This is a genomic window from Pseudomonas sp. MS19 (assembly GCF_013277615.1).
Lineage (GTDB): Bacteria > Pseudomonadota > Gammaproteobacteria > Pseudomonadales > Pseudomonadaceae > Aquipseudomonas > Aquipseudomonas marincola.
On sequence record NZ_VBTO01000003.1, the window covers coordinates 57,672 to 114,801 of the forward strand.

Consider the following 57,130-nt stretch of genomic DNA (forward strand, 5'->3'; position numbering starts at 1 on the left):
ATCCTGGCTGGCTGCCGCGCGCTGGCTGTGAACCTGCGCAATGCGCGCCAATACGGCGTCGGGCAGCTGCAACTCATCGACTTCATCCAGCAGCGCGCTGTGCAACTTGCCGCCCAAACCAGTGGTGGCCGCCGACAAGGCGCGACGGTAAAAAATCGCATTGCCTTCGCGGCGGGTCGCTACCAGTCCTGCTTGCGCCAACACCTTGAGGTGATGGCTCATGCCGGATTGGCCGATGTCGAAAATCTGCGCCAGTTCCAGCACGCCAAAGGAGTCATTGCTCAGCGCACGTAAAACATTCAACCGTAGCGGGTCTCCGCCAGCTTTGCACAGGGCAGCCAGTTCATCGGCAGGCTCAAAGCGGAGCTGTGGGACGCGCAAGTTCATAGGGTGGGCAGTCTAATAGGTCATTTTTCATACAGCAAGACCAATATCAAAAAATCTTGATATTGGTCTTTGGCGTCCCATTGCCGCCGTCTGCATTAAGGCGTGAGGGTGCTGTTTGCGTGGGTTGCAGCGCAGCGACCGTTGGTCAGTCGTGGTTGTGTCAGATGCACATAAAGACGTTGCAGGGTTGTGACGCGGTTGTCTTTGCCGCAGAGTGCCGGTTTGGACCAATTAGCTAGGATGGCTATGAAAAAGAAAATCGGAATTCCTTTGGTTGTTGTCGCCGCTGCCGGTCTGGGGGCGTACTACTGGTTTTATCAGCAGTCTGAAGAGACGATAAAATCGTCCCCTGTTGAGCTCACCGGGCCCGCATTCAAGCCGGTCGATGTTGGGTTTACCCCGCACTGGGATAACGAAACCTCGCAGTTTTTCAGCGGCGCGGCAGTAATCGACATAGATGGCGACGGCAAGAGCGAGTTGTTCATCTCCAGCGGCAAAGGTCACCAAGATGGCCTGCTGCGTTATGTGGATGGGCGTCTGGTCGATGTCGCGGCTGAGGCCGGGCTGACAGGCGACCTGGCCGGCAAACAGGCCAGTTACGGCGCGCTGTCGTTTGACCTCGACGATGACGCCGATACCGACCTGCTGGTAACGCGCCAGGATGGTCTCTACGCGCTGATCAACACAAACGGCAAGTTCGTCACGCGCAAGCTCGACATCGCGCTGCCGGCGGACTCGATCCCGCTCAGCACAACCATTGCAGATATAGACAAAGACGGCCAGTTTGATCTGTACGTCAGCCTGTTTGTCGCGCCAGACAAATTCTCATCCAGCGTGTTCAATGATCCCGAACATGCCAAGCACAACCTGATGCTGCACAACGTTGGCAACATGACCTTCGAGGATGTGACCGAAAAAACCGCTACTCAAGGCACGCAAAACACCTTCCACAGCAGTTTTGTCGATCTCAATAACGATGGTTTGCAGGATCTGGTACTGGCCAACAACACCGGTCGCGTCGAGATATTCAAGAACAACGGCGACCTGACCTTCGAGTCGATTGCCATTGATTCCGGCCTCGGTTACTGGATGGGCATTGGCATTGGCGACATTGATGCTGATGGCGATCAGGATCTGTTCCTGTCGAATATCGGCACCAGTATCAGCAACAAGCTGGCACGCGGTGATCTGCGTGATGATCAGGAGTTGAATCTTGATTGGTTGCTGCTGGAAAACGAGGGCGACTTCAAGTTCCACGATGTGCTTAAAGACAAGGCGCTGGATGGTTACGGGTTCGCCTGGGGCGGTGTATTCGGTGATCTCGACCTGGATGGCAAGCTCGACCTGATGGTCGCGCAGAGCTACATAAAATGGCCGCCGCATCAGCTCAACAAATTGCCGGGCAAGGCCTTTGTTCAGGTTGGCGAAGGTAATACTGCCGGGTTCTATCAGAACGATGAACTGGAAGTCGGCGATCCCTACTACGGGCAGTCGCCGGTTATCTATGACATCGACAGCGATGGCCGTCCGGACCTGTTCTGGCTGAATATGGGCCAAAAGCCGAAGGCCTACCTGAACACCGGTAAAGCCAGCTACATCAAGCTGACGTTTGCCGACAATCTGGCGCTGGCTGGGGCCAATGTCACGGTTATCTCCAAGGCCGGGCGCAGCTACACCCAGCAGCTTAATACTCAGGCAGGCTTGTTGACCGACCAGAGTAATTCGCTGTTCTTTGGCTTGGGTGACGACAAGTCACCGGTCAGTGTCGAAGTGGTTCTGGCCAATGGCGAGCGGCGCACGGTGGAAAACATCGCCGCCGACAGCACCACAATCATTCGCTGAATAGCCTGAAGCGTTGGTATGAGCTGCGCCGCAACTGTGCGCAGCTCATACCGGCTGCTATGCCTTGGTCAGAGGCAAGCGTGAGCACCATTGCGCTGCCAGCAACGGCGGCCTGCTGTTGTCGGTGGCTTGCAGGGCGCTGTCGCAGACCAGTTTGTTGATAGGCTCAAACCACGCCTTGATCACTTCGCAGCGGACAAAGTCGTCCGCGTCTTCAAGGCCCAGGTAATACGGCATCGCCAGCATTCCGTAGGCGCTGATATCCACCTGACTGATGCAGTCGCCGGCCAGATAGGGCTTCTCGCTCAGCCAGTGTTTCATCTGCTTGAGCATTTTCTGCCGTTGTTCCGGTGCGCTGCCCTGGCTGATTTGCGGCAGCACCAAAGAGCGGATGAACGGTTGCTTGCGCAGCAGCAGCGGCCAGCCCGGCGTCAACATGAGCGGCACGCCGCACGCTTTGCGCATTACTGCCGCCAAGCGCCAGGCATTGCGGCAGGCTTTGAATGCCGAAGAATCAGCCTCCATGAACGCCGCCCGAAACAGGGTTGGCACCATGTTTTCGGTGAGCCATTGATCGCGGGTATCTATCAGCGACTGCTGCGCGGTTACTTCGGCAGGCCAGCGCCGTTCGATTTCATTGATGATGCTGCTGGAGTCGGCGTAATGGCTGCCGTCAATCGTCAGCACCGGGATCTGCTGACCGACCGGCAGCGTGCTGGTGAGTTTCAGCGGGTTAACATAATGCACGCGAAATGCCAGGCGCTTGTACAGCAGATAGGCATGTACTTTTGCGGCAAATGGGCTGGTGGGGTAGCTGTAAAGCGTAATTTCTGAAGCCAAGAGAAATTCCTTTTCTGGTGGCTGGCAGTGTCAACTGCTGGGAATACAGCGCGATCCTGGCGCTGCGGCGGTGTAGTTTCTCATCTAATGTGTCGATTGCGACTATCTGTCATTGCCCGAACGTGTGGTAGTGGGCGAAAATAGACCCCTTTTGTGTTTAGCCCCTTAGGAGAATCAGCGATGCCCAGCCGTCGTGAGCGTGCCAATGCCATCCGTGCCTTGAGTATGGATGCCGTGCAGAAAGCCAACAGCGGCCACCCTGGCGCACCAATGGGTATGGCGGATATCGCCGAAGTGTTGTGGCGTGACTACCTCAAGCACAACCCAAGCAACCCGAGCTTTGCTGACCGCGACCGCTTCGTGCTGTCGAACGGCCACGGCTCCATGCTGATCTACTCGCTGCTGCACCTGACCGGTTATGACTTGGGTATCGAAGACCTCAAGCAGTTCCGTCAGATGGGCAGCCGCACGCCGGGTCACCCAGAATACGGTTACACGCCCGGTGTTGAGACCACCACTGGTCCTTTGGGTCAGGGTATTGCCAACGCCGTTGGTTTTGCAATTGCCGAGAAAGTGCTGGGCGCGCAGTTCAACCGCGACGGCCACAAGATTGTTGACCATTACACCTACGCCTTCATGGGCGACGGCTGCATGATGGAAGGCATCTCGCACGAAGTCTGCTCGCTGGCCGGTACTCTGGGTCTGGGCAAACTGATCGCGTTCTACGACGACAACGGCATCTCGATTGATGGTGAAGTCGAAGGCTGGTTCAGCGATGACACCCCTAAGCGTTTTGAATCTTACGGCTGGCAGGTCATCCGTAACGTCGACGGCCACGATGCCGAAGAAATCAAGATTGCCATCGAAACTGCGCGCAAGAGCGAGCAGCCAACCCTGATCTGCTGCAAGACCATCATCGGTTTTGGTTCGCCGAACAAGCAGGGCAAGGAAGATTGCCACGGCGCCGCACTGGGTAATGACGAAATCGCGCTGACCCGTGCTGCACTGGGCTGGAACCATGGCCCGTTTGAAATCCCGGCAGATATATACGCCGAGTGGGATGCCAAGGCTGCTGGCGCTGCTGCCGAAGCCGAATGGGATCAGCGCTTTGCTGCTTACGCGGCGGCGTTCCCTGAGTTGGCCAGCGAATTCAAACGCCGTATGGCGGGTGAACTGCCGGCTGATTTCTCTGAGAAAGCGGCGGCCTACATCACTGAGGTTGCGGTTAAAGGCGAAACCATCGCCAGCCGTAAAGCCAGCCAGAACACCTTGAATGCATTTGGCCCGTTGCTGCCTGAGTTCCTCGGCGGCTCGGCCGACCTCGCCGGCTCCAACCTGACCCTGTGGAAAGGTTGCAAGGGCGTATCGGCTGAAGATGCCAGCGGCAACTACATGTACTACGGCGTTCGCGAGTTTGGCATGAGCGCGATCATGAACGGCGTGGCCCTGCACGGCGGTTTCGTACCGTACGGCGCGACCTTCCTGATCTTCATGGAATACGCCCGCAACGCAGTGCGCATGTCGGCGTTGATGAAGAAGCGTGTGCTGTATGTGTTCACCCACGACTCTATCGGTCTGGGCGAAGACGGCCCGACTCACCAGCCAATCGAGCAGCTGACCAGCCTGCGCAGCACGCCTAATCTGGACACCTGGCGTCCGGCGGATGCTGTTGAATCGGCAGTGGCCTGGAAATACGCCATTGAGCGTAATGACGGCCCGTCCGCGCTGATCTTCTCGCGTCAGAACCTGCCGCACCAAGGCCGTGACGTTGCTCAGCTGAGCGACATCGCCCGCGGTGGTTACGTGCTGAAAGACTGCGACGGTGAGCCAGAACTGATTCTGATCGCGACCGGTTCCGAAGTCGGTCTGGCGGTTCAGGCGTTCGAAAAACTCAGCGAACAAGGTCGCAAGGTTCGCGTCGTTTCGATGCCGTGCACCAGCGTGTTCGATGCGCAGGACGCCGGCTACAAGCAATCCGTACTGCCTGTTCAGGTTGGCGCGCGGATCGCTATCGAAGCCGCTCACGCCGACTTCTGGTACAAGTACGTCGGCCTCGAAGGTCAGGTAATCGGCATGACCTCCTTTGGTGAGTCGGCGCCTGCACCTGCTCTGTTCGAGCACTTCGGTTTCACCGTGGACAACATCCTCGAAACCGCTGCTGAAATGCTCGAAGCCTGATCAAGACGGCCTCAGCCTGCGCGCATCAAGGTGCGCGCAGGCCAACGTCGCTCGCAATTATCGAGACTGTCATGCGTAATCGCCCCTTCAGAATTGCCCTCAATGGCTATGGCCGTATTGGCCGCTGCGTATTGCGTGCCTTGCACGAGCGGGGCGCTGGCGCGCAGCTGGAAATCGTTGCCCTGAATGACCTGGCCGATCAGGCCAGTATCGAATACCTGACCCGCTTCGATTCAACCCACGGGCGTTTTCCCGGCGAGGTTCGGGTCGAAGGCGATTGCCTGCACATCAACGGCGGTTGTGTGAAGGTGCTGCGCCAATCAACGCCCGAGGCGATTGACTGGGCGGCGCTGGATATCGACCTGTTGTTCGAGTGCTCGGGGCTTTATACCAGCCGTGCAGACGGCCAGAGATTTCTCAAGGCCGGTGCGCCGCGCGTGTTGTTCTCGCAGCCAATGGCCAGCGAGGCGGATGCCGACGCCACCATCGTTTACGGGGTTAATCAGCACGCATTAAGCGGTGCCGAGAAGCTCGTATCGAATGCGTCGTGCACCACCAACTGTGGCGTGCCGCTGCTTAAATTGCTCAATGAAGCCGTCGGGATCGAGTACGTATCGATCACCACGATTCACTCGGCAATGAACGACCAACCGGTGATTGATGCCTATCACCATGAAGATTTGCGCCGCACGCGTTCGGCCTTCCAGTCGCTGATTCCGGTGTCTACCGGCTTGGCGCGGGGTATCGAACGCTTGTTGCCGGATCTGCATGGGCGGATTCAGGCCAAGGCCATACGGGTGCCGACAGTTAACGTCTCGTGCCTGGACATCACCATTCAAACAGCGCGTGATACCAGCGCCGCTGAAATCAATCGCATCCTGCGAGACGCGGCCACCTCCGGCCCGCTGCAAGGTCTGATTGCATACACTGAAATGCCGCAGGTCAGTTGTGATTTCAACCACGACCCGCATTCAGCGATTGTCGATGGCAGCCAAACCCGGGTTTCCGGACCGCGCCTGGTCAATTTGCTGGCTTGGTTCGATAACGAATGGGGCTTTGCCAATCGCATGCTCGACGTTGCCGAACACTACTTATCTGCTTCCACCCAATCCATTCAACCAGCCCCCGTGAAGGACTGATTCCATGACCGTTTTAAAAATGACCGACCTCGACCTCCAAGGTAAGCGTGTGTTGATTCGCGAAGACCTTAACGTGCCGGTAAAAGACGGCGTGGTTAAAAGCGATGCACGTATCCTGGCGTCCTTGCCAACCATCAAGCTGGCGTTGGAAAAAGGCGCAGCGGTAATGGTTTGCTCGCACCTGGGTCGTCCGACTGAGGGCGAATACTCGGAAGAGAACAGCCTCAAGCCAGTTGCTGATTACCTCAGCAAAGCCTTGGGCCGTGACGTGCGTCTGGTCAAAGATTATCTGGGCGGCGTTGAGCTGGCAGCCGGCGAAATCGTGCTGCTGGAGAACGTGCGCTTCAACAACGGCGAAAAGAAAAACACCGACGAGCTGGCGCAGCAATACGCCAACTTGTGCGACGTCTTCGTCATGGACGCTTTCGGCACTGCGCACCGCGCTCAAGGTTCGACCCACGGCGTCGCCAAGTTCGCCAAGGTTGCGGCGGCTGGCCCGTTGCTGGCGGCAGAGCTGGACGCACTGGGCAAGGCGCTGGGTAACCCGGCCAAGCCGATGGCAGCAATTGTTGCCGGCTCGAAAGTGTCGACCAAACTCGACGTACTCAACAGCCTCAGCCAGATCTGCGATCAGTTGATTGTGGGCGGCGGTATTGCCAACACTTTCCTCGCTGCGGCGGGTTTTCCGGTCGGAAAATCGCTGTACGAAGCGGATCTGGTCGAGACTGCCAAAGCCATCGCCGCCAAGGTCAGCGTGCCGCTGCCGGTCGACGTTGTCGTGGCCAAGGAATTCGCCGAGTCAGCGACTGCAACCGTGAAGCTGGTGGCGGACGTTGCCGAAGACGACATGATTCTGGATATCGGTCCGCAGACTGCTGCTCAGTTCGCTGAGCTGTTGAAGTCTTCGAAAACCATCCTGTGGAACGGCCCGGTTGGTGTGTTCGAGTTCGATCAGTTCGGCGAAGGCACCAAAGCCCTGGCGTTGGCGATTGCCGAAAGCCCGGCGTTCTCTATCGCGGGCGGTGGTGACACGCTGGCGGCGATCGATAAATACAACGTTGCCGAGCGTATCTCCTATATTTCCACCGGTGGCGGCGCTTTCCTCGAGTTCGTAGAGGGTAAAGTGTTGCCAGCGGTTGAAGTGCTCGAGCAGCGCGCCAACGCTTGATAACCCACCGCCTGCAGGCCAATGCCGCAGGCGGTTTAACGTTGCAACGGATGACAGGGAGCCATTTATGATGCGCATGAGTCTAGCGGTAGCTGCAATTGTTCTGTCGATCACTGGGTGTGTCGGCGGTGCTCATCACGAGAAGGCTTGCAAGGTATTCAGCCCGGTCGAGATCGAGTCGCCAACCACCAATCAGGATCAACGCATCGATGTCGAGAGCAGTGAAGATATGACCAATGCCGGCGATGAGCAGACCAACTGCTGAGCATTGTCTTTAATCCACAGGGTTCGTGAAGTAGACCTGCGAGCCGTCAGACAACGGATGCCCGGAGAGCCAATATGGATAAACTATGCAAAGCCGCCGTCGGTGCTGCACTGCTCAGCGTAATAGCCGGTTGCTCCAGTCAGCCTGCAACGCCGGATGCATGGACCCGTTGGGTGTGTGACAGCCAGGCCGAAGTGCTGTGGCGCTTTACCGATGACAGCAAAGAGTCGGTGGATGTGCGTGTGGCCGGTGGCGATATTGCCCACCGCCTGAAACGTGAGCCTTCGGGCTCCGGCGCGATGTTCAGCGATGGCATGCTGACCTTTCACATGAAGGGTGAAGAAGGCCTGATTTACCGCACGGCCAGCAATGATTTGATCGGGCGCGGCTGCAAAGCCCCCTGAACAGCCGCCTGCAAGGTAATGCTTGGAGGCAATAGAACTTGAACACAGCTTGTCGCTGCGACAAGCTTGCACGATTAATGAGCCCAATTGGGAGACAGGAAAATATGGCACTTATCAGCATGCGCCAAATGCTCGACCACGCCGCCGAGTTCGGTTACGGCGTTCCGGCATTCAACGTAAACAACCTTGAGCAAATGCGCGCCATCATGGAAGCCGCCGACAAAACCGACTCGCCGGTTATTGTTCAGGCCTCCGCCGGTGCCCGCAAATATGCCGGTGCGCCGTTCCTGCGTCACCTGATTCTGGCGGCCATTGAAGAATTCCCGCACATTCCGGTATGTATGCATCAGGATCACGGCACCAGCCCTGCAGTGTGCCAGCGTTCGATCCAGCTGGGCTTCAGCTCGGTGATGATGGACGGCTCGTTGAAAGAAGACGGCAAAACCCCGGCTGACTACGACTACAACGTCCGCGTTACCCAGGAAACCGTGGCTATGGCGCACGCTTGCGGCGTTTCGGTAGAAGGCGAACTGGGTTGCCTGGGTAGCCTGGAAACTGGTCAGGCTGGCGAAGAAGACGGCATCGGCGCTGAAGGCATTCTCGATCACAGCCAGATGCTGACTGATCCGGAAGAAGCGGCTGACTTCGTCAAGCGCACTCAGGTTGATGCCTTGGCAATCGCCATTGGTACCAGCCACGGCGCGTACAAGTTCACCAAGCCACCTACTGGCGACATTCTGGCAATCGACCGCATCAAGGCGATTCACCAGCGTATCCCCAACACTCACCTGGTTATGCACGGTTCTTCTTCGGTTCCGCAGGAGTGGCTGGCGATCATCAACCAGTACGGCGGCGACATCAAAGAAACCTACGGCGTGCCGGTTGAAGAAATCGTTGAAGGTATCAAGCACGGCGTGCGCAAGGTCAACATCGACACCGACCTGCGCCTGGCATCGACCGGTGCAATGCGCCGCATGATGGCCGAGCAGCCGAGCGAGTTCGACCCACGTAAGTTCTTCGGCAAAACCGTCGAAGCCATGCGTGACATCTGCATCGCGCGTTACGAAGCGTTCGGTACTGCTGGCAATGCCTCGAAGATCAAGCCGGTCTCGCTGGAAGCCATGTACCTGCGTTATGCCAAAGGTGAGCTGGCCGCCAAGGTCAACTAATCTGGCTGAATATCAGGTCGTTTTCGCCTGATATTAAAAAACCTGTCCGGTGCGAGTCGGACAGGTTTTTTTATGCGTGCAGCCTAAGCGCCGGCGCCAAAACCACGCGCCATCAAGCTGGCGAGCAGCGGCAGGATCAACAGGATCAGCAGCTCAAGGCGGATAGTCATGATCACCAGTTTGCCTTTACGCTCGCTGACGTCTGGCACCTCGCCCGCGTTGACGCTGTTGCGCCAATTGATGAATACAAATGTCGGCAGGATGGACAGCAGCCCGACCAGCAGGAACAGGCCGAGCTTGATGTGGAATACGCCGTTATACAGGTAGTATTCCCAGCCCTTGCCGAACCACAACACCCGCGCTGCGCCGGTTATCAGCACCAGTGCGGCGCACAGGCCGTAGGCCAGATCGGTGATGATAAGTGTCTTGGAGCGCTGTAGATCGAGTGGGCGCTTGAACAACACATGCTCGATGGAAAGCAACGCGAACAGACCGAATATCGACAGATAATGCAGGTAGGCGGCAATTGCAGCGGCCATTGGCAGTTCCTTAGGCAGGGGCGAGAGTGCTTGAGCTTGGGTTGGCGACAGAGACTCGGTTACGGCCGCTGCGCTTGGCGTGATAGAGCGCCTTGTCGGCGCGTTGCATGGCCTGGCGTATGTCTTCCGGCGGCTCCACCAGTGTGCAGCCGATACTGATGGTCAGCGCCAGCTCGGCGTCTTCGATGATCATCGGCGAGTCGCCGATTTTGCTGCGAATGCGCTCGGCAATCTGCTCCAGTTCGCTGATGTCATGCACCTGCGTAATAACAACGAACTCTTCACCTCCACTGCGCGTAACGATGTCATGCGGGCGCATGGCGTCGCTGATACGCCGGGCGCTCTGCCAGAGCACGCGGTCGCCGCTGTCATGGCCGAAGTTGTCGTTCACATGCTTGAAGTGATCAAGATCGCAATAGAGCAGGCCCAAGCGCAGATTGTGCTCTTTGGCGTGGAGTTGTTCGATGGCCAGAAAGTGATCAAGACCGGCGCGGTTCCACAGTTGCGTCAGGGGGTCGAGCAGGGCTTTGCGCTGTTCGCGGCTGAGTTCGTCGCGCAGCTCCTTCGACTGCAAGCTGACTTTGCGCAGCTGCAAATAGCCTTCGGCCAGCATGGCCATGTCCTTGAGCAGTTGTTGCTGCTTTGCGCTCCACTCGCGTGGTGCCGTGTCCAGCAGGCATAAAGTGCCGAGTGCATAACCATCGCTGCTGTAGAGCGGCTGGCCGGCATAAAAGCGCAGGTGCGGGGCTTCGGTGACCAGCGGATTGTCTTTGAAGCGCGGGTCTTGCTGGGCATCTTCGACAATCATCATTTGTGAGCCGAGAATCGCATGGCCGCAAAACGAAACGCTGCGCGGAGTCTCGGCAATATCGGCGCCGATGCGCGCCTTGAACCACTGGCGCTGCTGATCGATCAGGCTGATCAGCACCGATTTGACCCCGAACAGATCGCGCACAACCCGCACCAATACATCCAGATACGGTTCGGCGGGAGTATCGAGCAGCTCCTGCTCATCCAGAGCTTTCTGACGCAAGGCTTCGTTGGCCGGTGTCTCAGGGCAGAGCATGCGATTTTCCTTATTAGGAACGAGGACTAAACCATAGATCATCTCTCGTCATAAGGTAAGCATAGCCACCCAGCGTCAGGCCGCGCAATATCATGAAACCGAGGAATGCCAGCCATAATCCATGATTGCCCAGACCTGTCAGCAGCCAGCCCAACAGCAGGCTCAGGGCCACGGCGAGCAACATGGCGTTGCGCATTTCGCGGGCGCGTGTTGCGCCGATGAACAAGCCATCCAGAAGGTAGCTCCACACCGCCAGCAACGGCAGCAGTGCCAGATATGGCAAATACTCGAGGGCAGTTTCACGCACGCTGTCGATGCTGGTTTGCATGCCGATGAACTGTTCACCCGCCAACGCAAAGAACAGTGCGAAACCAACACTGGCGAACAGTGACCAGCCAGCAGACACGATTAAGGTGCGGCGCAAACCTACCCGGTCGCGTGCGCCAAGAGCATGGCCGCACAGCGCTTCCACTGCATGGGCCAGGCCATCGAGTGCGTGCGCAGTCAGCAACAAGCCATTGAGCAGCAGTGCGTTGGCAGCGACAGTCGAGTCGCCCAGACGCGTGCCCTGCACGGTGATCAAGAAGAACACCAACTGCAAAGCCAGGGTGCGGATGAAAATGTCGCGATTCACCGCCAGCAATGGCCGCCAGTTCAGCCAACGGCGCAGCGCGCTCCAGTCAATGGTTCCCGCGTAGGCACTGAGCGCCCGGCGTGCCAGCCACAGGCCAAGCAACGCGCCGCTCCACTCGGCGACAACCGAGGCCCACGCCGCCCCCGCGACGCCAAAGTTCAGGCCGAGAACCAGCAGTAAATCCAACCCGACATTGAGCAGGTTGGTGGTCAGAAGAATTGCCAATGGCCCGCGCGCGTTCTGGGTGCCGAGCAGCCAGCCAATCAGCGCATAGGTCGCCAACGCGGCGGGCAGGCCGAACAGGCGAATCTGGAAGTAGTGGCGGGCCAGATCATCCAGCTCGGCGGAGGGCTGCATCAGCGCCAGCGCGGCGTGGCTAAAGGGCAGGGCGATGATTATCAGCAATGCGCTCAGTGCCACGCCAAGCAGTAACCCTTGCGTGAGCACCTGCCGCAGCGCGCTGCCATCTTCGCGGCCGGCTGCCTGTGCGGCAAAGCCAGTGGTGCCCATGCGCAAGAACCCCATCGCCCAGGTGAGCAGGGTGTAAAGGCTCGCGCCTACCGCCACCGCAGCCAGTTGGTAGGCGTGCGGCAAATGGCCGACCACGGCGCTGTCGACCAACGCCACCAGCGGCACAGAAATATTCGACAAAATCATCGGCGCCGCCAGCGCCCAGACTCGTTTATGGGTTGGGCTATGGCGCCAGGCATCTAGTATCAGTGACATGAAAAACTCCGCTATGGCGGCCACTATACGTGCCCATCAGGGGATTGGTTAAGGCTGATTTCAACGCGCGGGCCAGCTGCCACATTGATTCATGCAATTGCGTCATTGGGACGCAATCGGCAGTCGTCTATAGTGGGTGCTTTGCAACCGGCGAATAACGGAGACGGGTGATGCTGAACAAAGGACTGCTGTTGGCGATGGTGCTGGGTTTGCTCAGCGCGTGCGACTCCTCCGAGCCCGCCAAAGTCACTATCACTGAGCCCACTGGCAGTGCCCAACAGACTGCCCCCGCCGCCCCGCGCCCAGCCGTTGACCGGGAGGCGCTGGCCAAGCGTTATGCGGGCCGCGAGCTGACGGTTGTCGATGCATCGGAAGTGCAGATTGACGGGGCCAGTGCGCTCTCGATCAGCTTCTCGGTGCCACTTGAGCCGGATCAGGATTTCGCCCAAAAGCTGCATCTGGTCGACACCCAAACCGGCAAGGTAGATGGCGCATGGGAGTTGTCCGACTCACTCACAGAGTTGCGTCTGCGCCACCTTGAACCGGATCGCAAACTGGTGCTTACCGTCGATGCAGGGTTGCAGGCAATCAATGACACTGAGCTGGCCAAAGAGCACATCACCCGCCTGCAAACCACAGACATGCAGCCCAGTGTCGGCTTCGCCAGTCGTGGTTCGCTGCTGCCCACTCGCCTGGCGGAAGGCTTGCCGGTAATCACCCTGAATGTGGATCAGGTCAACGTCGAATTCTTCCGCATCAAGCCGCAGTCGCTGCCCAAATTCCTCAGTGAATGGGGCACCAACAGCAATCTCGAAAGCTGGCAGGCCAACTCTCTGCTGCCAATGGCCGAACTGGTATACGGCGGGCGCTTCGATCTGCAGCCCGAGCGCAACACCCGCGAAACCGTGATGTTGCCGATTGCCGGGCTTGAGCCGTTCAAGCAGCCCGGCGTGTATCTGGCCGTGATGAAAGCCGCCGGCACCTACAACTATTCAGTGCCGGCAACGCTCTTCACCCTGAGCGACATTGGCCTCTCGGTGCACCGTTACAACAACCGGCTCGATGTTTTCACTCAGGCGTTGGCGGGCGGTGGTGCGCAGGCGGATGTAGCGCTTGAAGTGCTCGACAACAAAGGCCGTGTGCTGGCCGAGGGCAAGACCGACAGTAAAGGCCATGCCGAATTGCCGCTGCCGCCCAAGGCGCAGGTGATTATTGCTCAGCAAGGCGAGCAGACCAGCTTGCTGCAACTCAACAGCTCGGCGCTGGATCTGGCCGAGTTTGATATCAGCGGGCCAGCGGCTCACGCCTTGCAGTTTTTTGTATTTGGCCCGCGTGATCTATACCGGCCAGGCGAAACGGTGCTGCTCAATGCGCTGCTGCGCGATGCCGATGGCCGTGCGGTCAACAACCAGCCCGTCAGCGTTGAAGTGCGCCGGCCCGATGCGCAGGTGAGCCGTAAGTTTGTCTGGAACGCCGATGACTCAGGTCTTTATCAATATGAGCTGCAACTGGCCGAGGAAGCGCCAACGGGGCGCTGGCAGCTGCTGCTCGATCTGGGCGATGGCGCGCCGCAACTGTATGAGTTTTCGGTCGAGGACTTTCTGCCAGAGCGCCTGGCGCTGGAACTGAAAGGTCAGGATCAACCGCTGAAACCGGCGCAGCATGCGCAGTTCGAGGTGAATGGCCGTTACCTTTACGGCGCGCCGGCCAGCGGCAATCGCATCAGCGGGCAACTCTATGCGCGGCCGCTGCGTGATGCCGTGGCGAGTTTGCCTGGATATCAGTTCGGCTCGGTCACCGAGAAAGAGCTGAGTCAGGATCTGGAGTTGGATGAGCAAACCCTGGATGAGCAGGGCAACACCACGCTGGATATCGAAAGTCGTTGGGATACGGTCAAGTCGCCGCTCAAGCTGATATTGCAGGCGAGCCTGCAAGAGTCTGGCGGTAGGCCCATAACCCGGCGGCTGGTGCAGCCGGTTTGGCCAGCTGAGCGTTTGCCCGGTATTCGCGGGCTGTTTGAAGGTGATCAGGTCGATGCCGACGGGCTGGCCAATTTCGAGATTCTGCTGGCTGATCCGGCGGGTAACAAGCTGGCAGCGGACGCGTTGACCGTACGTCTGGTGCGTGAACGCCGTGATTACTACTGGACGTTCTCGGACAACGACGGCTGGAGCAATAACTACAACGAGAAATTCCTCACCCTCAGCGAAGAGCGAATCAGCGTTGCTCAAGGCTCGACGGCCAAGGTCAGTTTCCCGGTGGAGTGGGGGCCGTATCGGGTCGAGGTGATCGACCCGCAGAGCAAGATGCTCAGCAGTGTGCGTTTCTGGGCGGGTTATCGCTGGCAGGACAACGCCGAAGGCGGCGCGGTACGCCCGGACCAAGTCAAGTTGGCGCTGGATAAACCCGCTTATGCGAACGGCGAAACCGCAAAGGTAACCGTTACCCCGCCGGTTGCGGGCAGTGGCTATTTGCTGGTCGAGTCGAGCGAGGGCCCGCTGTGGTGGCAACCGATTACGCTGCCAGCGCAAGGCCAGACCTTCGAGGTGCCGATCAGCAAAGACTGGCTGCGCCATGATCTCTACATCAGCGCGCTGGTGATTCGTCCGGGCGAGCGCAAGAGCAATGCCACACCAAAGCGGGCGGTCGGGATTCTGCACTTACCGCTGCAACGTGAGCAACGCAAGCTCAGCCTGAACCTGCAAGCTCCAGAAAAAATGCGCCCCAAACAGCCGCTGAATATTCAGGTGCAGGCGCAAAATGCTGACGGCAGTGCGGCCAAGCAAGCCTATGTGTTGGTGGCGGCGGTGGACTCTGGGATTCTTAATATCACCGAGTACCCGACGCCAGACCCCTATTCGAATTTGTTCGGGCGCAAGGCATACGGCGCCGACCAACTCGACGTATTCGGTCAGCTTATCGAGGCCGGACAGGGACGGATGGCCAAGCTGGCATTCGGCGGCGACGCGGCGCTGGCGGGCGGCGGCAAACGGCCTGAAAGCAATGTGCTGATTGTCGCGATGCAAGCCAAACCGGTGCAGCTCGATGATCAGGGCAAGGGCACTGTCAGCCTGGATATTCCCGATTTCAATGGTGAGTTGCGGCTCATGGCGCAGGTCTGGACTGATCAGCGCTATGGCATGGCCGAAGCCAAAACCGTCGTCGCTGCGCCGCTGGTGGCTGAGCTTTCGACGCCGCGCTTTCTTGCCGGCGGGGATGAAACCACGTTGGCGCTGGACTTGAGCAATCTCACAGAACAGGCGCAGACACTCGACGTGCAACTCGGGATCAGCGGCCAGCTTGAATGGGTCGATGCGCAGTTAGCCAACTCCACACTCACACTTGAACCGGGCCAGCGCAGCACGCTCCACATTCCGGTGCGGGCACTGGGCGGCTTTGGCCAGGGCAAGGTCGAACTCAAGGTCGATGGCCTGAGCCTGCCGGATGAGCAGTTGGCGGCCTTGCAGCGTGACTGGACGCTGGGTATTCGTCCGGCTTATCCCGCACGCCTGGAACACATGCGCAGCGTGCTCAAGGGCGACACATGGCAAATGCCTGCCGGCACGCTGGCGGCATTTGAACCTGCCGGTTTGCAAGCTCGACTGGCGGTTTCGAGCCGGCCGCCGCTTAACCTTGGCGAGCAGATTCGTGCGCTCAAGGCTTATCCCTATGGCTGCCTTGAACAGACCGCCAGCGGCCTGTATCCGTCGCTGTACGCCGATGCGGCGATCATCAAACGGCTGGGTCTGGAAACCGAGCCGGATGAGCAGCGCAAGCGTTCAATCGAGCTGGGTATCGAGCGCTTGCTGAGCATGCAGCGTTACAACGGCAGCTTTGGTTTGTGGGGCGCCGACAGTGATGAGGAATATTGGCTGACAGCCTATGTCACCGACTTTTTACTGCGCGCTCGCGAGCAAGGTTTTGCCGTGCCTGAAGAGGCCATGAAAAAGGCCAACGAGCGCCTGCTGCGTTATGTGCAGGAGCGCAATCTGATCGATGTCGGTTACAGCCAGAGCCTCGCTCACACCCGCTTTGCCGTGCAGGCCTATGCAGGCTTTGTGTTGGCACGCAGCCAGCAAGCGCCGCTTGGTGCGTTGCGTAATCTGTACGATCGGCGCAGCGATGCCGAGTCGGGCTTGCCGCTGGTGCAGTTGGCGATTGCCCTGCAGAAGATGGGCGACCAGCCGCGTGCCGACGATGCGCTGCGGGCAGGTTTGAGCCGTCAGCGCGACAGCGAGCGTTGGTTAGGTGATTACGGCAGCCAGTTGCGTGATCAGGCATTGATCATGGCACTGCTGGAGGAATATGACCTGGCCCCGACTGTGCGTGAGGCCCGGCTGTTTACCCTGGCGGATGAGCTGGCTGCGCAGCGATGGTTATCGACGCAGGAGCGCAATGCGCTGTATCTGGCCGGGCGCAATCTGCTGAGCAAACCCGAGCAGCCGTGGCAGGCCCAACTGCAAAGCGGCAGCCTGGCGTTTGAACTGAGTAATGCGCAGTCGGCGATCAAGCTCGATGGCAAGGATCTGGCCGAGCCGCTGACGCTAAGCAGTGCTTCGGAGCAACCTTTGTATCAGCAGCTCACGTTGTCCGGCTATCCGCGTAACGCCCCGGTTGCTGGTGGCGAGAACCTGAGCATTGGCCGCGATTATCTGGATATGCAGGGCCAGCCGCTGAACCTCGAAGAGCTTGAAAGCGGCCAGTTGGTGCTGGTGCATCTGGTAGTTGCGGCCAAGGAGCGCGTGCCGGATGCGCTGGTGGTCGATCTGTTACCGGCAGGGCTGGAGCTGGAGAATCAGAATCTGGCGCAAAGCGCTGCCAGCCTTGAAGATGCCAGCAGCGAAACCAAGGAGTGGCTGCAGTCGATGCAGAATGCCAACCTCAAGCATCGGGAGTTCCGTGGCGATCGCTATGTCGCGGCGCTGGATCTCGACGGCTATGGCAGCACCCATCTGTTGTATCTGGCGCGGGCCGTAACGCCCGGCAGCTACCGCGTGCCGCCACCTCAGGTTGAGTCCATGTACCGGCCCAACTGGCAGGCAATCGGCGATGCATCGGAGAAAATGGTGGTACGCAGCCGCTGATGTTTCCAGCGCTTGGGGATTGCGCCTTAGCAGGCTGCAATCCCGACGCTGGAATTTAAGCGGCTGTAGTCGTGCTGTAGTGTAATCAGGTGCGTCAGGTGATCAGGCCGCTGAGTATCCACAGGCCGAGAAACAGCCAGCATACGCCACCGATAATAGCTTTGCGCATGAAGGCGCGAACCGCCGCGTAAAGCAGCAACAGGCCGATGATCAGCACCACAATGCTGAGAAACGACGGGGTAATTCCGAGGGTTTTCGACATGCCATCAATGAAGCCGCTGAAGGCATTGCCGAGCAGTCCAAAGAAGCTGCTGAGGCTTTCGACAATGAAACGAATCACCGTGCCGAAAGCTTGGCCGAGTGATTCAAAAAATCCTGCTACCTGTAAATGTGGGTTCATTTGACGCCTGTAATCAATCCATCCATCCGCTACATACCGGCAAGCTGTGAAGGCTGTCGGGCAGTTATGCGCGCTAGTGTGCCAGTCATTGGCCACTGTTGCAGCGCAATTGGATGGGCTGCTGCGTTCGGTTGGCGGGTGCGGCAGTGAACCTGTGGAAAACCCTGCGCGTGCGCTGGCAGCAGTTGCGCCGGCGCACGCGTTGGTTGTTGGCCGCTCCGTTGATGCTTTGCGCGCTGTTGTGGGCCGCTGATCTGTTGTTTCCGTTACCGCTGCCCGAAGATGATCTGGCGAGGGTGGTGCTGGCCGAAGACGGTACGCCGCTGTGGCGCTTCGCCGATGCTGATGGCGTGTGGCGCTATCCGGTCAGCAGTTCGCAGGTGTCGCCGTATTATTTGCAGGCGTTGCTGGCGTATGAAGATCGCTGGTTTTATCAGCATCCGGGCATCAATCCGCTGGCGCTGTTGCGCGCCAGTTGGCAGAACCTGCATGGCGGGCGCGTGGTTTCCGGCGGCAGCACCTTGTCGATGCAGGTGGCACGTTTGCTCGACCCGCATGCGCGCAGTCTGCCGGGCAAGCTCAAGCAGGTCTGGCGCACGCTGCAACTGGAGTGGCACCTGAGTAAGGATCAGATCCTTACGCTGTATCTGAACCGCGCGCCATTTGGCGGCACGCTGCAAGGCGTTGCTGCTGCCAGTTGGGCGTATCTGGGCAAACCGCCGAGCCGGATGACTCACGCCGAGGCGGCGCTGTTTGCGGTGCTGCCACAGGCACCCAGCCGGCTGCGTCCCGATCGTCATCCGCAGCGTGCACAGGCCGCCCGCGACAAGGTTCTGCGGCGTCTGCAGGCGTTCGATGTGTGGCCTGCCAGCGCCATCAACGATGCGCTGCAAGAGCCGGTGTTGCTGGCGCCGCGTCAGGAGCCGCGTTTAGCGCCACTGCTGGCGCGCCGGCTCAACCATGCCGACAGCCCGCCGCTGATTCATACCACGCTGGATGCCAGTTTGCAGCGCCGCCTTGAGGACATGCTCATGGGCTGGCGGGCACGATTGCCCGAGCGCACCTCGGCGGCAATCGTGGTGGCCGAGTTGCCCAACATGCAGGTGCGCGCCTACCTCGGCTCTGTGGATATCGGCGATGCCAAGCGCTTTGGTCATGTTGATATGGTGCATGCGCTGCGCTCGCCCGGCTCGACCCTGAAACCGTTTCTGTACGGCATGGCGCTGGATGCCGGGCTGATTCATTCCGAGTCGTTGTTGCAAGACGTTCCCCGGCGTTACGGCGATTACCGCCCCGGCAATTTTGCCGCGAGTTTCAGCGGCCCGGTTTCGGCCAGCACTGCGCTGTCGCGATCGCTCAACTTGCCAGCGGTGCAGTTGATCGAAGCCTATGGCCCGAAACGCTTTGCCGGCGAGTTGCGCAACGCCGGTGTGCCGTTGGCCTTGCCGCCGCTGGCGCAGCCTAATCTGGCAATTATTCTCGGTGGCGCGGGCAGCCGACTGGAGCAATTGGTGAGCGGCTACAGCGCGTTCGGGCGTTCCGGCATGGTTGCTGGGCTGCGTTTTCAGCCGCAGGATGCCCTGCGCGAGCGGCGTTTATTGTCTGCGGGCTCGGCGTGGATTATTCGGCGGATTCTCAGCGGTCAGGCGCGCCCGGAAATCGACCCGCGTGCGCAGTTGGTGCGGCGCTCCACGCTCGCCTGGAAAACCGGTACCAGCTACGGCTTTCGTGATGCCTGGGCGATTGGCGTGGCGCCGCGTTATGTGATCGGCGTGTGGATCGGACGCCCCGATGGCACGCCGGTTTCGGGGCAGTTTGGTCTGGCCTCGGCAGCGCCGATGTTGCTGCAAGTGCATGACATTCTGGCCAATCGCGACAGCCAGCGAGCAATCCCGTTACCGGCTGATCCGCAACCCGCCTCGGTTGGCGTCGCCGCGATCTGCTGGCCATTGGGTCAGCCACTTGGCAAAGACTCGGCCAATTGTCGGCGTCAGCGTTTTGCCTGGACTCTGGATGGCACCACGCCGCCCACCTTGCTGGCAGCGGATCAGCCCGCCGGGCTCGGTCTTAGCCAAACCATCTGGGTCAATGAGCAGGGCTTGCGGGTCGATGCCAGTTGCAGCGGCGCCAAACCCGAGGTGTTGGCGCTCTGGCCCGCGCCGCTGGAACCGTGGTTACCCAGCCGTGAAAGACGCAGCGCACGGCTGCCTGCGGCGTCGCCTGAATGTCCGCCGCGCAACGGCTTGGCCAGCACTTCGCTGGATATCGTCGGCATTCGCGAGGGCGATCAACTGCGTAGCCCGACCGGCGCTCAAGGGCCGCGTCTGCGTTTGAGTGCGATTGGCGGCAGCGGCAAGCGCTGGTGGTTTCTCAATGGCCGGCAAGTGGCGGAAACACTGCCCGACGCCAGCTTCGATCAAGTGCTGGAGCGCAGCGGGGTGTATCAACTCAGCGTGCTCGACGAAAGTGGGCAGACCGCTCAGGTGAGTTTCCGCGTGAGCCGCTAATGCCACTGTACCCGTGGTTTTATTGATGACTGTATCGGTGCGCCATGCAGTGACAATGTTTTTATATGTGCTTTTGATTTGCGCACATTCACTCGGAGCCCGGCCATGACGCCAAAAGACTTGCTACTCGCGTTATGGGTAATCGTGTTGTGGGGGCTCAACTTCGTCGTCATCCGCATCGGTCTGGATGGGCTACCGCCGTTGTTGCTGGGTGGCCTGCGGTTTTGTCTGGCAGCATTTCCGGCGATATTTTTTATCCGGCGTCCGCAGGTGCCGTTGCGCTGGTTGCTGGCGTACGGCCTGACCATCTCGTTTGGCCAGTTCGCCTTTCTGTTCTCGGCCATGTCTGTGGGCATGCCCGCAGGTCTGGCTTCGCTGGTGTTGCAGTCTCAGGCTTTCTTCACCCTGTTGTTCGCCGCGATGGTGTTGGGCGAGCGGGTGCGTCCGGTTAACGTGCTGGGCATGTTGATTGCTGCTGGCGGATTACTCTTGATCGGCGCACAGAGCGGCACCAGCACAACCCTTGCCGGCCTGTTGCTGACGCTCTGCGCCGCCGCCATGTGGGCCATGGGCAATATCATCACCAAGCGCGTCGGTCAGGTTGATCTGGTGGCCTTGGTGGTGTGGGGCAGTTTGGTGCCGCCATTGCCATTCTTCGCCATGTCGCTGTGGCTGGAGGGGCCGGAACTGATCGAAACGTCCCTGCGCAATATCAGCCTCAGTTCGATTGGTGCGCTGGCGTATCTGGCGTTTGCCGCCACGCTCATGGGTTACGGGCTCTGGAGCAAATTGCTCTCGCGTTATCCGGCCAGCCAGGTCGCGCCGTTCTCGATGCTGGTGCCCATCATCGGCCTTAGCTCATCGGCGCTGCTGCTTGGTGAGCGCCTCACTCATTGGCAAATGGCCGGCACGGTTCTGGTGATGGCGGGGTTGGCTATCAACGTATTCGGCGGGCGTTTCATCAGCCGTTTCAGCGCTGCTCGCGGTAATGCCCTGTAGCCTGTTAAACAACGCGCAGGTACTTGGCCTGCGCCGACACGCAAGTTCGTAAACACGCCCCCCTCATACACCCGCTCAACATTACGCGGCGCTCATATCAGCCGCCGTGATAATCACAATCGTGACCATTTACTTCTGCAGATTCAGGCGCCGGTGGATTATCGCTCCACCGGGCAACGCCCACTCCTACAGAAGGAAGATCACCATGAATCGTTTCGCCGCTATTGCCAGTCTGCTCGCCGCTTCGGCATTCACCACAAGTGTCAGCGCAGAAAGCCAGCGCCAGCTGGATAAGGCGCGTGCCAGCTCTGTGAAAACTCAACCGGCCAGCGAAGCTGCGCGCCCCTAAGCGCGCAAACAGCTTCGCCAGATACTGGAGTGCGAGATGACAACTGCCCAATGGTTTGCCGCTAAAGACGTGTATGGCGTGACCTACGCAACAATTAATGAGTGCGGCATTCACTATGAGTCCGAGCTGGCGGTGCAACTCAGTGACGGCCAACTCACCACGCTGAGCATTCCCACCCAACTGAGCGAGCGACTGGCGATCGAGCAATTGGTTTGCCCGCGCACATGTCAGTAACCGCAGGTTCAGCAACCTCAACCCAACCCTGACCAAGGTCCTTTGAACATCGTCTGGCTCGTGCATCATGAAACTGAAAAATCGCAACATGCTGGTCATCGCCGCACTGGCGATCATGACCAATGGTCTGTCTTTACTCGGCCTGGATTACGGCTCTGCCGGCGCACTGGCGCGCACGATTGAGTGCAAATCGAACATTGCGCGCAATATCGAGGTCGCCGACCGCCTGAAGAAATTGCTTGGCCAGCCGCCGTGCCGCCCGGAGACTGAATTCGCGCCGCGCTTCAGCCTCGTGTGAGACGGGTGCTCAAGCCCCGTAAACGCCTCTGGCTGGCGCGCTAAAGCTGCTGCTTTAGTCGAGATCACGTGGCGTAAATTTGTAGTGCAGCTAATCTTTCTCCTGATATGTTCGGCAACGTCCCGGACATCACTGCCTGATGCAGGAGAGTCATGATGGATATGAACCGTCGACAGTTCTTCAAGGTCTGTGGTGTAGGCCTTGGAACATCGAGCCTGGTTGCGTTGGGAGCCGCCCCAACGGCTGCTTACGCCGATCAGGTCAGACACTACAAGCTCACCCGTACCATAGAAACCCGCAACACCTGCCCGTATTGCTCCGTCGGCTGTGGCCTGCTGATGTACAGCCAGGGCGATGGCGCGAAGAACGTTGCGCAGAACATTATTCACATCGAGGGCGACTCCGATCACCCGGTCAACCGCGGCACGCTGTGCCCTAAAGGTGCCGGCCTGCTCGATTTCGTCCACAGTCCCAGCCGCCTGCAATATCCGCAGGTGCGCGAAGCGGGCTCCACCGAGTGGAAGCGGGTCGAGTGGGATGATGCGCTGGACCGCATCGCCAAGCACATGAAGACCGACCGCGACGCCAACTTTATCGAGCGCAACGAGCAGGGCCAAACGGTCAATCGCTGGTTGAGCACCGGTTTCCTCGCAGCGTCGGCCTCGTCCAACGAAGCGGGCTACATCACTCACAAAGTGGTGCGTTCACTCGGCATATTAGGATTCGATAACCAAGCACGTGTCTGACACGGCCCGACGGTGGCAAGTCTTGCCCCGACGTTTGGCCGCGGCGCCATGACCAATCACTGGACCGACATCAAGAATGCCGATCTGGTTTTGATTATGGGCGGCAATGCTGCTGAAGCGCATCCGTGCGGCTTCAAATGGGTGACCGAAGCCAAGGCGCACAACAACGCCAAGCTGATTGTGGTCGATCCGCGCTTTACCCGTTCTGCCTCGGTGGCAGACTTGTACGCGCCGATTCGCACCGGCACCGATATCGCGTTCCTCGGCGGGTTGATCTACTACCTCATCGAGAACGACAAGTACCAACACGAGTACGTGCGTAACTACACCGACGTCAGCTTTATCGTGCGTGAAGGTTACGACTTCGAGGCCGGTTTTTTCAGTGGTTACGACGAAGCCAAACGTGGCTATCCGGATAAATCTGGCTGGGGCTACGAGATCGGCGAAGATGGCTATGCCGTGGTCGATCCAACGCTGAGCCACCCGCGCTGCGTATTCAACCTGCTGAAGAAACACTACAGCCGCTACACGCCGGATATGGTCAGCAGTATTTGCGGCACGCCGAAAGCGCAGATGTTGCAGGTCTGGGACACCATTGCCGAAACCTCTGCGCCGGGCAAAGTCATGACCATCATGTACGCGCTCGGCTGGACGCAGCACTCAACCGGCTCGCAGATGATCCGCACCGGCGCCATGTTGCAGTTGCTGTTGGGCAATATGGGTATGCCCGGCGGTGGCATGAACGCCTTGCGCGGCCACTCCAATATTCAGGGCCTCACCGACCTTGGTTTGCTCTCCAACTTGTTGCCTGGCTACCTGACGCTGCCCAGCGATGCTGAGCAGGATTACGCCGCGTACATTGCCAAGCGGGCGAGCAAACCGCTGCGTCCGGGACAGTTGTCTTACTGGCAGAACTACGAGAAATTCCACGTCAGTTTGATGAAGGCTTGGTACGGCAAGAACGTCAGCGCCGAGAACAACTGGGGCTACGACTGGTTGCCGAAACTCGATGCGCCGGCACCCGGTTACGACGTACTCAAAGTCTTCGACATGATGTACCAGGGCCAGGTTAACGGTTACTTCTGTCAGGGCTTCAACCCGATTGCCTCGTTCCCCAACAAGGCCAAGGTTGGCGCGGCACTGGCCAAGCTCAAATACCTGGTAATCATGGACCCGCTGGCGACGGAAACGTCTGAGTTCTGGCGCAATGTCGATGAGTTCAACGCGGTCGACACCGCCAGTATCCAGACCGAAGTGTTCCGCCTGCCAACGTCCTGCTTTGCCGAAGAAGACGGCTCGCTGGTCAACAGCGGTCGCTGGTTGCAGTGGCACTGGAAAGGTGCCGAGCCACCGGGCCAGGCGCGTACCGACATCGCGATCATGTCCGGTTTGTATCACCGCTTGCGCACCATGTACGCGCAGGACGGCGGCAAATTTCCCGACCCGATTCTTAATCTCGACTGGCCGTATCTGCAGCCCGACGAACCTTCACCCGAGGAGGTGGCGAAAGAGTATTCGGGCAAGGCCCTGACTGATCTCAACGATCCAGCTACAGGCGCATTACTGGTCAAGGGCGGCGAGCAATTGGCCGGCTTTGCCCAGTTGCGTGCAGACGGCAGCACCGCTAGCGGTTGCTGGTTGTTCTGTGGTTCATGGACCCAGCAAGGCAACCAGATGGCGCGGCGCGATAACGCTGATCCGTACGGCATCGGCCAGACGCTAGGCTGGGCGTGGTCCTGGCCTGCCAACCGGCGGATTCTCTACAACCGCGCCTCGGCAGACGTTTCCGGCAAACCGTGGGAGGGCCTGAAAAAGCCGTTGGTGTTCTGGAATGGCAAGTCGTGGACCGGCGCGGATGTGCCGGACTTCAAAGCCGACTCGCCACCGGATGCGGGGATGAATCCGTTCATCATGAACCCGGAAGGGGTCGCGCGTTTCTTTGCCGTCGACAAGATGGCCGAGGGGCCATTCCCCGAACATTACGAGCCGTTCGAGACGCCAATCGGGCGCAATCCGTTGCATCCGGATGATCCGCGCGTCACCAGCAATCCGGCGGCGCGGGTGTTCAAGGGCGACATGGAGTTGTTCGGCACTGCCGAGGAGTTTCCATACGCGGCGACAACCTACCGACTTACCGAGCACTTCCACTTCTGGACCAAGCACTGTCGGCTCAATGCAATTGTGCAACCCGAGCAGTTTGTCGAAATCAGTGAAGTGTTAGCCAAGGAGTTGGGTATCGGCGTTGGTGATCGGGTCAAGGTGTCGTCCAACCGTGGCTACATCAAGGCGGTTGCGGTGGTCACTAAACGCCTGAAACCGTTAACGGTGGATGGCAAGACCGTGCATCAGGTCGGCATCCCGCTGCATTGGGGATTCTCCGGCTTAACGCGTAACGGTTACCTGACCAACACCCTGACACCTTTCGTCGGCGACGCTAACACCCAGACGCCGGAATTCAAATCCTTCCTCGTTAACGTGGAAAAGGCATAGGAGCTGACGCATGGCTACTCAAGACATCATCGCCCGCTCCGCCACGACCACGCCCTCATCGTCTATCCGGCATGTGGACGAGGTGGCAAAACTCATCGACGTATCCAAGTGCATCGGCTGCAAGGCCTGCCAGGTGGCGTGCTCGGAATGGAACGAACTGCGTGACGAAGTCGGCCATAACCACGGCACGTACGAAAGCCCGGCAGATCTCTCGTCCGAGTCATGGACACTGATGCGCTTTGCCGAACACGAGGATGAAGCCGGCAAGCTTGAATGGTTGATCCGCAAGGATGGCTGTATGCATTGCGCCGAGCCGGGCTGCCTCGCGGCATGCCCTAGCCCTGGCGCAATTGTTCAGTACGCCAACGGCATCGTTGATTTCAATCAGGATCATTGCATCGGTTGCGGCTACTGCATCACCGGTTGCCCGTTTGATGTGCCGCGTATCTCGCAAAAGGATAACAAGGCCTACAAGTGCACCCTGTGTTCAGACCGCGTCGGGGTGGGGCAGGAGCCTGCCTGCGTGAAAACCTGCCCAACCGGCGCCATCGTGTTCGGCACCAAGGATGACATGAAAGAGCACGCCGCCGAGCGTATCGTCGACCTCAAATCACGTGGCTATGAAAATGCCGGCCTGTACGACCCCGCCGGGGTTGGCGGCACGCACGTGATGTATGTGCTGCACCACGCCGACTCACCCACGCTGTACTCGGGTTTGCCGGCTAATCCATCGATCAGCCCAATGGTGCAAGTGTGGAAGGGCGTCGCCAAACCGCTCGGTTTGCTGGCGCTCGGCGCAACTGCACTGGTCGGCTTCCTGCATTACCTGCGCGTAGGTCGCAACGTGGTTGAGGAAGACGAGCCGGTAACGGTTGGCGAAGCGGAAACCGTGGTGCACAAGGTTGATCCGTCTGTGCATGAATTTGACCCCAAAGCGCCGCGTTGAAACGGCGCGCAGGAGTTCAAGATGAAACATGACATTCAACGTTACGGCGCAGGCGACCGGACTAATCACTGGCTGGTAGCGCTGCTGTTCATATTGGCCGGGCTTTCCGGGCTGGCGCTGTTTCATCCGGCGCTGTTCTGGCTGACCCATCTGTTTGGCGGCGGGCCGTGGACGCGCATTCTGCATCCGATCATGGGTGTGGCGATGTTCGTGCTGTTCGCCTGGCTGGTGCTGCGTTTTATCGGCCACAACATGATCGACGCTAATGATCGCAAATGGCTCAGCCAGATTGGCGACGTGGTAAACAATCACGAAGAAAAGCTGCCGCCAGTCGGGCGCTATAACGGCGGGCAGAAGCTGCTGTTCTGGGTGCTGTTGCTGTGCATGCTGGTGCTGCTGGTCACCGGCGTGGTGATCTGGCGCGAGTACTTCAGTCACTTGTTTGGCATTGAGCTGATTCGCCTGTCGGTGCTGCTGCATGCAGTGGCGGCGTTTGTGCTTATCGCCAGCATCATCATCCACGTGTACGCCGGTATCTGGGTCAAGGGTTCAATGGGCGCGATGCTCACCGGCTGGGTCAGCCGGGGTTGGGCGCGCAAGCACCATGCCCAATGGTACAAGGAGCAGGTGAGCAAGCAGGAGCAAAAGCCCTAAGCAATATCTGCGGCTCAGGCACTGCTTTATTTACTACGGCGGCCTTTGAGTTATCGACGCCCGCGCAGGGTGAAGTCCCTGCGCGGGCGTAATTTTGAGCTATACCTATGGTTGCAGTTACGGCGAGTTGCCTGCATTAAACTGATCAAGGAGTCCTGCGTGCCAGGCCAGATATTACAACCCGGTCAGATCGAATCTTCGGCGAATATTCCGCCGTTCCTTAATCCCCCCACCGAGCAGTTATTCAAGCGTCGAGCCGAGCGTTTCAGCCTATTGGCTGAAGGCCATCCGGTGGCCGCCTATTTATTGCTGATGGCCGATTTATGCAGCGCCCAACAACGCGCGCTGGATGCATTAGCGCCATTGCCCGGGCCGGATGAAGCCGCCGCCCGGCTCAGCATTGAGCACCACATGCCGCCACTGGCCTATGACACGCTGGTGCGTGGCGGTAACTGGCTGCCAGCGGTGGATGCGCTGCTTGAACAACTGCCCGCGCCGCAAAACCCAGCCGTTGAAGCCGCCCTTGCACAGTTGCGTGATGCCGATAGCGGCCAGCGCAAAGCCTGGGCAATTGCACTGCTCAGCGGCCAGTTCGACCTGCTGCCGCCCGCTCTAGTGCCTTATCTTGGCGCTGCCTTGCAAGTGGCGTTCAGCCAGTGGCTGCTGGGTTTGCCAGAGGGGCTGTTAACCGAGAGTGAAAGCCGAACCTTGTGTCCGGCGTGCGGTTCGCCGCCTGTTGCGGGCATGGTGCGCCATCGCGGCAAACAGATTGGCCTGCGTTATCTGACCTGCTCGCTGTGCTCGTGCGAGTGGCATTACGTGCGGGTCAAGTGCAGCCATTGTGAAGAGAGCAAGCAGCTTGGCTATCTGTCACTGGAACAGGCCGCAGACAAACCGGAGAAGGCCGCCTTGCGCGCCGAGGCATGCCCTAATTGTCAGGGTTACCTCAAGCAGTTCTATCTTGAGTACGACAGCGAAGCCGAGGCCATGGCGGATGATCTGGCCAGCCTGGATCTGGACATGCGCCTGGCTGAGGAAGGTTATCAGCGCCGCGCACCCAATTTGCTGTTAGCGCCAGGCAACGAATAACTGCCGCCACTCCATGTGCTCAAGGACATGCCATGAACGCCATCCGACTTCCCTCGGTCGATCGCCTGCTGCGCAGCGCGGCGATTGAACCGTTGCAACAACGCTACGGCCGTGAGGCCATTGTTAAAACCCTGCGTGACCTGCTTGATGAATTACGCGGCCCCGCGCAACTCGGCAGCCTGACTGCCATTGAATTGAGCGAGGCGGTTATCGCCGGGCGAGCCGGAGAGCGGCTGGCGCAGGCGCATTCGAGCAAGGTGCGCCGCGTGTTCAACCTCACCGGCACCGTGTTGCACACCAATCTGGGCCGCGCCTTGCTGCCCGAAGAGGCCATCGAGGCAATCACTCAGGCGGCACGTTATCCGCTTAATCTGGAGTTCAATCTGGCCACCGGCAAACGCGGCGACCGCGATGACCTTATCGCCGGATTGATTCGCGAGCTGACTGGCGCCGAGGCGGTTACCGTGGTCAACAACAATGCCGCCGCGGTGTTGCTCGCACTCAACAGCCTAGGCGCGCGCAAGGAAGGCGTGATCTCGCGTGGCGAGTTGATCGAGATTGGCGGAGCATTTCGTATCCCCGACATCATGGCCCGCGCCGGGGTAAAACTGGTCGAAGTCGGCACCACCAATCGCACCCACGCCCGTGATTATGAGGCGGTGATCAACCCTCGTACCGGCCTGCTGATGCGCGTGCACACCAGCAACTACAGTGTGCAGGGTTTCACCGCCAGCGTGCCGACTGCCGAGCTGGCAAAGATTGCCCACGCCAACAACGTGCCGCTGCTTGAAGACCTCGGCAGTGGCACGCTGGTTGATCTTACGCGCTGGGGATTACCCAAAGAGCCCACCGTGCAGGAAGCGCTGGCGGATGGCGCGGATATCGTCACCTTCAGCGGCGACAAACTGTTGGGCGGCCCGCAAGCCGGGATCATCCTTGGCAGCCGCGAGTTGATCGGCAAGATCAAAAAGAACCCGCTGAAACGTGCGCTGCGTGTGGATAAGTTGACCTTGGCCGCGCTGGAAGCAGTACTCGGTTTATACCGAGATCCGGACCGGCTCGCCGAGCGACTCACCAGCTTGCGCCTGCTCAGCCGCGCGCAGGCAGATATCCACCAGCAGGCCGAGCGCATTGCGCCGCTACTGCGAGCGCAACTCAATGAGCATTGGCAGCTCAGCGTGGAACCGCTTCTGGGCATGATCGGCAGTGGCGCGCAGCCCGTCGCGCGGCTGGCCAGCGCGGGGCTATGCGTGCGCCCGCTGCAATCCAAACGCCTGCGCGGACGCGCGTTGCGTGGGCTTGAGGAATGCCTGCGAACGCTGCCGATTCCGGTTCTCGGGCGCATTGATGATGACGCCCTGTGGCTCGACTTGCGCCAACTCGATGACGAGCCCGCATTCATCGCGCAACTGCCGGTGCTGGGCGATTACCTGACGCAAAGTCTATGACTATTCAGCTCGCCGCAATCCCTGCCGGTGTTGGAGCGCGCCCATGATCATCGGCACGGGCGGGCATATCGACCACGGCAAAACCGCCTTGCTGCAAGCGCTAACCGGTATTGCCGGAGACAAGCGCCCGGCAGAGCGTGAGCGCGGCATCACCATCGATCTGGGTTACTTGTATGCCGATATAGGTGACGGCCAGCTCTGCGGCTTTATCGACGTGCCCGGCCATGAGCGTTTCGTGCACAACATGCTCGCCGGCTCCAGCGGCATCGACTTGCTGTTGCTGGTGGTGGCCGCTGATGATGGTGTCATGCCGCAAACGCGCGAGCATCTGGCCATTGCCGGGCAACTGGGTATTCGCCGGGCATTGGTGGCGTTGAACAAGATTGATCGAGTCGAGCCCGAGCGTGTCGTAAATGTGCAGCGGCAGATACGTGAACTGCTGGCAGACGGACCGTTCAGCGCGGCGCCAATCATGCCGGTTTCAAGCATCACCGCCAGCGGCATAGAAGAGCTGCGCAGCGCATTACTCAGCGCCACAAACGAGGTGCAATCGCGCAGCAATAGCGGTTACTTCCGCTTGCCGATAGACCGGGCGTTCTCAGTGGCTGGCGCGGGCGTGGTCGTCACCGGAACCGCTTTTGCCGGGCGGGTGCAAGTAGGCGATGAATTGCTGCTCAGTCCCAGCGGCCGCCGTGTGCGAGTGCGTGGCCTGCATGCGCAGAATCAGCCTGCCGAACAGGCAAGGGCAGGGCAGCGCGTAGCCCTCAACATTACCGGCGAGCGGCTGGCGTTGGAGCATGTGCGCCGTGGTGACTGGCTGCTGACCCCGGAGCTACATGCACCCACCACGCGGCTCGACATCCAACTGCAATTGCTGCCCAGCGAGACGCGCGAATTCAGCCACTGGACGCCGGTGCATGTGCACCTCGGCGCACAGGATGTTACCGGGCGGGTGGCGCTGCTTGAAGGCAGTAGCCTGCAACCGGGCCAGCAGGGTTTTGCGCAACTGCTGCTGAATGCGCCGGTGCATGCCGTGCACGGCGATCGTCTGGTTTTGCGTGATCAAGCGGCGCAGCGAACCCTCGGCGGCGGGCGCGTACTTGACCCATTTGCCCCAGCGCGCAATCGACGTTTGCCTGCACGTTTGGCGCAGCTGCAAGGCCTACAAACCGATGTGTTCGAACAGGCGCTGCAAAGCCTGCTCGAGAATGCGCAAAACGGCCTCGATCCGGCCCTGCTCGAACGCCAGTTCAATCGCCCGCGTGCGAGTTGGCAATTGCCCGCAGACACCGTGGAAATCAGCACACGGCTTGGCCCGCGGCTATTCACCCAAAGCCACTGGCAAGCATTGGCGGCGCGCCTGCTGGCGGGGCTTGAGCGGTTTCATCAGCAATCCCCCGACGAACTCGGGCCAGACCGTGACCGACTGCGCCGCTTCGCACTGGCCGATCTGGAACGACCGATATTTATCACCCTGCTTGAGCAGGCGCTGGCCAGCGGAAATGTCGGCAGCAGTGGGCCGTGGTTGCATTTGCCTGATCACAGTGTGCAGCTTGGCGCCGAGGATGAAGCCCTGCGCGACCGGATATGGCCATTGTTGCTGAACGGAAACTTCGACCCGCCTTGGGTACGCGACATCGCCGCCAACTTACAAACCGATGAGGCCGCCACGCGCTTATTGCTGCGCAAACTGGCGCGCCTTGGCGTACTGCATCAGGTGGTCAAAGATCTCTTCTACCCCGAACAAACCATCCGCCAACTGGCAGAAATCGGTGTTGGCTTGCAGCAACAACACGGCTCGATAAAACCCGCAGTCTGGCGCGACAGCCTGGGCATTGGCCGCAAACGCAGCATCCAGATACTCGAATATTTCGACCGCATCGGCTTCACCCGTCGCCTGGTCGGCGAACGCAAAGTACGCGAGGAGTCAGCCCTGGCCAATTCAAAACCATCCGAACCAACCACCCAACCGGAGGATGGAACCCCGCAGGGTTTCCGTCACAAGGCCAGACCCCAAAAACAATAACCAGCCCCGCCAGAATCGCCATGACGGAAGCAGCTGCGCAGAATCCATCCTCCACCCCAAACCAACCACCCAACCGGAGGATGGAACCCCGAAGGGTTTCCGTCACGAGGCCAAACCCGCAAAACAATAATCAGCCACGCCTCAAATCGCCATGACGGAAGCAGCTGCGCAGATTCCATCCTCCACCGCAAACCACCAATCCCAACCCGGAGGATGGAACCCCGCAGGGTTTCCGTCACAAGGCCAAACCCGCAAAACAATAACCAAGCCCCGCCCCAAATCGCCATGACGGAAGCCGCTGCGCAGATTCCATCCTCCACCGCAAATCTCCAACCCAACCCGAAGGATGGAACCCCGAAGGGTTTCCGTCAAAAGGCCAAACCCGCAAAACAATAATCAAGCCCCGCCCCAAATCGCCATGACGGAAGCTGCTTTGCAGATTCCATCCCCCACCCAAAACTCCAAGCCCAACCGGAGGATGGAACCCCGAAGGGTTTCCGTCATTGAGGCACCCCAGCTATATTAATCCTGCCCCGAGATTGCCCTTCTAAGCGGCTCGTACCTTCACCCAAACAACGGTCAATCTTGAACTCTGGATTAGGCGTCATTCATTAAGGGAATTTCATGGTCACTTGCCATCTGCGCTACATCATCGATGCATACAAACTCAAAGAGTTTGAACATTACGCACAGCTCTGGATTCCATTGGTAGAAAAATTTGGCGGCCAACACCACGGCTACTTTCTTCCTTCCGAAGGCGCCAACAATGTAGCGCTGGCCATGTTCACATTCCCAAGCCTTACCGCTTACGAGCAATATCGAACAGCATCACTGCAAGACCCAGAATGCATCGCCGCCTTCAAATACGCCGAAGAAACCCGCTGCATCATCAGCTACGAACGCACCTTCTTCTGCCCTCTGTTCAACGAAAACGCCAAGGCGTAGACCGGCGACTGCATCACCAAACCAAGGGACAAATCGGTTAAACCTGTTACCCACAAGCTTATGATCATGGGCTATGCTGATCGGGCGTCGAGCCTCACCAATGCCATTGCTGCTAAGGAAGGTTTCACAGGTTTAACCCTCAATATGGAAGGCAATCACGCCCGGTGGCGTGGCCGGGCTTCAAACCCGGTAGGGGACGGCAGCCGTTCCTAGGTAAGTTCGACTCTTACTGCCTTCCGCCATCTCTATACCTTTACATCTCCTGTTCAATCTTCATTCATCAAACGTTACTTCCCGAGAAAACAAAACCCGGCGCGGGGCCGGGTTTGTTGTGTTCGCTGTTTACCGCTGCGTTATATCTGGAACTGGCCGACCAGTTTTTGCAGGCGGCCGCCGAGGCCGCCGAGTTCGCGGGCGGTGTTGGCGCCTTGGGTGGCGTCGTTGGAGACGACTTCGACGCCTTGGGCGATTTGGTGGACGCTGCGGTTGATCTCTTCGGCGACGGCGGTTTGCTCTTCGGCGGCGCTGGCGATTTGCGCGTTCATTGAGCTGATGGTGCCGATGAGTTCGGCGATGACATCCAGCGATTTGCCGGCCTGATTGGCTTGCTCGGTGGTGTCTTCGCCCATGGCGCTGGCGCGCTGCATGGCTTCTACCGCGTCTTCGGTGGTGGTCTGCAGGCGGTCGATCATGCCCTGGATTTCGCCGGTGCTTTGTTGGGTGCGGCTTGCGAGTGCACGAACCTCGTCGGCGACCACGGCAAAACCACGGCCAGCTTCACCGGCGCGGGCGGCTTCGATGGCGGCGTTGAGTGCCAGCAGGTTGGTTTGGTCGGCGATGGCGCGGATAACTTCGAGTACGCCGACAATGCCTTGCACGTCTTGGCGCAGGCCATCAATCGAGGCGCTGCTGGTGCGGATTTCGCCGACCAGTTTGTGTGTGCTTTCTACGCTGCGCTCGACTACTTGCTTGGCCGATGCGCCTTCCTGATCGGTTTCGCGGGCGGCGTCTGCAGCGCGCTGGGCGCTGGCGGCAACTTCCTGGGCGGCGGCCGACATTTCGTTGATCGCGGTCGCGACTTGATCGGTTTCGTGGCGTTGGCCTTCCATTGCCTGTTCGGAGCGCTGCGCCTGGCTGGATACTTCGCCGACCAGACCGTGCAATTGCGAGGAGGTTGTCGCTACTTGTTGAACCAGCCCGTGAATTTTCTCAATGAAGCGGTTGAACGATGACGCCAGTTCGCCGAGTTCGTCATGGCTGTCAACGGGCAGGCGATGATTGAGGTTGCCATCACCGGCGGCCATGTCGTCGAGGTTGCTTTTGATGTGCATCAGCGGGCGCAGAATCGAGCCACTGACGACGCTGGCTAGCAGGCCCATGACCACGAACAGGCCAACAGCTGAGCCGATCATGATCCACAGCAGGCGGTCGATTTGTTCTTCGAATTCGGCACGCGCCGCTTGTACGTCGTTCTCTACGCCGTCGAGGTTGATTGAGGTGCCGAAGGCCATGTCCCACTTCGGCAGGTACTCGGCGTAACCGACTTTGGGCACGACCTTGCTATCTGCGCCGAGCACGAAGCTGTAATCGACAAAGTGGCTGCCGTCTTTACCAGCGGCAACCAGGTTGCGGATGGCGAAGTCGCCGCTGGAGTCTTTGTAGGTTGAGAAGTCCTGGCCAATCTTGTCTTCGGTATCGCCCTGAAACAGGCGAATGCTGGCACCGTCGTAACCCCAGAAATACCCGTCCTTGCCGTAATTGAGGTGCTTGAGTATTTCGACCGCCTGAGCACGTGCAGCGGTGTCGCCTTGGGCAGATTGCTCGTAGAGCGGGGTGATGGCGCGCTTGGCCAGGGTTACGTAGTTTTGAATATTGTTGCGATGTTCGCTGATCAGTTTGCTGCGCGTGTGTTGTTCTTGATCATTGGCGAGGTTTTGCAGGAGGACTACCGAGATCGCACTGATCATCAGGCACAGCAATAAAATGGGCACTAATGTGAGTAACAGCAGTTTGGTTCGAAGCCGGAGGGACGATAGCACGGCGGTAAATCTCCTAAAAAACCAAGAAGCGAGAAATATCTGACGCCAATTTGTCGACCATTAATTCCGATACTTGAGACTTTCTAGCATTAATTTGCCATCACTCACTCCGAAACCATCATTTCGGGGGTTGTGCGGGCGCCTCGGATGCTTTGTCTGCCGGGTAATGTTGCCCTAAAAACGCCAGCAACCGGGCGTTGACCTCGGCGGCTTTCTCGCTCTGTATCCAGTGACCGCAGTCGGCCAGTTGATGCTGTTCAATATTGCTCACCCGGGTTGGCATCTTGCTGATGGTGTAAGCCTCCAGTGTGGCCACCGGGTCATGCTCGCCGACCATGAACAGCGTCGGTTGGTGGATGACAACATCATGCAGGAAATCGGTGCGCTGCCAGTTACGCTCGAAGTTGCGATACCAGTTGATCGCGCCTCTGAAGCCTTTGTCGGCGAAGGTTTCGACGTACACGGCGAAGTCTTCCGGGGCGCACCATTCGGGTAGCTCTGCGGGCGTCTCGATACCGGCAAACAGTGTTGAGTCCTTGCTGCGCGGTTGCAGCAGTAAGTCGCTCGAGCTGGCGCCTTGCATGAATATGCGCAGGCTGCGGGCAATGTCGGCATCCAGTTCCTGCTCGGCAACGCCCGGTTGCTGGAAGTAGACGATGTAGTTGAAACGGTCGCTGAAGACTTCGCGCATGATTTCAATGGCCGGGCGTTTGCCGCGGCCGGCAAAGGGTACCGACAGGGTAACCACGGCGCTGATGCGTTCCGGCTCAAGTTGCGCCAGGTGCCAGGCAATCATCGCGCCCCAGTCGTGGCCGATCATGCACACGTCGTGCTGGTCGAGTGCGGTCATGCTGGCCTGAATGTCGGCGCAAATGGTCAGCACGTCATAGGCTTCGATGTCTGCCGGTGCGTCGCTGGCGCCATAGCCGCGCATTTCGGGGACGAACACCCGGTAGCCAGCGGCTGTAAGCGCAGGGATCTGCTCGCGCCATGAGTGCCAGCATTCGGGGAAACCGTGCAGCAGCCAAACGGGCCGACCTGTTTCAGGGCCTGCGACGTGCACGCAAAGGCGGATGCCATTTACCGACAGGAACTGCGTGTGAAGTGCTTGCATGGTTTCGCCCTTAGCTGTGGATAACCCGAACTTAGCAGAGCGGGCCACTCACGCTAAGCAGCATTCATCAGGCGAATAGAGGCTGCTTGCGAGGCGCTGGATGCTCTGGAATGGCTGTTTTGGCGCGCTAATCAATCGTGCAGCGGTTGTTCGTCGGTTTTAACCAGCTCGTATACTCGTGACTGAGGTCAGTCCTTGACAGGCCTGCGCTCTGTAGTCTTTTGTCATTACAGGTTATGGGGCCATTAGGGCGCCTGTGCAGGGACTGACTAAAGGGACGCGCCATGACTTTCATACGGATTTTTCAGGCAACGCTGGGTGCGCTGGTGATGCTTGCGGCTCATGCGCAAGGCAGTGAAACCGCAGCAGGCACCGACTCTGCGCAGATCAAGCGCGGGGAATACATTGCCCATCTGGGTGATTGCGTGGCGTGCCACACCGCGCCCGGCGGCAAGCTCATGGCTGGTGGTCTGGAGCTGAAAACGCCGATGGGCACTATCTATTCGAGCAACATAACCCCGGACCCTGAAACCGGCATCGGCAAGTACACGTTTGAAGAGTTCGCCCGCGCGATGCGTGAAGGTGTGAATGCTCAAGGGCAGAATTTGTACCCGGCGATGCCTTATCCGTCTTACGCGAAGATGACGGACGATGACCTCAAGGATTTGTTCGCTTATCTGTTGGGCGGTGTGCCAGCGGTAAACGAGCCGAATATCGACGCAGACATGAGTTTCCCATTCAACCTGCGCTGGGGCTTGATGTTCTGGAACATGGTGTTTGTCGACAGCGAGCCATTCACCCCGGACCCGAACAAGGATGCGGTGGCCAACCGCGGGGCTTATCTGGTGCAGGGCCTGGGGCATTGCGGCTCGTGCCATACGCCGCGCGGGTTGGCGTTTCAGGAGAAGGCGCTGAGTGATACCGACAGCCGCGGCGAATACTATCTGGCCGGTGAGAATGTCGAAGAATGGCGTGCGTTGAGCCTGCGCAATCTGTGGACGGTAAAAGATACCGTGCAATTGCTGAAGACCGGGCAGAATCGTTTCGCCACGGTGTCCGGCAACATGGTTGATGTGATTCACCACAGCACCCAGCACTTCACTGATGATGATTTGGTGGCGATTGCGACCTATTTGAAGTCGCTGCCGGCGGGTGAAAACGATCTGCCGATGCCGTCAGTTGCCAAGGGGCCGGCAGCATTGCCGGATACATTGTTCAGCAGCCGAGGCGGGTTGGCGTACACGCAATTCTGCGCCGATTGTCACCGCCCTGATGGCGGCGGCGTGCCGGGTATCTTTCCGGCGCTGGCGGGTAACCCGACCACCGCCTCTGAGGTGCCGACGACTCTGTTGCATATCACCCTCACAGGCTGGCAGACGGCAAAGACTGCTGAGCATTCGCGGGTTTACACCATGCCTGGATTCTCGCGGCTGGATGATCAGGAAGTCGCTGAAATTCTCACGTTTATTCGCAGCAATTGGGGCAATAACAGTTCCGCGATATCGGCGGATCAGGTCAAGGAAATGCGCGATCAACTCGACCCGCAGACCACCGATAACTCGACCTTTGAAACACCGCGTCTGGCAAAAATGCTTGATGAGCCAAATGCCGAGCAAGTTGTGCGCGGCATGCGTCTGCATCTGGATACGCGGGCGCTGTTGCCGGATAACGTCGGTGATGTGCTCAACTGCACCAGTTGTCACCTGAATGCCGGCACCGTGGCCGAGGGCTCGCCATTTGTAGGGCTGAGCTCCAAATTCCCGGCGTATCAGGCGCGCTCCGGCAAGGTGATCACGCTGGAGGAACGGATTAATGGCTGCTTCATGCGCTCGATGAATGGCAAGGCGTTGCCAGTCGATTCAGCTGATATGCAGGCGATGGTCGCGTACTTCGACTGGATGCGCATGAACATCAAGCCGGATGACAACATTGAAGGGCGCGGGGTCGGCAAGATTGATACCTCGATCCAGCCGGACATGGCCAATGGCAAAAAGGTCTACGACCAGCAATGCTCGGTCTGTCACGGCAAGGACGGCGAAGGCTTGGCCCGCGCCGATGGTACGCCAATTTATCCACCGCTTTGGGGCGAGCACTCGTTCAACGTGGGGGCCGGTATGGCGCGTACTTACACGGCCGCGGCGTTTGTGAATCGCAATATGCCGGTGGGTTTCCGTGACAAGTTCCCGTTGGGGCAAGGCGGATTGTCGGTACAGGATTCGGTTGATGTCGCCGCGTACTTTTCCCATCAGCCACGGCCGGATTTCCCGGGCAAAGACAAGGACTGGCCAAAGGATAAAAAACCGGTCGATGCGCGTTACTGATACGCGCTAAGGAAGGTCAGGTACATCAGCCGTGCGATGTACCTGATTGCCGCGAGATTACTCGTCGCGCGTGAGGACTTCGAGCAACTCGATTTCAAAAATCAGGTTGGAGTTCGGCTTGATAAACGGGCCGAACTCACTCTCGCCGTAAGCCAGATGCGCCGGTACGAAGAGCTTGCGTTTACCGCCGACCTTCATGCCCATCATGCCTTGATCCCAGCCCTTGATGACGCGGCCGGTGCCGATCACGCACTGGAAGGGTTTGCCGCGTTGATAGGAGGAGTCGAACACGCGGCCGTCTTCGAGATAGCCGTTGTATTGGGTGGTGATCAACGCGCCTTGGACCACGGCTTTGCCGTCGCCGACCTCGATGTCTTCAACTATCAGTTCTTTGTTCATGATGCGCTCGTGCTCTTGGCTGTCGGGTTACGGTGGTCTGCAGGCTTTCGCTCAGACGAATCGGCGTGCGGTGTGTTTGTCAGCGCGTGTGGCTGAAGGTTCGCCGGCGATTGTATAAACCCTGTGTATTTGAAACTAGGCGAGGCTGGACGATTTTGCCATTCGCCTGTTGTTTGCAGGGCTCAATGCGGATTACCGCGCAGCGCCTGTACGCCATCGTCTTGCGGGTTGTAGTCGTCCAGACGCATGCGCTCGGCAAACGCCTCAGCTGCTGCCTGACCGCTGAGCAAACGGGCTTGGGTGGCGGGCCAGTCATCTGGCTTGATGCGGATCAGCCAGCCGCTGGCGTAGCAGTCCTTGTTGATCAGCGCGGGGTTGCGCACCAGGTTGTGATTGCTGGCCAGCATGATGCCTGCCAGCGGCGAGCGTGCCGATGAGGCTGCCTTGGCGAACTCGACCACACCAAAGCTGCGGTCGCACTCGATGTGTGCGTTGTCGCGCTTGGGCGTGAAGGCGAATATCTGCCCGTAGAGTGCGCAGCCATAGGCGGTTAGGCCGAGGGTGACACTGCCGTCGGGTTCTTCGCGTAACCACAGGTTGTGCTCGGCGGCGTAGAGCAAGTCGTCCGGGAACTCCAGTCCGTTGACGTTCACAGGCTCACGACCCGGTCGTATTCGAGAATCATCTGCGCCAGTTCGCCGCCGCTGGCAATCTCGTCGAGTTCAGGAATCAGGCATTCGGGTTCAAGCGTAACGCCAGGCGCCCGGCATAACAGAATGCGCACGCCAGCCTGCTTGGCTTGTTGAATGAAGTGCCGAATGGGCTCGCCGCCGGCCACTGCACACAAGTTGTCTGCCACCTCGGTGATCGCCAGTTGCCCGGCTTCGCCACTGAGAAACAGGGTGACTTCGGCCTCCATGCAGGCCAGCAATGTGGCGGTGTAAAACGGCGCAGCGCAGCGGGCCGGGGTACTCGGGCCGCTGCTGACCAAAACCAATACTCGCTGAACAGGCGTTGCTGTCATGTCAGTCCAAAATCAAGTTCCGGGCGCGCGTGGGCTATCCATGCGCAGGCAGCTTAAGCCTAGCGAGCGGCCCATGCTCTGGCAAATACTCGGCGCTCAGCAGGCGACATAAATCGGCGCTGGCACAGCCTTGAACTAGAGTTGATTAGGGCGGGTGTTAAGTCGCTCAGGCAAGTCCGGGCTAAAGATGTGCCTGGGTCAATAAGGTTGGTCTGCGCGGCCTAGTGTTTTACCCTGCAACGCGTACATGGAATGTCAGGCTGAAACGCGTGGGGGTAAAAGCTCGCGGATTCGGCGTATTTGGCATCCTTTATTTCAGCAGTGTGGCCGGTTGTCACGCTCAAGATGTCTAGGTAACAAGGGGTCGTACATGTCTTTTTCCGAGGGTTATCGCCGTCGACTAACGCGTCTGGTTGCGGGCGTGTTTTTGTGTCTGGGCATGGGCAGTGCTCATGCGGATGAAGCGGTTGTGGTCTCGTCGAAGATCGACACCGAAGGCGCCGTGCTGGGCCAACTGATTGCGCAAACGCTAAAGCGCGGCGGTGTGCCGGTTAACGAGCGCCTGCAACTCGGCGGCACGAGCATTGTGCGCAACGCCCTGATTGCCGGTGAAATTGATATTTACCCGGAGTACACCGGCAATGGCGCGTTCTTCTTCGACCGTGGCGACAGCCCGGTGTGGAAGGATGCACAAAAAGCCTATGACACGGTGAAGAAACTCGACGCCGAGGCCAACAAGCTGGTCTGGCTGCAACCGGCAGACGCCAATAACACCTGGGCCATGAGTATTCGCGGTGATGTTGCCCGCGCCAATAAACTGGTCACGCTGGAAGATCTGGCTAAGTACCTGAATGACGGCGGCGAGTTCAAGTTTGCTGCAAGCTCCGAGTTCGTCGAGTCGGCGAGTGCCTTGCCAGCATTTCAGAAAGCCTATGGTTTCAAACTCAGCCCCGAGCAGCTGGTTATTCTTTCGGGCGGCAACACAGCGGCCACCTTGCGCGCTGCGGCGCTGCAAACCAATGGCGTTAACGGCGCCATGACTTACGGCACTGATGGCGGCCTGAGTGCTTTGGATTTACAAGTGCTGGAAGACACCAAAGGCGTGCAGCCGGTGTATCAGCCTGCGCCGCTGGTGCGCGCCGAGGTGCTGAAGAAATACCCGCAGATCGAAACCTTGCTGGCGCCGGTGTTTGCCAAACTCAACCTGCAGGTGCTGCAAAAGCTCAATGCCGATGTTGCGGTGAATGGCGCCGACCCGCGACAGGTCGCCACTTTGTTTCTGGACGGCATCAAACCCTGAGTGAGTGGGCTAATGGAGTCTCCCCGCCCGACGCCTAATCGGGTGGTTCTAACTTTGGTGTGCATTGTGCTGGCGGTGTTGCTGCTAGCGGACTTTGCCAGTGTGCAGGCCAATCGCATTGTGCCGGGTCAAGGCCTGGGGTTGTTCAAGGCATTGGGCTCTGTGTGGGCCAGCGGCTTGATCGCAGGCTTGCTGGCTATTGCCGCCCTGGCTTGGCGCCCCAACCCACTGCGTTATCGCCTGATGCTGGTGCTGGTCGTGCTGCTGCTGTGCCAGTTGCCCCTGAGTCTGGCCTGGTTCATTCATCTGCATATTGCTGCCGATCAGCCGTACGCACGGGCTGGCATTGCCGCAGGCGGCTGGACCTTGCTGTTTATCGGCTCTTTGCTGCTTATCGAGTGCCGCCAACGCATGCAGCCCGCGCCCTTTTGGTGGCGCGCGGCCCCGTTGGGTCTGGTGTTGATCAGCGCCTGGCTGATTAACAACGGCGATCTGGCCGCGTTGTCGTTATTGCGCGAGTACAGCAGCCGCCGCAGTGAATTCTGGCAGGCGCTTGCCGGGCACCTGAGTCTGGTTGGCGGTGCGTTGCTTGGCAGCTTGATTATCGGCCTGTTGCTGGCGTGGCTGACGCTGCGAGTACCGCGTTTGCAGCGGCCAATTTTTGGCTTGCTGAATTTCTTTCAGACCATCCCCAGCCTGGCGTTGTTTGGCTTGCTCATCGCGCCGCTGAGTTATCTCGCCAACAAGTACCCGGTGCTGCAGGAACTCGGTATTCATGGCATCGGCTGGGCGCCTGCGATTATTGCGCTGGTGGCTTACAGCCTGCTGCCGGTGGTGCGCAATACCAGTGTCGCGCTCAGCGGTGTAGCGCCTGCGGTTATCGAGTCTGCCCACGGCATGGGCATGAGCTCATGGCAGGTGTTGCGTCAGGTGCGCGTGCCGTTGGCGCTGCCGGTGATTATCGAAGGTATCCGTATCACCACCATCCAGGCCATCGGTCTGGTGGCAGTTGCCGCCCTGATTGGCGCCAGTGGTTTTGGCAGCTTTATCTTTCAGGGGCTGGGGCAGGGGGCAATGGATCTGGTGCTGCTGGGCGCCTTGCCGACAATTTTTCTAGCACTGTTGGCCGACGCACTGTTCAGCGCGCTGGCCAGACACTGCCAACCAGGAGTCCGGGCATGACGCCGACCCCGATGATCGAGTTAAGCCACGTCAGCCGCCTGTTTGATAACGCGGTGGCGGTGGATGATATTTCCCTGCAAATCAACAGCGGCGAATTGTGCGTGATCGTCGGCACATCGGGGTGCGGCAAGTCGACAACCCTGCGCCTGCTGAACAAATTGATCAGCTGCTCCAGCGGCAATATCCGCATCGACGGCGAAGACATTGCCGGGCTCGATGCCAAGTTGTTGCGTCGGCGCATGGGCTATGCCATCCAGAACACGGGCTTGTTCCCGCACTGGAGTGTCGAGCGCAATATCGGTGTGGTGCCCACGCTGCTGGGTTGGTCGCCGGAGAAGATCAAGGCGCGGGTGCATGAGCTGCTGGAATTGCTGTCGCTGCCTTACGCCGAGTTCGCGCACAAGTTTCCCAGCCAATTGAGCGGTGGTCAGGCGCAGCGGGTTGGGGTTGCCCGGGCGCTGGCGGGCGACCCGGATATTCTGCTGATGGATGAGCCGTTCGGTGCACTCGATCCGATTACCCGCGACTCGCTGCAAAACGAGTTGTTGCGCATCCAATCGCAGATCAACAAGACCATTGTGTTTGTCACCCACGATATTGATGAAGCGCTGAAACTGGCGACGCGGATTGTAGTGATGGACAAGGGCCGTATCGTTCAGCATGACACGCCGGCCAATCTGCTCGACCGCCCGGTGAATGAGTTCGTGCAGAGTCTGCTCGGGCAGAACGAACGCGGCCTCAAACGTGCCAGTCTGGAACCGGTGAAAACCCACATGCAAGCGCTAAGCGGTGATCTGCCGGAGCATTCAGTGAACGTCGATGACACGCTGCGCCAGGCCATGTCGCTGATGTATTGGCATCGCACCGACATTCTCTGTGTGCGCGATGCCGACAACCACGCGGTGGGGCTATTGCCCATGCGCGCCTTGCTCGACAGCCCGACTGCATGAGGTCGTTGCTGGCGATGTTGCGCAATGGTTGGGTGCCGCTCATGTGGCTGCTGCTGTTGCTGGTGGCGGTGTTTTCGATGGATCAGTTCGAGGGCTTTTTCCGCCAGGTCGAACCGGATGCCCGCGCGGTGATTTATCAGCGCAGCAGCTTTGCGCAATTGCTGGGTAAGCACTTGCTGATTGTCGGGGCTGCGTCGCTGGTGTCGGTGATTGTCGGGGTTGCAGCCGGAATTCTCGCGACACGTCGCTGGGGCCGCGACTTCCTGCCGCTGGTAAGTCAGGTGGCGTCTATCGGGCAGACATTCCCGCCTGTTGCGGTATTGGCGTTGGCCGTGCCGCTGCTCGGCTTTGGCAGCCTGCCGACCATCTTTGCGCTGGTGCTGTACGGCTTATTGCCGGTGCTGCGCAATACGCTCGCCGGGCTGCAGGATGTATCACCAACGGTGATCGAAGCGGCGCGGGGCATTGGCATGAGCCCATTGCAGAGCTTGTTCAAGGTCGAATTGCCGCTGGCCAGCGTGGTGATTTTGGCGGGTATTCGCACCTTGGTAACGGTGGCGATTGCCACTGCCGCAATCGGCTCGACCATTGGCGCCAGCACGCTGGGTGATCCGGTTATTGCCGGGTTGGTGAATGGCAACACTGCCTACGTGTTACAGGGCGCTATCTTGATTGGCCTGCTCGCGGTGCTGATCGACAGCCTGTTTGAATGTGTGCAGCAGTGGTTTGCTGTGCGGCAAGGGCGGGCGCAATAGCTGGCAATTACGCCGGCTCATGATTGCGCTCAGCGGTATCGGGTTTTTGCGGGCGACGCGGTGATGACATAACGGTGCAGTTGCGGCCGTTGAACTTGGCTTGATACAGCGCCTCGTCAATGCGCCGGACAAACTGATTCGGGCTAGAGTCGAGTTCAATGTCCATGCAACCAACGCCCAGGCTTGAGGTGATGCGGATGGAATGCTCGCCAATCGGCATATCATGCTCACTCAGGGCTTTGCGGAAATTCTCGGCCAGTACATAGGCGTTGTTATGCGAGGTGTTGTGCATGAGCACCGCAAACTCTTCGCCGCCCAAGCGCAGCAGTGTGTCGCTCTCGCGGCGAAAGACATTGCGCATTACATCAGCAAAACCGACCAGGCAGATATCCCCGCACGAATGACCGTAGCGATCATTCACTGACTTGAAATGATCGATATCCAGCATCACCAGCGACAGCGGCACCCCCTGACGTTTGGCGTTGTTCATCATGTTCGCCAGCAGGCTGTCGAACTTCAGCCGATTGCCCAGCTGAGTGAGGCTGTCGGTCAGGCTCAAGTGTTTAAGCGCTTCCTGGCGTTTGATCAATTGCAGCTCGATAGCCAGAGTATGCCGGTACTCGCGGTGGCTACTGCTGAGCAGCAACAGCAAAAAACTCAGGTAGAACATGAGTGTGATCAGGGTCGAGAGGTTCTGCTGTCCCTGATGCAACATCACCAATAATGTCGGTATATAGAGCATCAGCAGGGCGAGTCGCGCGCGCCTCAGGTTCATGGAAAAACTGAAGGCGTGAACAGTGCTGAAGGCGATGGTCATCAGCGTAACCAGAGCCCAGGTTTCATCAAAGCTGGGTTGCAGGCGCGCCCACGCAGCCGTTACTCCCCACAAAAAGGCGCTGGCCAGAATGATCGCCCAGTGCAGGTTCAGCCAACGCTTGAGGTTTTGTACCGTCAGCTCGACCGGTAGAGTGTGGCGTTTGCGTAGTTGCATCAGGCCGAAAAACAGAGCGCTACCGGTCAAGCCTGCCAAGGTGTGATCGCTCATGCCCGGGCCTAACAACCAAACCAGCAACCATGCGCTCAGGTAATAACAGCCGCCAAGCCTGGCTCGGAGTTGGGTGTCTTTGGCTTCACGCCACAATACGAAAACCCGTGGGCTGCTGGGGACGTCGGGCTCTTTCATTGGCGTCAAATACTTGTGGTCAATAAGGCGATAACTATGACCACTGTGCTATGACGCTGCTCAGTGCTTTTGTTGTAGTCCCGGCCCAAACTTGTCTTTCTGAACGAAAGTTAGGCTACAGAAAGCGCCAGTTGCGCCGGTGTACCGCCCAACCACAGGCCCGCTGTGATTGGCGGTGCATTTATCTAGCGCAGTATCAGCAGGGCGCTGGTGCTGGAGCGGAGCAAATTGGTCGTGGTGCTGCCTACAAAGAACTGACGGATTCTGGAGTGGCCATAAGCGCCCATCGCCAGCAGGTCGATGTTGTGCTCGGCCTGATACGCGTGCAGAGCCGGTTCGACCTCGCCTGCGACAATCGCCAGATGCACTTCACTGGCTGTCTTGAGCAAGCGATGCTGAGCGGTTTTCAGTTGTTCGCGCGTGGCGTGGCTGTCTGCGCCGACCATTACCAAGTGGCAAGGCAGACCTTTGATTAGCGGGCTGTCGGCGAGCATTTCAACGCTCTTGTGCGCAGTCGCGCTGCCGTCGAACGCCAGCATTATTTGTTGGGGCGCCGTGAACGTGTCGCCAGCCACCAGAATCGGTTTGTGCAGAGTGCGGATTACGCTTTCAAGATGGCCGCCTACCTGATGCTCGGTGCTGGCACTGCGTTCGCCTTGGCGGCCGATGACCAGCAGACGCATCTCGTTTTCGAGTTCGCTGAGGCAGGCGATCAGGTCGCCGTGACGTTGGCGCAACATCGGTTCAGTGATGCCCGCTGTCTGCACGCGGCTTTGCGCCGCCTGAAGAATTATCCGGCCTTCCTCAAGCGCGACCTTGCTGCGTTGCTGATCAAGTGCTGCCAGTTCAGTCAGCAAATGCTCGCGGCTGCCCAAGCCGATAGTGCCGCTGAGATCGCCCGCTTGTGGATAAAGCGTGCGGTCGAGAATATGCAGCAGGGTCAGCGGCGCTTGCAGGCGCTGGCTGGCCCATGCGGCGTAATCACAAACGCCTGGCGCTGCGGCTGATCCATCGATACTGGCGAATACTTGGCTCATCTGGCGTGTCCTTGTGGTTGGCAGCCGCTTCGGGCTGCGCAGCGTATTTCGCGACTTTTTAGTGGCCCATCAGGTTATCCACGGCATCGGGTTTGTCATGTACGCCAAACCGGTCGACGATGGTGGCGCTGGCCTGATTGAGCCCGATTACTTCAACTTCGGTCCCTTCGCGGCGCAATTTCAGCACCACTTTATCGAGCGCCGCTACGGCGGTGATGTCCCAGAAATGTGCGCGGGACAGGTCTATACAGACCTTATCAAGCGCCTCGCGGAAATCAAATGCATTGATGAATTTGTCGGCGGACGAGAAAAACACCTGGCCGACAATGTTGTAGGTGCGTTGCGTACCGTTGGCATCAATTTCAGAGCTGATGAACAAGAAGTGGCCAATTTTGTTGGCGAAGAACATCGCCGCCAACAGCACGCCAGCCAACACCCCGAACGCCAGATTGTGGGTAAACACCACAACCGCGACGGTCACCAGCATGACGATATTGGTCGAGAGCGGGTAGTGCTTGAGGTTACGAATCGAGTCCCAGCTAAAGGTGCCGATCGAGACCATGATCATCACCGCCACCAGCGCAGCCATCGGGATCTGGCTGACCCAGTCACTCAGAAATACCACCATGATCAGCAGCACCGAGCCGGCGATCAAGGTCGACAAGCGGCCACGGCCACCCGACTTAACGTTGATTACCGACTGGCCGATCATTGCGCAACCGGCCATGCCGCCGAGCAGGCTGGAGGCGATATTGGCTACGCCCTGACCCTTGCATTCGCGGTTCTTGTCGCTGGAGGTGTCGGTCAGATCATCGACAATGGTCGCGGTCATCATCGACTCAAGCAGGCCCACCACAGCCATCGCGGCGGAGTAAGGGAAGATGATCTGCAGGGTTTCGAAGGTCAGCGGGACATCCGGCCAGAGGAAGATTGGCAAGGTGTCGGGCAACTCGCCCATATCGCCCACGGTGCGGATGTCCAGACCCAGGGCAATGGCCACGGCGGTCAGCGTGAGAATGCACACCAGCGGAGACGGGATAACTTTGCCAATCACCGGCACATACGGGAACAGGTAAATTATGCCCAGGCCAGCGGCGGTCATGGCATAAACATGCCAGGTCACGTTAGTCAGTTCCGGCAGCTGCGCCATGAAAATCAAAATCGCCAGCGCGTTGACGAAACCGGTCACCACCGAGCGCGAAACAAAACGCATCAGCGAGCCAAGCTTGAGATAACCCGCCCCGATTTGCAGGAGCCCGCAAAGCAGCGAGGCCGCCAGCAAATACTGCAATCCGTGATCCTTGACCAGCGTCACCATCAGCAGCGCCATGGCCCCGGTGGCGGCTGAGATCATGCCCGGGCGGCCGCCGACAAAGGCGATAACCACAGCAATGCAGAAAGAGGCGTACAGACCTACTTTGGGATCAACGCCGGCGATGATCGAGAACGCAATGGCTTCCGGAATCAGTGCCAGTGCAACGACCAGCCCCGCTAGGACATCGCCGCGTAAATTAAAAAACCAGGTGTTCTTGAGTGACTGCAGCATGCTGTTTTCCACAATGGTTGTGAGCCTGGCCGGTGGGCACGACGTCGGTTCGGGTAAGCGTAGCGTTAGCGGTGCCGTTGACCTCGGCGGCCATGCGCAAGGTGCACAAGGCACGTTGGTGGTTTAACGCAGCGAATGGCCAAGCGGGCTGGCCGCACAGGCGAGGCGAGGCTCGCGCGGCTGCCGAGCGTTGCGCGGCAGGTGCAAAAAAGGCGGCAAAGGTAACACGATATATCTTTGAGATCACCCCGCAGGCCTTGCCAATACGGGGTGTGGCGGTTATCCGCGACGAATGAACCAGATGCCACCAACGATCAGCAACAAACCAATGACCTTGCTCGCGCTGATGGGTGCTTCACGAAAACCAGCCCAGCCGAAGTGATCCAGGGTCACGGCCATGGTCAATTGCCCGGCGATCACCAGCACCATGAACAGCAGTGCACCCACTCTGGGACCGGCGAAGGCGGCGGTGGCGATAAACATCACACCGAGGAAGCCGCCACACCAATGCCACCAGGTCAGGCCTTTGAGGCTGGCAAAACCGGGAAGCTCGCGCTGGATCAACACCAGCAGGAACAACGCCACGGTGCCCACCCCGAAGGAAATGAGCGAGGCGGCCAGAACGCTGGAAACTTGCTTGGCCAATTGGCCATTGATCCCAGCTTGTAGGGGCAGGCAGGCGCCTGCGACAAATGGCAATGCAAGTAACCACCAGATAGGGGCGGGCATGGCTGACTCCTGATTATTTCAGCCGCGCATTATGCCGCAAAACGCGAAGTATTGGATTTGGCCGGTCACAGGCGCACGCTTTACCATCTGCCTGCCGATCGCCAGTCAGGTCAGGTCGCCGCAAGCAGAGACTTGCTGAACTGGATCAGGGCAACTCGTTGTCCTTGGTGATTCTGGCGTTCCACGATGGCGTCGACCGTATAACCCAGCTTGGGGTAAAGCAGCAGCCCGGCGCTGTTCTGGTTGAAGCATGAGGCCCGCAAGAAGCGGGCGTTGAATTGCTCGCGGGCGAGCCGTTCCATCGCCCCGATCAACGCTTGCGCAACGCCCTTGCCACGCGCCCAAGGGGCAATCATCAGATTACCCAATGCGCAGAATTCATCGGGTTGGCATTGGTAGAAATTGGCGAAACCGGCGATCTCGCCATCAAGCACAGCCACCGTGCTGCCCTGGCGGGTTGCCATTGCCTCGGCCAGTTGCTCAAGGCTGAGCGGCCAGATTGCCTTGGGAAAGCTGAAATACAGCTCTTGCTCGGTTTGCGTAAAACCGACAACGCTCGGCAGGTCCGCCGGCAGTGCCGGGCGTATGTTCACCGAAATGCTCAACGCGGCGGATACTGGCTGAGAATACGCCCGACCGACTGGCGAATTTCAGCATCGCGCTGGGCTGGATTCAGTGCCCCGTCATTGAGGATTTTCTGGCTGCTGGCGCGCCAGACCAGCTTGCCGTCTTTGCTGTCGAACATGTCGATTTGCAGCGTGCCGACCTGATAATCGACCGTGCGCGTGTCGATATAAGCCGGGCCGCCGTAAGCGCCTCCCCACGGGCCGCCCCAGTAACCGCCGCCACCGTAGCTGGTGCTGACTTGCTGCTGTTTGTCATCGACAATCATCCAAGCCTGCACTTGCAAGTCGCCACTGCTGTTGTTGGCTGCCATGCGCAGACCGCGCTGTTCCAGTTGCTCGTTGATCGCGCCGCGAATGCGCGAATCCGTCAGGTCGCTCTGCAGGCGCGGGTCTTGCGGGCGATACTGCACCGCCGGCTCCTTCCAGCTCCACGTGCGGTAAGCGCCAAAGTCCTTGCTGGTGTCGTAGTCGCGATTGGGCTGCGGCGCCTGACACGCGGCGAGCATTAATAACAGGGGCAGTGCGATTAACTTCATACGCATGATTGACTCCTCGACCTCGGTGTTAATGCATCAAGGTGGATTAATAGGGTGGATAGGTGATGAGCGCGCCTTGTACCGCATCGCGCAGTGCGTCTGTCTGATCTGCCCGGCTGCCAGCGCTTGAACTCTCGGCTGTGGCGCTCCAGACGCGTTGCTTATCCTTGTTGTCGTAGAGGTCTATCTGCACCACCACGACTTCCTCTTCATAGGTGCGAACCAATGGCACGCCGGCTCCGACGCCAAAACCGTCGTTGTAGTAACCCCCGCCGTAACCTCCTCCGTAATAACCGCCTGCATAGCTATCGGCTACCTGCCGGAGTCGCCGCTCGATGCGCATGTCGGTGCTCACACTCAAGTCTGCTGTCTGGCCCGGTTGTGCGGGGCGTAAGCCACGTTGGTCGAGTGCACTGCTGACGGCTTGTTGCACCAGATCGGGGGTAGCCCAACCCATACCGGGCGGCGTCTGGCCATTGAGCCAACCCCAACTTTTATATTGGCCGTAGTTTCGTGCTGGCACAGGGTAACTGCTGAGATCTGCCTGATTTGCAGCCTGGGGCGGAGCGGGCGGGAGCGGTAATGATTGCGCACGATAGGGTTTCTGGCTCTGACACGCGACCAAAGCCAGGCACGCTATCGCTAGGGTGATGCGTTTCATCATCGTCTCCGCTTAACGGGGCCTGCAAATCCAGTGCAGGTAACGCCCCAGTCCTGCAAACGCAGGGTGCCGCCGGTAGGCCAATTCCATTTCAAGCAGGTCGATCAGTTCGGCCTTGGCCTGAAACTCGTGCGGCATGTAGTCGTGGAAAACCCGTATCCCACTTTGACTTTCGACCTGCCAAAGTTCTGCGAGTTGCGTGGCCATCTCTTCCGGGTCGAGCGGTTGTTGCGGGGTCAGGCTTTGCTTCTCACCCGCGAACTCAGCCTTGCGCAATTTACGGAAGTGGCCCTTGAGCAGGTTACGGTAAACCAGTGCGTTCTTATTATAGAACGCCAGCGATAGCATGCCGTCTGGCGCTGTAAGTTGGTGTAACACGGGCAGAATGCTCGCCGGTTCTGCCAGCCATTCCAGCACGGCGTGGCACACCACCAAATCATAGCGTTGGTCGAGTTGGCCCAGTAAATCTTGCCACGGAGCCTGTATAAACGTGGCTGTTTGCCCCGCTTCGGCAAAACGCGCGCGTGCGCCATCGAGCATCGGCCCGGCCGGTTCGGCGAGTGTTACATCATGGCCGCGCTCGGACAGCCACAGCGACATATGGCCCAGACCCGCGCCGACATCGAGCACGCGCAGGGGTTTATCCGGCAAGGCTTCTGCGAGGTCGGCCTGTAACACCGCAAGGCGAATCGCGCCCTTGGCTCCACCGTAAATTTTTTCAGCGAAGCGAGTCGCCAGCTCATCGAAGTGGCGGTCAGTCATTGCAGAATCGCCTCTCGCTGTCGGCGAGCTTGGCCCGCACCACCTGATCCATATCGAGCCCCAACTCGCTGCACAGCAACAGTAGATACAACACAATATCGCCGACTTCCTGCCCCGCATGCTCCAGCACGGCGGGTTCCAGCTGGCGCGATTGGTCCTCGCTCAGCCACTGGAATATTTCAACCAGTTCAGCCATTTCGACACTGGCAGCCATGGCCAGGTTCTTCGGACTGTGAAATTTACGCCAGTCGTTACGGTCACGAATGGCGTGCAGACGTTGAGTCAACTCTTGGATGTTCATGCGCGCTCCTTGGGGGCGCATAGCTTCGGATGGATCAGGCAGCGACGCAAGAGGGCGCGTCAATCAGCTTTGCTGGCCTGCTCACGGTCGAGCAGCGCTTGCTTGCGCTCAATGCCCCAGCGATAACCGCTAAGGCCACCCGCCGCATTGATAACCCGATGGCAGGGGATCAGAAGTGCAAGTGAGTTACTGGCACAGGCGCGCGCCACGGCCCGTGGGTGGCTGTCGAGTTTTTGGGCCAGTTGTTGATAATTGCGCGTCTGGCCGCAAGGAATGCTCTGCAGGGCGCGCCACACCTGTTGCTGGAAGGCTGTGCCGCGAATATCCAGCGGCAATTGCACAGCCCGCTGCGGTTCAACAATCTGCTTGAGCACGGCCTGCAACCAACTGCCCAGTCCAGCCGGATCTGGCTGCAAGCTTGCTTGTGCGAAGCGTGCATGCAGCTCTGTTTCCAACGTCTCTGCGCTGTCGCCCAACCACAAGGCGCAGACACCTTTATCACTGGCGACCAGAAGTACTTGGCCGAGGGGCGATTGACCGAATGTGTAGCGCAGCGTTTCGCCCCGGCCTTGCTGACGCCGTTGGCTGGGGGTGAGTGCTTGTGGCTGCTGATAAATCACCCGCGTGCCGGAATACCCGGCACTGAGCGCCGCGTCGATGACCGAGCCTGCCGTCGTGATCTCCGTCTCGAAGCGCGCTTTACGCTGCGCAGCAAGCCACGCTTTGGGGGTGAGCCCGGTGCGCAATTTGAACGCGCGCACCAGATGCGATGCACTGACGCCAATACGCTCGGACAATTGCACCAGCGTTGGCGCAGGGCTTGACTCGAGTAAAAGCCGACAGGCGGCAGTTACCAGTTGATCCATCTGTTGGGCGGGGCTTTGGCCGTGTGGCGAACAGCGTTTGCAGGGGCGAAAACCGGCGCGCTCGGCCTCCTCGAAACTGCCATGAAAGCTGACGTTAGACGCCTTCGGTCTGCGTGCCGGGCAACTGGGGCGACAGTAAACGCCGGTGCTGCTGACCGCGAATACAAACTGGCCGTCATAGCTTGCATCACGCTCGCACACGGCTTGCCAATAGCGAGATAAATCGGGCATCAACGGGCTCCTCGGACGATACTGAGATTATCGGAGCTGCTGCCTTGAGTGCCAATCCGATTCTGACTTTTAAACTGCTGGCATAAATCAGGTGGGTGATAGTGCGCAATGGAAGGGCGACAATGCTCCGGGTGTGGATGTTTTCAACGCTATGGTTACTGGCATTTTCGCTGGCTGCTGCACCCCGGATATTGCTAACCGAAGATGAACTTGCCTGGGTTGAGGCGCACCCGGTCATTCGTGTCGGCGTTGAGCAGCAAGGTTCGCCGCCCTTCGATGTGATGGACCCGCAGGGCCGGCATACTGGCACCAGTGGTGATTACCTGACGTTGGTTGGCGAACGGCTAGGTGTGCGCTTTCTGCCGGTAATCGTCGACAGTTGGGTGGGCGCTCTGGCGGACTGGAAGCTGGCAGGCTGGATGTGCTGCCCTCGGTTGCGATTACCCCGAAACGGCTGTCGCGCATGTCATTCACCAGCCCCTATTTAAGAAGCAGCAGCCTCCTCATTACCCGCGCAGACAAATCGTACCAGCGTGCTGATGCGCTCTCCGGCGCCCGCGTTGCGGTAGAGAAAGGCTTTGCCGCCGAGTACATGCTGAAAGCCCGGGTGCCGGATGTGATTATCCAGTCGGTCGGCTCCAGCGAGGAAGCGCTGCGCGCCGTGTCTTCGGGGCGGGCTGATGCTTATATCGGCGACATGATCGCGGCCAGTCACCTGATCCGAAAACTCAACCTCAACAATTTGGAGTTGCGCGGCGAGGCGGGTCTGAACACCAGCGAATTCCACTTTGCCGTGCGTAAGGATTGGCCAGAATTGCTGGTGTTGATGGACAAGGCGTTGGCCAGCCTGACCAATGATGAGCAACAAGAGGTCAAGGACCGTTGGTTGCCGCACCTCACCGAGTTCAACTGGCACCGTCTGCTGCAGTTAGCCTGGCCGTATTTACTCGGTACGCTGGTGCTGATCACGCTCATTCTGTTCTGGAATCGCCGGTTGGCTGAGCAGATAACCGAGCGCCAAGCTGCCGAGGCCGAGGCCGACCTGCAGCGCACCAAGTTGCTGACACTGATAAATGCGATTCCCGATCCCATCTGGTTCAAGGACTCTGCCGGGCGCTATGCAGGGCTTAACATCGCCTGCGCCGAGCTGTTCGGGGTCTCGCGCAAGGCAATCATCGGCAAAACCGATCAGCAACTGCTGAGCACTGATTGGGCGACGATGCGCGCGCAGGATGATCGTGAAGCATTGAGCGATGAGCAGCCGAGCAACCGTGAAGAGTCGGTGGTTTACCCCGATGGGCGCAGTGTCATCTTCGATACGGTGCGCACGGTAATCCGCGATGAACAGGGCGCTTCTTTAGGGTTGGTAGGCATCAGTCGTGATATCACTGCGCGCAAGCAGGCAGAAGATACAGTACTTGCCGCCAAGGAGATGGCTGAGCAGGCTGCACGTATGAAGTCCGACTTTCTGGCCAACATGAGCCACGAAATTCGCACGCCGATGAATGCCATCCTCGGCATGTCCCATCTGGCGTTGCGCGGGGCTACCGAGAGTCGGCAGCGCAATTATCTGAGCCAGATCCAGCAGGCCGGCCAGCATCTGCTGGAAATCATCAATGACGTTCTCGACTTCTCGCGGATTGAGGCTAATGGCTTGCGCATCGAACATGTCGAGCTCGAGTTGCAAACGGTGCTTGAGAATCTGGCCACGCTGCTGGGTCATAAAGCAGGCCAGAAGGGCCTCGAACTGGTCTTCGATATTGAGCCGCAAGTGCCGGAAAAGCTTGTGGGCGACCCATTGCGAATCGCACAGATACTGATCAACTTCTGTAACAACGCGATCAAGTTTACCCCGCACGGCGAGGTCTGCCTGAGCGTGCGAGTGGTGCGCAGCGAAGCAGGAGAGCAACAGCTTGAGTTTGCGGTTAGCGATACCGGGATCGGCTTGACCGAAGAGCAGATCTCGCGCTTGTTTCAATCCTTTCAGCAAGGCGACTCTTCAACCACGCGCCAATATGGCGGCACCGGCTTAGGGCTGGCGATCAGCAAGCGCTTGGCCGAAGCGATGCACGGCGCTGTCGGCGTTAGCAGCAAGGTTGGCGAAGGCAGTGTTTTTTGGTTCAGGCTGGCACTTGAAGCGCAAAGCATTCAGCCCTCGCGCCAGGCGCTGTATCAAGGTTTGCGGGTGCTGTTGCTGGATGATCATGAGCGGGCACGTGCGTGCGTGACGCGATTGCTGCAGCAGCAAGGCTTCGAGGTGCATGCTGTGGGTTCTCACGCCGCTGTTCTGCAGGCTTTACAGGTCGCCGAGTCGTCCTACGATCTGCTGATCATTGACTACGATGTGGCGGGCATGGACGCCATCGACCTTGCCCGGCAAATCCAGGCGCTGAACCTGCAGTCTGTCGCGCCGATGTTGCTGATGAGTGGGTATTGCGAGGACAGTGTTTTCATCCGTGCGGAATCGGCAGGCTATGTCAGTGTATTGGCCAAGCCGGTGCTGGCAAACATGCTGCAAGAGGTGCTGAGCACAGCGCTTAATCTGCAATCGTCCGATGACGGTCAAATGACCATTAGCCCGCAGCCCCAGACGGCAGACTTTTCCGGGTTGCGGATACTGCTGGTTGAAGACAACCCGATAAATCGTGAACTGGTGATCGGGCTGCTTCAGGGCACTGGGTTGCACATTGATCAGGCTGAAAATGGCGCAGTGGCGCTCAGTCGCATGCGCGCAATGGGGGCTGATTATTACGACTTGGTGCTGATGGACATGCAGATGCCGGTGATGGACGGTATTCGCGCGACTCAGGCCATACGGCAAATGTTCGAGTTCGAGCACCTGCCAATTGTCGCCTTGACCGCTAATGTGCAGGCTGAAGATGAAGCGCTGTGCCTGCAGGCGGGCATGAACGATTTTCTCAGCAAGCCGCTTGAGCCTGAGTCGGTCGAGTCCTGTTTGCAGCGCTGGCTCAGGCCTCAGGCAAGCCTATCGCCGAACCAGCAACGCCAAGCAGACCTGCCGTCTGAACTGGTATTGCCAGGCGTGAATATAGCCGCAGGCTTGCGCAGGGTTCAGGGTAATGTCGAGCTTTACCTGCGGTTACTGCTGCGATTCGCCATCAGTCAGGGCCGTTTCCCCGAACATTTAAGGGCTGCATTGGCAGAGTCGGACCAAGCCTGCGCCGCGCGCCTTACTCACACATTCAAAGGCCTGACAGGCAGTTTGGGCGCGACCAAACTGCAAGGTCAGGCCGTTGCGCTGGATGCTGCGTTGAACGATCCGCAGGGTGATTCGGTTACACCATTACTGACCGCTCTGGAGGTTGAACTGACCAGCCTGTGTGGCGCCATCATCCACGCGTTTCCGAGCCATCAGGCTGTCGTAGAGCCGGCCGAACCCGTTGATGCCGATCAGGTCATTGAGGTGTGTGAGCAAATGATCAGCCTGCTGGAGGCGGACGATCCGCGGGCCTGCAAGGTGTTCGAACACCAAGCCGCTATATTACAAAGTGTTTTGGGTAATCAGCAGGGGCTGTTTTACGCCGCTATCAATAGCTACGACTTTGCTGCGGCGCTGGTTCAATTGCGCGGTGCAATGAGCTTACGCGGCCTCAAGATGTAAGCAGGGAGTTTTGCAATGCGCGATATGCTTGAGCAACCCGACCAACCGTTGATTCTGCTGGTCGATGATACCGCCGAAAACCTGCAACTGATGAGCGAACTGCTGTTCGATCATTATCGCCTCAAGGTCGCTACCAGCGGTGAAAATGCCCTGAGAATCGCCGCCGGTAGCGTTGCTCCGGATTTGATCCTGCTCGATATCATGATGCCGGGCATGGATGGCTATGAAGTGTGTCGCCAACTCAAGGCCGATCCGCAAACTGCCAATATTCCGGTCATATTTCTCACTGCAAAAAGCGATGAAGCCGATGAGCAAAAGGGCTTCGATCTGGGCGCCGTTGATTACTTCACCAAGCCGATCAGCCCTGCGTTGATACTGTCGCGTATCAATGCCCACCTGCAACTCAAGCTCAATGCGGATTTTCAACGCGACCGTAACGAATACCTGGAACTTGCCGTACGCCGCCGCACCCGCGAGCTTGAACAGTTGCAACAGGTGACGATTGAAACGCTGGCCAATCTGGCGGCGATGCGCGATAACCCGCGCGGTAATCACCTGGCGCGGGTTGAGCGCTTCATGCGCGTGCTGGCCAAAGCCCTGGTGCGCCAACAGCCCGGCCTGGAAGACGAAATGAGCGAGGAGGCCATTGAGCGGCTGGGCAAATCTGCCTTGTTGCATGGCATCGGCAAGCTGGTGTTGCCAGACCGTTTGCTGCTCGCTCCGCAGCAGGCTTCGGACGATGACCTCAGGCTGCTGCATCAGCATACCGAAGCCGGTCGCGCGGCACTGGAGGCGGCAGAAGCGAAACTGGGCAGCCAGATTACCTTTCTCACCGATGCCAAGCACATCGTCTACAGCCAGCACGAACACTGGGACGGCAGCGGTTATCCACAAGGGTTGCGCGGCGTACAAATTCCACTGTCCGCACGTTTGATGGCATTGGTCGATGCGTATGAAGACCTGACCAGCCGGCATCCCTACCGCCAAGTCGTCAGCCATGCTCAGGCGACGGCACAAATCACCAGCAGCAGCGGGCACATTTTTGACCCCTCGGTGGTGCTGGCCTTTATCGAGGTCGCCGATGAATTTGCCAGTATCGCCCTGGAGCTGGCCGACGACGCCGAAGCCATACGCTATGAATTACAGCGCCTGAATGACTCGCTTGGTGAGCCCATCGAACTGGGTTTGCCCCAGAGCGATCCAAGCGCGCTGAAATAAACCCATTGGCGTGTCGCAAGGCTGCACGTTGTGCGGCCTATGTTGCTTATTTCCGCATATTTCAAGGCTCTGGAATCAGGCTCGGAGGGACTAATCATTCTGTCAGGGTGGGCGCTACGTCTCGATTGCCGTATAAGAGGCCCTTGAAAAGCAAAG

General features: G+C 59.0%; 50 protein-coding genes and 1 tRNA gene (1 of these 51 running past the window's edge). 30 read left to right on the forward strand and 21 right to left on the reverse strand.

Features of this window, described 5'->3' with window-relative positions; all coding sequences use genetic code 11:
• Window positions 1-387 carry the beginning of a metalloregulator ArsR/SmtB family transcription factor gene (locus tag FEZ62_RS00780; RefSeq protein ID WP_069902483.1) on the reverse strand. It extends 654 nt beyond the left edge of the window, so only the first 387 of its 1,041 coding nucleotides appear in the window; the start codon lies at window positions 385-387; its stop codon lies beyond the left edge, outside the window.
• Window positions 388-633: 246 nt separating this feature from the next.
• Between FEZ62_RS00780 and FEZ62_RS00785 the strand changes: the two genes are divergently transcribed.
• Window positions 634-2,229: an FG-GAP-like repeat-containing protein gene (locus FEZ62_RS00785; RefSeq protein WP_172926499.1), complete on the forward strand. Its 1,596-nt coding sequence runs from the start codon at window positions 634-636 to the stop codon at window positions 2,227-2,229.
• 57 nt (window positions 2,230-2,286) lie between these two features.
• On the opposite strand, the gene FEZ62_RS00790 is transcribed toward FEZ62_RS00785, so the two are convergent.
• Window positions 2,287-3,069 carry a glutathione S-transferase gene (locus FEZ62_RS00790; RefSeq protein WP_172926500.1) on the reverse strand — a complete coding sequence of 261 codons (783 nt, stop codon included), beginning with the start codon at window positions 3,067-3,069 and terminating at the stop codon, window positions 2,287-2,289.
• 180 nt (window positions 3,070-3,249) lie between these two features.
• Here FEZ62_RS00790 and tkt point away from each other — a divergent pair, with 180 nt between their 5' ends.
• The 6 genes from tkt to fba all read left to right on the forward strand — a co-directional run bounded on the left by tkt (window position 3,250) and on the right by fba (window position 9,392).
• Window positions 3,250-5,247 (forward strand): transketolase, encoded by a 1,998-nt coding sequence (gene tkt / locus FEZ62_RS00795; RefSeq protein WP_172926501.1) that lies wholly within the window; start codon window positions 3,250-3,252, stop codon window positions 5,245-5,247.
• 71 nt (window positions 5,248-5,318) lie between these two features.
• Window positions 5,319-6,386, forward strand: coding sequence for an erythrose-4-phosphate dehydrogenase (gene epd, locus FEZ62_RS00800; protein WP_069902487.1), 1,068 nt, complete (start codon window positions 5,319-5,321; stop codon window positions 6,384-6,386).
• A gap of 4 nt (window positions 6,387-6,390) precedes the next feature.
• Complete coding sequence (locus tag FEZ62_RS00805) at window positions 6,391-7,554, forward strand: phosphoglycerate kinase (protein WP_090513737.1); 1,164 nt, start codon at window positions 6,391-6,393, stop codon at window positions 7,552-7,554.
• A 67-nt stretch (window positions 7,555-7,621) separates the two neighbouring features.
• Window positions 7,622-7,819: a hypothetical protein gene (locus tag FEZ62_RS00810; protein ID WP_239655524.1), complete on the forward strand. Its 198-nt coding sequence runs from the start codon at window positions 7,622-7,624 to the stop codon at window positions 7,817-7,819.
• A gap of 74 nt (window positions 7,820-7,893) precedes the next feature.
• The gene (locus FEZ62_RS00815) at window positions 7,894-8,223 is read left to right on the forward strand and encodes an MliC family protein (protein WP_069902489.1); all 330 of its coding nucleotides are present in this window, start codon (window positions 7,894-7,896) and stop codon (window positions 8,221-8,223) included.
• 104 nt (window positions 8,224-8,327) lie between these two features.
• A complete protein-coding gene (gene fba, locus FEZ62_RS00820) occupies window positions 8,328-9,392 on the forward strand; it encodes a class II fructose-bisphosphate aldolase (protein WP_090513731.1) in 1,065 nt (354 codons plus the stop codon).
• Window positions 9,393-9,475: 83 nt separating this feature from the next.
• Here fba and FEZ62_RS00825 read toward each other — a convergent pair whose 3' ends face one another.
• From FEZ62_RS00825 to FEZ62_RS00835, 3 genes are read right to left on the reverse strand one after another with little or no spacing between them, the layout of a single operon-like run.
• Entirely contained in the window at window positions 9,476-9,931 is a 456-nt protein-coding gene (locus FEZ62_RS00825; RefSeq protein WP_172926502.1) for a DUF2214 family protein, read from the reverse strand.
• A 10-nt stretch (window positions 9,932-9,941) separates the two neighbouring features.
• On the reverse strand, window positions 9,942-10,997 hold the full coding sequence (locus FEZ62_RS00830) for a sensor domain-containing diguanylate cyclase (protein ID WP_172926503.1): 1,056 nt from the start codon (window positions 10,995-10,997) through the stop codon (window positions 9,942-9,944).
• A gap of 13 nt (window positions 10,998-11,010) precedes the next feature.
• Entirely contained in the window at window positions 11,011-12,357 is a 1,347-nt protein-coding gene (locus tag FEZ62_RS00835; RefSeq protein WP_172926504.1) for an MATE family efflux transporter, read from the reverse strand.
• A 170-nt stretch (window positions 12,358-12,527) separates the two neighbouring features.
• Here FEZ62_RS00835 and FEZ62_RS00840 point away from each other — a divergent pair, with 170 nt between their 5' ends.
• Window positions 12,528-17,441, forward strand: a complete 4,914-nt coding sequence (locus FEZ62_RS00840; protein WP_172926505.1) for an alpha-2-macroglobulin — start codon at window positions 12,528-12,530, stop codon at window positions 17,439-17,441.
• 94 nt (window positions 17,442-17,535) lie between these two features.
• On the opposite strand, the gene FEZ62_RS00845 is transcribed toward FEZ62_RS00840, so the two are convergent.
• A complete protein-coding gene (locus FEZ62_RS00845; RefSeq protein ID WP_172926506.1) occupies window positions 17,536-17,841 on the reverse strand; it encodes a hypothetical protein in 306 nt (101 codons plus the stop codon).
• Between the two features lie 170 nt (window positions 17,842-18,011).
• Between FEZ62_RS00845 and pbpC the strand changes: the two genes are divergently transcribed.
• The 13 genes from pbpC (at window position 18,012) to FEZ62_RS00910 (ending at window position 32,814) form a co-directional block, all read left to right on the forward strand.
• Window positions 18,012-20,348, forward strand: coding sequence for a peptidoglycan glycosyltransferase PbpC (gene pbpC, locus FEZ62_RS00850; RefSeq protein WP_345940416.1), 2,337 nt, complete (start codon window positions 18,012-18,014; stop codon window positions 20,346-20,348).
• Window positions 20,349-20,453: 105 nt separating this feature from the next.
• Window positions 20,454-21,347, forward strand: coding sequence for an EamA family transporter (locus FEZ62_RS00855; RefSeq protein WP_150548208.1), 894 nt, complete (start codon window positions 20,454-20,456; stop codon window positions 21,345-21,347).
• Window positions 21,348-21,552: 205 nt separating this feature from the next.
• Window positions 21,553-21,696: a hypothetical protein gene (locus tag FEZ62_RS00860; protein WP_170827806.1), complete on the forward strand. Its 144-nt coding sequence runs from the start codon at window positions 21,553-21,555 to the stop codon at window positions 21,694-21,696.
• Window positions 21,697-21,732: 36 nt separating this feature from the next.
• On the forward strand, window positions 21,733-21,930 hold the full coding sequence (gene ptrC, locus FEZ62_RS00865; protein WP_069902497.1) for a type III secretion system co-regulatory protein PtrC: 198 nt from the start codon (window positions 21,733-21,735) through the stop codon (window positions 21,928-21,930).
• Between the two features lie 67 nt (window positions 21,931-21,997).
• On the forward strand, window positions 21,998-22,228 hold the full coding sequence (locus FEZ62_RS00870; RefSeq protein WP_090513709.1) for a hypothetical protein: 231 nt from the start codon (window positions 21,998-22,000) through the stop codon (window positions 22,226-22,228).
• A gap of 155 nt (window positions 22,229-22,383) precedes the next feature.
• A complete protein-coding gene (gene fdnG / locus FEZ62_RS00875; protein ID WP_139134763.1) occupies window positions 22,384-25,464 on the forward strand; it encodes a formate dehydrogenase-N subunit alpha in 3,081 nt (1,026 codons plus the stop codon).
• A gap of 10 nt (window positions 25,465-25,474) precedes the next feature.
• Window positions 25,475-26,410 (forward strand): formate dehydrogenase subunit beta, encoded by a 936-nt coding sequence (fdxH, locus tag FEZ62_RS00880; protein WP_069902500.1) that lies wholly within the window; start codon window positions 25,475-25,477, stop codon window positions 26,408-26,410.
• A gap of 21 nt (window positions 26,411-26,431) precedes the next feature.
• Window positions 26,432-27,064 (forward strand): formate dehydrogenase subunit gamma, encoded by a 633-nt coding sequence (locus FEZ62_RS00885; RefSeq protein ID WP_172926508.1) that lies wholly within the window; start codon window positions 26,432-26,434, stop codon window positions 27,062-27,064.
• Window positions 27,065-27,223: 159 nt separating this feature from the next.
• Window positions 27,224-28,153 carry a formate dehydrogenase accessory protein FdhE gene (gene fdhE, locus FEZ62_RS00890; RefSeq protein WP_172926509.1) on the forward strand — a complete coding sequence of 310 codons (930 nt, stop codon included), beginning with the start codon at window positions 27,224-27,226 and terminating at the stop codon, window positions 28,151-28,153.
• Between the two features lie 32 nt (window positions 28,154-28,185).
• Window positions 28,186-29,601, forward strand: coding sequence for an L-seryl-tRNA(Sec) selenium transferase (selA, locus tag FEZ62_RS00895; RefSeq protein WP_172926510.1), 1,416 nt, complete (start codon window positions 28,186-28,188; stop codon window positions 29,599-29,601).
• Between the two features lie 43 nt (window positions 29,602-29,644).
• Complete coding sequence (gene selB / locus FEZ62_RS00900) at window positions 29,645-31,627, forward strand: selenocysteine-specific translation elongation factor (RefSeq protein WP_172926511.1); 1,983 nt, start codon at window positions 29,645-29,647, stop codon at window positions 31,625-31,627.
• Between the two features lie 624 nt (window positions 31,628-32,251).
• Window positions 32,252-32,572, forward strand: a complete 321-nt coding sequence (locus FEZ62_RS00905; protein ID WP_172926512.1) for an NIPSNAP family protein — start codon at window positions 32,252-32,254, stop codon at window positions 32,570-32,572.
• Between the two features lie 146 nt (window positions 32,573-32,718).
• Window positions 32,719-32,814, forward strand: a tRNA-Sec gene (locus FEZ62_RS00910).
• A 111-nt stretch (window positions 32,815-32,925) separates the two neighbouring features.
• Here FEZ62_RS00910 and FEZ62_RS00915 read toward each other — a convergent pair.
• Window positions 32,926-34,611 (reverse strand): methyl-accepting chemotaxis protein, encoded by a 1,686-nt coding sequence (locus tag FEZ62_RS00915; RefSeq protein WP_172926513.1) that lies wholly within the window; start codon window positions 34,609-34,611, stop codon window positions 32,926-32,928.
• A 118-nt stretch (window positions 34,612-34,729) separates the two neighbouring features.
• Window positions 34,730-35,725: an alpha/beta hydrolase gene (locus tag FEZ62_RS00920; protein ID WP_172926514.1), complete on the reverse strand. Its 996-nt coding sequence runs from the start codon at window positions 35,723-35,725 to the stop codon at window positions 34,730-34,732.
• 329 nt (window positions 35,726-36,054) lie between these two features.
• On the opposite strand from FEZ62_RS00920, the gene FEZ62_RS00925 reads away from it, so the two are divergent.
• Complete coding sequence (locus tag FEZ62_RS00925) at window positions 36,055-38,046, forward strand: c-type cytochrome (protein WP_242454857.1); 1,992 nt, start codon at window positions 36,055-36,057, stop codon at window positions 38,044-38,046.
• Window positions 38,047-38,103: 57 nt separating this feature from the next.
• Here FEZ62_RS00925 and FEZ62_RS00930 read toward each other — a convergent pair whose 3' ends face one another.
• From FEZ62_RS00930 to FEZ62_RS00940, 3 genes are all read right to left on the reverse strand, one after another.
• Complete coding sequence (locus tag FEZ62_RS00930; RefSeq protein ID WP_172926516.1) at window positions 38,104-38,445, reverse strand: FKBP-type peptidyl-prolyl cis-trans isomerase; 342 nt, start codon at window positions 38,443-38,445, stop codon at window positions 38,104-38,106.
• A gap of 182 nt (window positions 38,446-38,627) precedes the next feature.
• Window positions 38,628-39,098, reverse strand: coding sequence for a glycine cleavage system protein H (locus FEZ62_RS00935; protein WP_172926517.1), 471 nt, complete (start codon window positions 39,096-39,098; stop codon window positions 38,628-38,630).
• The gene (locus FEZ62_RS00940) at window positions 39,095-39,469 is read right to left on the reverse strand and encodes a DsrE family protein (protein WP_172926518.1); all 375 of its coding nucleotides are present in this window, start codon (window positions 39,467-39,469) and stop codon (window positions 39,095-39,097) included. Before FEZ62_RS00940 ends, FEZ62_RS00935 begins: the two co-directional genes overlap by 4 nt.
• Window positions 39,470-39,908: 439 nt before the next feature.
• Between FEZ62_RS00940 and FEZ62_RS00945 the strand changes: the two genes are divergently transcribed.
• From FEZ62_RS00945 to FEZ62_RS00960, 4 genes are read left to right on the forward strand one after another with little or no spacing between them, the layout of a single operon-like run.
• Window positions 39,909-40,769 (forward strand): ABC transporter substrate-binding protein, encoded by an 861-nt coding sequence (locus tag FEZ62_RS00945; RefSeq protein ID WP_242454858.1) that lies wholly within the window; start codon window positions 39,909-39,911, stop codon window positions 40,767-40,769.
• Between the two features lie 12 nt (window positions 40,770-40,781).
• Window positions 40,782-41,951 carry an ABC transporter permease gene (locus tag FEZ62_RS00950; protein ID WP_172926520.1) on the forward strand — a complete coding sequence of 390 codons (1,170 nt, stop codon included), beginning with the start codon at window positions 40,782-40,784 and terminating at the stop codon, window positions 41,949-41,951.
• Window positions 41,948-42,901, forward strand: coding sequence for an ABC transporter ATP-binding protein (locus FEZ62_RS00955; protein ID WP_242454855.1), 954 nt, complete (start codon window positions 41,948-41,950; stop codon window positions 42,899-42,901). The genes FEZ62_RS00950 and FEZ62_RS00955 overlap by 4 nt, the downstream gene beginning before the upstream one ends.
• A 41-nt stretch (window positions 42,902-42,942) precedes the next feature.
• On the forward strand, window positions 42,943-43,656 hold the full coding sequence (locus FEZ62_RS00960; RefSeq protein ID WP_345940411.1) for an ABC transporter permease: 714 nt from the start codon (window positions 42,943-42,945) through the stop codon (window positions 43,654-43,656).
• A gap of 7 nt (window positions 43,657-43,663) precedes the next feature.
• Here the strand turns inward: FEZ62_RS00960 and FEZ62_RS00965 are convergent, their stop codons facing one another.
• From FEZ62_RS00965 to FEZ62_RS00975, 3 genes are all read right to left on the reverse strand, one after another.
• Window positions 43,664-44,839, reverse strand: a complete 1,176-nt coding sequence (locus FEZ62_RS00965) for a GGDEF domain-containing protein (RefSeq protein ID WP_172926521.1) — start codon at window positions 44,837-44,839, stop codon at window positions 43,664-43,666.
• 185 nt (window positions 44,840-45,024) lie between these two features.
• Window positions 45,025-45,876: a universal stress protein gene (locus FEZ62_RS00970; RefSeq protein WP_172926522.1), complete on the reverse strand. Its 852-nt coding sequence runs from the start codon at window positions 45,874-45,876 to the stop codon at window positions 45,025-45,027.
• Window positions 45,877-45,934: 58 nt separating this feature from the next.
• On the reverse strand, window positions 45,935-47,422 hold the full coding sequence (locus FEZ62_RS00975; protein ID WP_069902516.1) for a SulP family inorganic anion transporter: 1,488 nt from the start codon (window positions 47,420-47,422) through the stop codon (window positions 45,935-45,937).
• On the opposite strand from FEZ62_RS00975, the gene FEZ62_RS20820 reads away from it, so the two are divergent.
• Window positions 47,421-47,549, forward strand: coding sequence for a hypothetical protein (locus FEZ62_RS20820; RefSeq protein WP_274600609.1), 129 nt, complete (start codon window positions 47,421-47,423; stop codon window positions 47,547-47,549). The two genes, FEZ62_RS00975 and FEZ62_RS20820, sit on opposite strands and share 2 nt — an antisense overlap.
• Before the next feature lie 152 nt (window positions 47,550-47,701).
• Here the strand turns inward: FEZ62_RS20820 and FEZ62_RS00980 are convergent, their stop codons facing one another.
• The 7 genes from FEZ62_RS00980 to ada all read right to left on the reverse strand — a co-directional run bounded on the left by FEZ62_RS00980 (window position 47,702) and on the right by ada (window position 52,134).
• Window positions 47,702-48,151 carry a DMT family transporter gene (locus FEZ62_RS00980; RefSeq protein ID WP_069902518.1) on the reverse strand — a complete coding sequence of 150 codons (450 nt, stop codon included), beginning with the start codon at window positions 48,149-48,151 and terminating at the stop codon, window positions 47,702-47,704.
• Between the two features lie 110 nt (window positions 48,152-48,261).
• Window positions 48,262-48,750, reverse strand: a complete 489-nt coding sequence (locus tag FEZ62_RS00985) for a GNAT family N-acetyltransferase (RefSeq protein WP_345940417.1) — start codon at window positions 48,748-48,750, stop codon at window positions 48,262-48,264.
• A gap of 2 nt (window positions 48,751-48,752) precedes the next feature.
• Complete coding sequence (locus FEZ62_RS00990) at window positions 48,753-49,319, reverse strand: DUF4136 domain-containing protein (protein ID WP_069902535.1); 567 nt, start codon at window positions 49,317-49,319, stop codon at window positions 48,753-48,755.
• A 40-nt stretch (window positions 49,320-49,359) separates the two neighbouring features.
• Complete coding sequence (locus FEZ62_RS00995; RefSeq protein WP_345940412.1) at window positions 49,360-49,836, reverse strand: DUF4136 domain-containing protein; 477 nt, start codon at window positions 49,834-49,836, stop codon at window positions 49,360-49,362.
• A gap of 150 nt (window positions 49,837-49,986) precedes the next feature.
• Window positions 49,987-50,736, reverse strand: a complete 750-nt coding sequence (locus FEZ62_RS01000) for a methyltransferase domain-containing protein (RefSeq protein WP_172926525.1) — start codon at window positions 50,734-50,736, stop codon at window positions 49,987-49,989.
• Window positions 50,729-51,037 carry a MazG-like family protein gene (locus FEZ62_RS01005; RefSeq protein WP_069902538.1) on the reverse strand — a complete coding sequence of 103 codons (309 nt, stop codon included), beginning with the start codon at window positions 51,035-51,037 and terminating at the stop codon, window positions 50,729-50,731. The genes FEZ62_RS01000 and FEZ62_RS01005 overlap by 8 nt, the downstream gene beginning before the upstream one ends.
• A 59-nt stretch (window positions 51,038-51,096) precedes the next feature.
• On the reverse strand, window positions 51,097-52,134 hold the full coding sequence (gene ada, locus FEZ62_RS01010; RefSeq protein WP_172926526.1) for a bifunctional DNA-binding transcriptional regulator/O6-methylguanine-DNA methyltransferase Ada: 1,038 nt from the start codon (window positions 52,132-52,134) through the stop codon (window positions 51,097-51,099).
• A 122-nt stretch (window positions 52,135-52,256) separates the two neighbouring features.
• On the opposite strand from ada, the gene FEZ62_RS20895 reads away from it, so the two are divergent.
• The 3 genes from FEZ62_RS20895 to FEZ62_RS01025 are packed head-to-tail and all read left to right on the forward strand — an operon-like array spanning window position 52,257 to window position 56,974.
• Window positions 52,257-52,622 (forward strand): transporter substrate-binding domain-containing protein, encoded by a 366-nt coding sequence (locus tag FEZ62_RS20895; protein ID WP_172926527.1) that lies wholly within the window; start codon window positions 52,257-52,259, stop codon window positions 52,620-52,622.
• Complete coding sequence (locus FEZ62_RS20900) at window positions 52,556-55,756, forward strand: response regulator (protein ID WP_345940414.1); 3,201 nt, start codon at window positions 52,556-52,558, stop codon at window positions 55,754-55,756. Before FEZ62_RS20895 ends, FEZ62_RS20900 begins: the two co-directional genes overlap by 67 nt.
• A 15-nt stretch (window positions 55,757-55,771) precedes the next feature.
• Entirely contained in the window at window positions 55,772-56,974 is a 1,203-nt protein-coding gene (locus FEZ62_RS01025) for an HD domain-containing phosphohydrolase (protein ID WP_172926529.1), read from the forward strand.
• The last annotated feature ends 156 nt before the right edge of the window (window positions 56,975-57,130 follow it).

What these genes read in the sequence shown, in the direction of transcription:
- FEZ62_RS00785 (WP_172926499.1), top strand. Translation starts at nt 634, where the DNA reads ATGAAAAAGAAAATCGGAATTCCTTTGGTTGTTGTCGCCGCTGCCGGT.
- tkt (WP_172926501.1), top strand. Translation starts at nt 3,250, where the DNA reads ATGCCCAGCCGTCGTGAGCGTGCCAATGCCATCCGTGCCTTGAGTATG.
- epd (WP_069902487.1), top strand. Translation starts at nt 5,319, where the DNA reads ATGCGTAATCGCCCCTTCAGAATTGCCCTCAATGGCTATGGCCGTATT.
- FEZ62_RS00805 (WP_090513737.1), top strand. Translation starts at nt 6,391, where the DNA reads ATGACCGTTTTAAAAATGACCGACCTCGACCTCCAAGGTAAGCGTGTG.
- FEZ62_RS00810 (WP_239655524.1), top strand. Translation starts at nt 7,622, where the DNA reads ATGATGCGCATGAGTCTAGCGGTAGCTGCAATTGTTCTGTCGATCACT.
- FEZ62_RS00815 (WP_069902489.1), top strand. Translation starts at nt 7,894, where the DNA reads ATGGATAAACTATGCAAAGCCGCCGTCGGTGCTGCACTGCTCAGCGTA.
- fba (WP_090513731.1), top strand. Translation starts at nt 8,328, where the DNA reads ATGGCACTTATCAGCATGCGCCAAATGCTCGACCACGCCGCCGAGTTC.
- FEZ62_RS00825 (WP_172926502.1), bottom strand. Translation starts at nt 9,931, where the DNA reads ATGGCCGCTGCAATTGCCGCCTACCTGCATTATCTGTCGATATTCGGT.
- FEZ62_RS00830 (WP_172926503.1), bottom strand. Translation starts at nt 10,997, where the DNA reads ATGCTCTGCCCTGAGACACCGGCCAACGAAGCCTTGCGTCAGAAAGCT.
- FEZ62_RS00835 (WP_172926504.1), bottom strand. Translation starts at nt 12,357, where the DNA reads ATGTCACTGATACTAGATGCCTGGCGCCATAGCCCAACCCATAAACGA.
- FEZ62_RS00840 (WP_172926505.1), top strand. Translation starts at nt 12,528, where the DNA reads ATGCTGAACAAAGGACTGCTGTTGGCGATGGTGCTGGGTTTGCTCAGC.
- FEZ62_RS00845 (WP_172926506.1), bottom strand. Translation starts at nt 17,841, where the DNA reads ATGAACCCACATTTACAGGTAGCAGGATTTTTTGAATCACTCGGCCAA.
- FEZ62_RS00855 (WP_150548208.1), top strand. Translation starts at nt 20,454, where the DNA reads ATGACGCCAAAAGACTTGCTACTCGCGTTATGGGTAATCGTGTTGTGG.
- FEZ62_RS00860 (WP_170827806.1), top strand. Translation starts at nt 21,553, where the DNA reads ATGAATCGTTTCGCCGCTATTGCCAGTCTGCTCGCCGCTTCGGCATTC.
- ptrC (WP_069902497.1), top strand. Translation starts at nt 21,733, where the DNA reads ATGACAACTGCCCAATGGTTTGCCGCTAAAGACGTGTATGGCGTGACC.
- FEZ62_RS00870 (WP_090513709.1), top strand. Translation starts at nt 21,998, where the DNA reads ATGAAACTGAAAAATCGCAACATGCTGGTCATCGCCGCACTGGCGATC.
- fdxH (WP_069902500.1), top strand. Translation starts at nt 25,475, where the DNA reads ATGGCTACTCAAGACATCATCGCCCGCTCCGCCACGACCACGCCCTCA.
- FEZ62_RS00885 (WP_172926508.1), top strand. Translation starts at nt 26,432, where the DNA reads ATGAAACATGACATTCAACGTTACGGCGCAGGCGACCGGACTAATCAC.
- selA (WP_172926510.1), top strand. Translation starts at nt 28,186, where the DNA reads ATGAACGCCATCCGACTTCCCTCGGTCGATCGCCTGCTGCGCAGCGCG.
- selB (WP_172926511.1), top strand. Translation starts at nt 29,645, where the DNA reads ATGATCATCGGCACGGGCGGGCATATCGACCACGGCAAAACCGCCTTG.
- FEZ62_RS00905 (WP_172926512.1), top strand. Translation starts at nt 32,252, where the DNA reads ATGGTCACTTGCCATCTGCGCTACATCATCGATGCATACAAACTCAAA.
- FEZ62_RS00920 (WP_172926514.1), bottom strand. Translation starts at nt 35,725, where the DNA reads ATGCAAGCACTTCACACGCAGTTCCTGTCGGTAAATGGCATCCGCCTT.
- FEZ62_RS00925 (WP_242454857.1), top strand. Translation starts at nt 36,055, where the DNA reads ATGCTTGCGGCTCATGCGCAAGGCAGTGAAACCGCAGCAGGCACCGAC.
- FEZ62_RS00930 (WP_172926516.1), bottom strand. Translation starts at nt 38,445, where the DNA reads ATGAACAAAGAACTGATAGTTGAAGACATCGAGGTCGGCGACGGCAAA.
- FEZ62_RS00940 (WP_172926518.1), bottom strand. Translation starts at nt 39,469, where the DNA reads ATGACAGCAACGCCTGTTCAGCGAGTATTGGTTTTGGTCAGCAGCGGC.
- FEZ62_RS00945 (WP_242454858.1), top strand. Translation starts at nt 39,909, where the DNA reads ATGGGCAGTGCTCATGCGGATGAAGCGGTTGTGGTCTCGTCGAAGATC.
- FEZ62_RS00950 (WP_172926520.1), top strand. Translation starts at nt 40,782, where the DNA reads ATGGAGTCTCCCCGCCCGACGCCTAATCGGGTGGTTCTAACTTTGGTG.
- FEZ62_RS00955 (WP_242454855.1), top strand. Translation starts at nt 41,948, where the DNA reads ATGACGCCGACCCCGATGATCGAGTTAAGCCACGTCAGCCGCCTGTTT.
- FEZ62_RS00960 (WP_345940411.1), top strand. Translation starts at nt 42,943, where the DNA reads ATGTGGCTGCTGCTGTTGCTGGTGGCGGTGTTTTCGATGGATCAGTTC.
- FEZ62_RS00965 (WP_172926521.1), bottom strand. Translation starts at nt 44,839, where the DNA reads ATGAAAGAGCCCGACGTCCCCAGCAGCCCACGGGTTTTCGTATTGTGG.
- FEZ62_RS00970 (WP_172926522.1), bottom strand. Translation starts at nt 45,876, where the DNA reads ATGAGCCAAGTATTCGCCAGTATCGATGGATCAGCCGCAGCGCCAGGC.
- FEZ62_RS20820 (WP_274600609.1), top strand. Translation starts at nt 47,421, where the DNA reads ATGCTGTTTTCCACAATGGTTGTGAGCCTGGCCGGTGGGCACGACGTC.
- FEZ62_RS00975 (WP_069902516.1), bottom strand. Translation starts at nt 47,422, where the DNA reads ATGCTGCAGTCACTCAAGAACACCTGGTTTTTTAATTTACGCGGCGAT.
- FEZ62_RS00980 (WP_069902518.1), bottom strand. Translation starts at nt 48,151, where the DNA reads ATGCCCGCCCCTATCTGGTGGTTACTTGCATTGCCATTTGTCGCAGGC.
- FEZ62_RS00990 (WP_069902535.1), bottom strand. Translation starts at nt 49,319, where the DNA reads ATGCGTATGAAGTTAATCGCACTGCCCCTGTTATTAATGCTCGCCGCG.
- FEZ62_RS01000 (WP_172926525.1), bottom strand. Translation starts at nt 50,736, where the DNA reads ATGACTGACCGCCACTTCGATGAGCTGGCGACTCGCTTCGCTGAAAAA.
- FEZ62_RS01005 (WP_069902538.1), bottom strand. Translation starts at nt 51,037, where the DNA reads ATGAACATCCAAGAGTTGACTCAACGTCTGCACGCCATTCGTGACCGT.
- ada (WP_172926526.1), bottom strand. Translation starts at nt 52,134, where the DNA reads ATGCCCGATTTATCTCGCTATTGGCAAGCCGTGTGCGAGCGTGATGCA.
- FEZ62_RS20895 (WP_172926527.1), top strand. Translation starts at nt 52,257, where the DNA reads ATGCTCCGGGTGTGGATGTTTTCAACGCTATGGTTACTGGCATTTTCG.
- FEZ62_RS01025 (WP_172926529.1), top strand. Translation starts at nt 55,772, where the DNA reads ATGCGCGATATGCTTGAGCAACCCGACCAACCGTTGATTCTGCTGGTC.